Annotated in this window: 58 protein-coding genes, 1 tRNA gene and 3 pseudogenes (1 of these 62 cut by a window edge); 35 read left to right on the plus strand and 27 right to left on the minus strand. The window is 64.6% G+C overall.

Annotated elements, in window-relative coordinates:
* Position 1: 1 nt before the first annotated feature.
* From P8014_RS05535 to P8014_RS05545, 3 genes are read right to left on the minus strand one after another with little or no spacing between them, the layout of a single operon-like run.
* On the minus strand, positions 2-1513 hold the full coding sequence (locus P8014_RS05535; RefSeq protein WP_337816308.1) for a DHA2 family efflux MFS transporter permease subunit: 1512 nt from the start codon (positions 1511-1513) through the stop codon (positions 2-4).
* Positions 1510-2532 carry an HlyD family secretion protein gene (locus P8014_RS05540; RefSeq protein ID WP_337816309.1) on the minus strand — a complete coding sequence of 341 codons (1023 nt, stop codon included), beginning with the start codon at positions 2530-2532 and terminating at the stop codon, positions 1510-1512. The genes P8014_RS05535 and P8014_RS05540 overlap by 4 nt, the downstream gene beginning before the upstream one ends.
* Positions 2533-2580: 48 nt before the next feature.
* The gene (locus P8014_RS05545) at positions 2581-3015 is read right to left on the minus strand and encodes a MarR family transcriptional regulator (protein WP_337816310.1); all 435 of its coding nucleotides are present in this window, start codon (positions 3013-3015) and stop codon (positions 2581-2583) included.
* A 137-nt stretch (positions 3016-3152) separates the two neighbouring features.
* Between P8014_RS05545 and P8014_RS05550 the strand changes: the two genes are divergently transcribed.
* A complete protein-coding gene (locus P8014_RS05550; protein WP_337816311.1) occupies positions 3153-3368 on the plus strand; it encodes a hypothetical protein in 216 nt (71 codons plus the stop codon).
* A 15-nt stretch (positions 3369-3383) separates the two neighbouring features.
* Here the strand turns inward: P8014_RS05550 and P8014_RS05555 are convergent, their stop codons facing one another.
* Positions 3384-4565 carry a hypothetical protein gene (locus P8014_RS05555; protein WP_337816312.1) on the minus strand — a complete coding sequence of 394 codons (1182 nt, stop codon included), beginning with the start codon at positions 4563-4565 and terminating at the stop codon, positions 3384-3386.
* Between the two features lie 42 nt (positions 4566-4607).
* Complete coding sequence (gene nadA / locus P8014_RS05560; protein WP_337816313.1) at positions 4608-5690, minus strand: quinolinate synthase NadA; 1083 nt, start codon at positions 5688-5690, stop codon at positions 4608-4610.
* Positions 5691-5864: 174 nt separating this feature from the next.
* Here nadA and P8014_RS05565 point away from each other — a divergent pair, with 174 nt between their 5' ends.
* Together P8014_RS05565 and P8014_RS05570 are read left to right on the plus strand one after the other, a co-directional pair.
* Positions 5865-6293, plus strand: coding sequence for a hypothetical protein (locus P8014_RS05565; protein WP_337816314.1), 429 nt, complete (start codon positions 5865-5867; stop codon positions 6291-6293).
* The gene (locus P8014_RS05570) at positions 6293-6808 is read left to right on the plus strand and encodes a protein disulfide oxidoreductase (RefSeq protein WP_337816315.1); all 516 of its coding nucleotides are present in this window, start codon (positions 6293-6295) and stop codon (positions 6806-6808) included. The genes P8014_RS05565 and P8014_RS05570 overlap by 1 nt, the downstream gene beginning before the upstream one ends.
* A gap of 30 nt (positions 6809-6838) precedes the next feature.
* On the opposite strand, the gene P8014_RS05575 is transcribed toward P8014_RS05570, so the two are convergent.
* Complete coding sequence (locus P8014_RS05575; RefSeq protein ID WP_337816372.1) at positions 6839-7210, minus strand: c-type cytochrome; 372 nt, start codon at positions 7208-7210, stop codon at positions 6839-6841.
* Between the two features lie 248 nt (positions 7211-7458).
* Here P8014_RS05575 and P8014_RS05580 point away from each other — a divergent pair.
* A tRNA-Arg gene (locus P8014_RS05580) sits at positions 7459-7535 on the plus strand.
* Positions 7536-7628: 93 nt separating this feature from the next.
* Here P8014_RS05580 and P8014_RS05585 read toward each other — a convergent pair.
* Positions 7629-10340, minus strand: a complete 2712-nt coding sequence (locus P8014_RS05585) for an EAL domain-containing protein (RefSeq protein ID WP_337816316.1) — start codon at positions 10338-10340, stop codon at positions 7629-7631.
* A gap of 45 nt (positions 10341-10385) precedes the next feature.
* Complete coding sequence (gene nhaD, locus P8014_RS05590; protein ID WP_337816317.1) at positions 10386-11813, minus strand: sodium:proton antiporter NhaD; 1428 nt, start codon at positions 11811-11813, stop codon at positions 10386-10388.
* A 201-nt stretch (positions 11814-12014) separates the two neighbouring features.
* On the opposite strand from nhaD, the gene P8014_RS05595 reads away from it, so the two are divergent.
* Positions 12015-13844 carry an SLC13 family permease gene (locus P8014_RS05595; RefSeq protein WP_337816318.1) on the plus strand — a complete coding sequence of 610 codons (1830 nt, stop codon included), beginning with the start codon at positions 12015-12017 and terminating at the stop codon, positions 13842-13844.
* Here the strand turns inward: P8014_RS05595 and P8014_RS05600 are convergent.
* Entirely contained in the window at positions 13825-14199 is a 375-nt protein-coding gene (locus tag P8014_RS05600; RefSeq protein WP_337816319.1) for a hypothetical protein, read from the minus strand. The genes P8014_RS05595 and P8014_RS05600 overlap by 20 nt on opposite strands.
* Between P8014_RS05600 and P8014_RS05605 the strand changes: the two genes are divergently transcribed.
* The 5 genes and pseudogenes from P8014_RS05605 to P8014_RS05625 all read left to right on the plus strand — a co-directional run bounded on the left by P8014_RS05605 (position 14185) and on the right by P8014_RS05625 (position 19615).
* Positions 14185-15075, plus strand: coding sequence for a phosphoribulokinase (locus P8014_RS05605; RefSeq protein WP_337816320.1), 891 nt, complete (start codon positions 14185-14187; stop codon positions 15073-15075). The two genes, P8014_RS05600 and P8014_RS05605, sit on opposite strands and share 15 nt — an antisense overlap.
* 98 nt (positions 15076-15173) lie before the next feature.
* A pseudogene (locus P8014_RS05610) lies at positions 15174-15624 on the plus strand (hypothetical protein).
* Positions 15625-16005: 381 nt separating this feature from the next.
* Positions 16006-17127 (plus strand): FIST N-terminal domain-containing protein, encoded by a 1122-nt coding sequence (locus P8014_RS05615; RefSeq protein WP_337816321.1) that lies wholly within the window; start codon positions 16006-16008, stop codon positions 17125-17127.
* 89 nt (positions 17128-17216) lie between these two features.
* Positions 17217-18254 carry an NADP(H)-dependent aldo-keto reductase gene (locus P8014_RS05620; protein ID WP_337816322.1) on the plus strand — a complete coding sequence of 346 codons (1038 nt, stop codon included), beginning with the start codon at positions 17217-17219 and terminating at the stop codon, positions 18252-18254.
* Between the two features lie 77 nt (positions 18255-18331).
* A complete protein-coding gene (locus P8014_RS05625; protein ID WP_337816323.1) occupies positions 18332-19615 on the plus strand; it encodes a sodium:proton antiporter in 1284 nt (427 codons plus the stop codon).
* 14 nt (positions 19616-19629) lie between these two features.
* Here P8014_RS05625 and P8014_RS05630 read toward each other — a convergent pair whose 3' ends face one another.
* Positions 19630-20367, minus strand: coding sequence for a methyl-accepting chemotaxis protein (locus P8014_RS05630; protein ID WP_337816324.1), 738 nt, complete (start codon positions 20365-20367; stop codon positions 19630-19632).
* A 342-nt stretch (positions 20368-20709) separates the two neighbouring features.
* Here P8014_RS05630 and P8014_RS05635 point away from each other — a divergent pair, with 342 nt between their 5' ends.
* From P8014_RS05635 to P8014_RS05655, 5 genes are all read left to right on the plus strand, one after another.
* Positions 20710-21486, plus strand: coding sequence for a TatD family hydrolase (locus P8014_RS05635; RefSeq protein WP_337816325.1), 777 nt, complete (start codon positions 20710-20712; stop codon positions 21484-21486).
* Between the two features lie 23 nt (positions 21487-21509).
* Entirely contained in the window at positions 21510-22268 is a 759-nt protein-coding gene (locus P8014_RS05640; RefSeq protein ID WP_337816326.1) for a tRNA threonylcarbamoyladenosine dehydratase, read from the plus strand.
* A 102-nt stretch (positions 22269-22370) separates the two neighbouring features.
* On the plus strand, positions 22371-22871 hold the full coding sequence (locus P8014_RS05645) for a universal stress protein (RefSeq protein ID WP_337816327.1): 501 nt from the start codon (positions 22371-22373) through the stop codon (positions 22869-22871).
* Between the two features lie 22 nt (positions 22872-22893).
* Complete coding sequence (locus tag P8014_RS05650) at positions 22894-23808, plus strand: sulfite exporter TauE/SafE family protein (RefSeq protein WP_337816328.1); 915 nt, start codon at positions 22894-22896, stop codon at positions 23806-23808.
* Positions 23805-24557 carry a TIGR02186 family protein gene (locus P8014_RS05655; RefSeq protein ID WP_337816329.1) on the plus strand — a complete coding sequence of 251 codons (753 nt, stop codon included), beginning with the start codon at positions 23805-23807 and terminating at the stop codon, positions 24555-24557. Before P8014_RS05650 ends, P8014_RS05655 begins: the two co-directional genes overlap by 4 nt.
* A 70-nt stretch (positions 24558-24627) precedes the next feature.
* Here the strand turns inward: P8014_RS05655 and P8014_RS05660 are convergent, their stop codons facing one another.
* From P8014_RS05660 to glyQ, 7 genes and pseudogenes are all read right to left on the minus strand, one after another.
* Positions 24628-25869: a DEAD/DEAH box helicase gene (locus P8014_RS05660; protein ID WP_337816330.1), complete on the minus strand. Its 1242-nt coding sequence runs from the start codon at positions 25867-25869 to the stop codon at positions 24628-24630.
* Between the two features lie 279 nt (positions 25870-26148).
* A pseudogene (locus P8014_RS05665) lies at positions 26149-26388 on the minus strand (methyl-accepting chemotaxis protein); the annotation flags it as partial.
* 278 nt (positions 26389-26666) lie between these two features.
* Positions 26667-27290: a hypothetical protein gene (locus tag P8014_RS05670; protein ID WP_337816331.1), complete on the minus strand. Its 624-nt coding sequence runs from the start codon at positions 27288-27290 to the stop codon at positions 26667-26669.
* Positions 27290-28018: a lysophospholipid acyltransferase family protein gene (locus P8014_RS05675; protein ID WP_337816332.1), complete on the minus strand. Its 729-nt coding sequence runs from the start codon at positions 28016-28018 to the stop codon at positions 27290-27292. The genes P8014_RS05670 and P8014_RS05675 overlap by 1 nt, the downstream gene beginning before the upstream one ends.
* The gene (gene gmhB, locus P8014_RS05680) at positions 28015-28560 is read right to left on the minus strand and encodes a D-glycero-beta-D-manno-heptose 1,7-bisphosphate 7-phosphatase (protein WP_337816333.1); all 546 of its coding nucleotides are present in this window, start codon (positions 28558-28560) and stop codon (positions 28015-28017) included. The genes P8014_RS05675 and gmhB overlap by 4 nt, the downstream gene beginning before the upstream one ends.
* Positions 28557-30638 carry a glycine--tRNA ligase subunit beta gene (glyS, locus tag P8014_RS05685; RefSeq protein WP_337816334.1) on the minus strand — a complete coding sequence of 694 codons (2082 nt, stop codon included), beginning with the start codon at positions 30636-30638 and terminating at the stop codon, positions 28557-28559. Before glyS ends, gmhB begins: the two co-directional genes overlap by 4 nt.
* Positions 30631-31551, minus strand: a complete 921-nt coding sequence (gene glyQ / locus P8014_RS05690; RefSeq protein WP_337816335.1) for a glycine--tRNA ligase subunit alpha — start codon at positions 31549-31551, stop codon at positions 30631-30633. Before glyQ ends, glyS begins: the two co-directional genes overlap by 8 nt.
* 142 nt (positions 31552-31693) lie before the next feature.
* Here glyQ and P8014_RS05695 point away from each other — a divergent pair, with 142 nt between their 5' ends.
* On the plus strand, positions 31694-32263 hold the full coding sequence (locus P8014_RS05695; RefSeq protein ID WP_337816336.1) for a hypothetical protein: 570 nt from the start codon (positions 31694-31696) through the stop codon (positions 32261-32263).
* A gap of 22 nt (positions 32264-32285) precedes the next feature.
* Here the strand turns inward: P8014_RS05695 and P8014_RS05700 are convergent, their stop codons facing one another.
* Positions 32286-33806, minus strand: a complete 1521-nt coding sequence (locus tag P8014_RS05700; RefSeq protein WP_337816337.1) for a YifB family Mg chelatase-like AAA ATPase — start codon at positions 33804-33806, stop codon at positions 32286-32288.
* Positions 33807-33815: 9 nt separating this feature from the next.
* Positions 33816-34112: an accessory factor UbiK family protein gene (locus tag P8014_RS05705; RefSeq protein WP_337816338.1), complete on the minus strand. Its 297-nt coding sequence runs from the start codon at positions 34110-34112 to the stop codon at positions 33816-33818.
* A gap of 310 nt (positions 34113-34422) precedes the next feature.
* On the opposite strand from P8014_RS05705, the gene P8014_RS05710 reads away from it, so the two are divergent.
* The 4 genes from P8014_RS05710 to fetB all read left to right on the plus strand — a co-directional run bounded on the left by P8014_RS05710 (position 34423) and on the right by fetB (position 37656).
* Positions 34423-34761: a P-II family nitrogen regulator gene (locus P8014_RS05710; protein WP_337816339.1), complete on the plus strand. Its 339-nt coding sequence runs from the start codon at positions 34423-34425 to the stop codon at positions 34759-34761.
* A 37-nt stretch (positions 34762-34798) separates the two neighbouring features.
* Positions 34799-36106 (plus strand): ammonium transporter, encoded by a 1308-nt coding sequence (locus P8014_RS05715; protein WP_337816340.1) that lies wholly within the window; start codon positions 34799-34801, stop codon positions 36104-36106.
* Between the two features lie 108 nt (positions 36107-36214).
* Positions 36215-36859, plus strand: a complete 645-nt coding sequence (locus P8014_RS05720; protein ID WP_337816341.1) for an ATP-binding cassette domain-containing protein — start codon at positions 36215-36217, stop codon at positions 36857-36859.
* Positions 36850-37656 carry an iron export ABC transporter permease subunit FetB gene (gene fetB / locus P8014_RS05725; RefSeq protein ID WP_337816342.1) on the plus strand — a complete coding sequence of 269 codons (807 nt, stop codon included), beginning with the start codon at positions 36850-36852 and terminating at the stop codon, positions 37654-37656. Before P8014_RS05720 ends, fetB begins: the two co-directional genes overlap by 10 nt.
* A 33-nt stretch (positions 37657-37689) precedes the next feature.
* On the opposite strand, the gene P8014_RS05730 is transcribed toward fetB, so the two are convergent.
* The 3 genes from P8014_RS05730 to P8014_RS05740 all read right to left on the minus strand — a co-directional run bounded on the left by P8014_RS05730 (position 37690) and on the right by P8014_RS05740 (position 40935).
* A complete protein-coding gene (locus P8014_RS05730) occupies positions 37690-38739 on the minus strand; it encodes an SGNH/GDSL hydrolase family protein (RefSeq protein ID WP_337816343.1) in 1050 nt (349 codons plus the stop codon).
* 414 nt (positions 38740-39153) lie between these two features.
* Positions 39154-39600: an arsenate reductase (thioredoxin) gene (gene arsC, locus P8014_RS05735; protein WP_337816344.1), complete on the minus strand. Its 447-nt coding sequence runs from the start codon at positions 39598-39600 to the stop codon at positions 39154-39156.
* 24 nt (positions 39601-39624) lie between these two features.
* A complete protein-coding gene (locus P8014_RS05740; protein WP_337816345.1) occupies positions 39625-40935 on the minus strand; it encodes an arsenic transporter in 1311 nt (436 codons plus the stop codon).
* Between the two features lie 83 nt (positions 40936-41018).
* Between P8014_RS05740 and P8014_RS05745 the strand changes: the two genes are divergently transcribed.
* Entirely contained in the window at positions 41019-41366 is a 348-nt protein-coding gene (locus P8014_RS05745) for a metalloregulator ArsR/SmtB family transcription factor (protein ID WP_337816346.1), read from the plus strand.
* 669 nt (positions 41367-42035) lie between these two features.
* Positions 42036-42266 (plus strand): hypothetical protein, encoded by a 231-nt coding sequence (locus tag P8014_RS05750; protein ID WP_337816374.1) that lies wholly within the window; start codon positions 42036-42038, stop codon positions 42264-42266.
* Here P8014_RS05750 and P8014_RS05755 read toward each other — a convergent pair.
* From P8014_RS05755 to P8014_RS05770, 4 genes are all read right to left on the minus strand, one after another.
* Positions 42194-42394 carry a DUF2905 domain-containing protein gene (locus P8014_RS05755; protein ID WP_337816347.1) on the minus strand — a complete coding sequence of 67 codons (201 nt, stop codon included), beginning with the start codon at positions 42392-42394 and terminating at the stop codon, positions 42194-42196. The two genes, P8014_RS05750 and P8014_RS05755, sit on opposite strands and share 73 nt — an antisense overlap.
* Positions 42391-42753 carry a hypothetical protein gene (locus tag P8014_RS05760; RefSeq protein WP_337816348.1) on the minus strand — a complete coding sequence of 121 codons (363 nt, stop codon included), beginning with the start codon at positions 42751-42753 and terminating at the stop codon, positions 42391-42393. The genes P8014_RS05755 and P8014_RS05760 overlap by 4 nt, the downstream gene beginning before the upstream one ends.
* Before the next feature lie 63 nt (positions 42754-42816).
* On the minus strand, positions 42817-43467 hold the full coding sequence (locus P8014_RS05765; protein ID WP_337816349.1) for a carboxylesterase: 651 nt from the start codon (positions 43465-43467) through the stop codon (positions 42817-42819).
* 24 nt (positions 43468-43491) lie between these two features.
* Positions 43492-44268 carry an alpha/beta fold hydrolase gene (locus tag P8014_RS05770; RefSeq protein WP_337816350.1) on the minus strand — a complete coding sequence of 259 codons (777 nt, stop codon included), beginning with the start codon at positions 44266-44268 and terminating at the stop codon, positions 43492-43494.
* A 116-nt stretch (positions 44269-44384) separates the two neighbouring features.
* Between P8014_RS05770 and P8014_RS05775 the strand changes: the two genes are divergently transcribed.
* Both P8014_RS05775 and lysA read left to right on the plus strand, forming a co-directional pair.
* The gene (locus P8014_RS05775) at positions 44385-44522 is read left to right on the plus strand and encodes a lipoprotein (RefSeq protein ID WP_337816351.1); all 138 of its coding nucleotides are present in this window, start codon (positions 44385-44387) and stop codon (positions 44520-44522) included.
* A 2-nt stretch (positions 44523-44524) separates the two neighbouring features.
* Positions 44525-45772, plus strand: a complete 1248-nt coding sequence (gene lysA, locus P8014_RS05780; RefSeq protein WP_337816352.1) for a diaminopimelate decarboxylase — start codon at positions 44525-44527, stop codon at positions 45770-45772.
* Between the two features lie 86 nt (positions 45773-45858).
* On the opposite strand, the gene P8014_RS05785 is transcribed toward lysA, so the two are convergent.
* The gene (locus P8014_RS05785; protein ID WP_337816353.1) at positions 45859-46089 is read right to left on the minus strand and encodes a sulfurtransferase TusA family protein; all 231 of its coding nucleotides are present in this window, start codon (positions 46087-46089) and stop codon (positions 45859-45861) included.
* Positions 46090-46337: 248 nt separating this feature from the next.
* Here P8014_RS05785 and dapF point away from each other — a divergent pair, with 248 nt between their 5' ends.
* From dapF to ubiB, 11 genes and pseudogenes are all read left to right on the plus strand, one after another.
* Complete coding sequence (dapF, locus tag P8014_RS05790; protein WP_337816354.1) at positions 46338-47174, plus strand: diaminopimelate epimerase; 837 nt, start codon at positions 46338-46340, stop codon at positions 47172-47174.
* Position 47175: 1 nt separating this feature from the next.
* Positions 47176-47741, plus strand: a pseudogene (locus P8014_RS05795) (DUF484 family protein).
* Positions 47738-48667, plus strand: a complete 930-nt coding sequence (gene xerC / locus P8014_RS05800; RefSeq protein ID WP_337816355.1) for a tyrosine recombinase XerC — start codon at positions 47738-47740, stop codon at positions 48665-48667. Before P8014_RS05795 ends, xerC begins: the two are co-directional and overlap by 4 nt.
* 100 nt (positions 48668-48767) lie before the next feature.
* A complete protein-coding gene (hslV, locus tag P8014_RS05805) occupies positions 48768-49307 on the plus strand; it encodes an ATP-dependent protease subunit HslV (protein ID WP_337816356.1) in 540 nt (179 codons plus the stop codon).
* 67 nt (positions 49308-49374) lie between these two features.
* Entirely contained in the window at positions 49375-50715 is a 1341-nt protein-coding gene (gene hslU, locus P8014_RS05810; protein ID WP_337816357.1) for an ATP-dependent protease ATPase subunit HslU, read from the plus strand.
* A gap of 3 nt (positions 50716-50718) precedes the next feature.
* Positions 50719-51345 (plus strand): class I SAM-dependent methyltransferase, encoded by a 627-nt coding sequence (locus P8014_RS05815; protein ID WP_337816358.1) that lies wholly within the window; start codon positions 50719-50721, stop codon positions 51343-51345.
* Positions 51346-51350: 5 nt separating this feature from the next.
* A complete protein-coding gene (locus P8014_RS05820) occupies positions 51351-51716 on the plus strand; it encodes a DUF971 domain-containing protein (RefSeq protein WP_337816359.1) in 366 nt (121 codons plus the stop codon).
* 115 nt (positions 51717-51831) lie between these two features.
* Positions 51832-52581 (plus strand): bifunctional demethylmenaquinone methyltransferase/2-methoxy-6-polyprenyl-1,4-benzoquinol methylase UbiE, encoded by a 750-nt coding sequence (ubiE, locus tag P8014_RS05825; protein WP_337816360.1) that lies wholly within the window; start codon positions 51832-51834, stop codon positions 52579-52581.
* Entirely contained in the window at positions 52578-53066 is a 489-nt protein-coding gene (locus P8014_RS05830; RefSeq protein ID WP_337816361.1) for an RDD family protein, read from the plus strand. Before ubiE ends, P8014_RS05830 begins: the two co-directional genes overlap by 4 nt.
* Positions 53063-53692, plus strand: a complete 630-nt coding sequence (locus P8014_RS05835; protein ID WP_337816362.1) for an SCP2 sterol-binding domain-containing protein — start codon at positions 53063-53065, stop codon at positions 53690-53692. The genes P8014_RS05830 and P8014_RS05835 overlap by 4 nt, the downstream gene beginning before the upstream one ends.
* Positions 53689-54603, plus strand: partial view of a ubiquinone biosynthesis regulatory protein kinase UbiB gene (ubiB, locus tag P8014_RS05840; RefSeq protein ID WP_337816363.1) — the 5' portion only. The gene runs 774 nt beyond the window's last position; the window shows 915 of its 1689 coding nt (coding positions 1-915); it begins with the start codon at positions 53689-53691; its stop codon lies beyond the right edge, outside the window. The genes P8014_RS05835 and ubiB overlap by 4 nt, the downstream gene beginning before the upstream one ends.

Below are 54603 nucleotides of genomic sequence, written 5' to 3' on the forward strand. Positions count from 1 at the left end.
ATCATTTCTTGGTTTTTAGGCCGCCACCACGGAGTATGAGTAGCAGCGGAAACATGACGATGAAGCTCCAGGTGATGAACATGAAGCTGTCGTTGAAGGCGACCATGTTGGCTTGCTGCGCGAGTATTTGGCCCAGCACCTGTGGGGTGACTGCATTATGCAGGTGAAGGCCGAGTTGCTGAAGGTAATGATGCAACGCGGAGTTGGTCGCGCTGATGTGGCCACCGAGTTGGTTCCAGGCCATCTGCGTGTGCTGGGTGAGCACCGTGGTGACGATGGAGATGCCGATCGACGAGCCGATGGTACGCATGAGGCTGAACATGCCGGCGGCTTCGGCCGAGTCCCGCGGAGGCAGCGTGGAGAAGGCGATGGTGGACATGGGCACGAAGATCAGGCCGAGGCCGAAGCCCTGCAACAGGATCGGCGCGACGACCCAGAACAGGTCGATCTGCAGGTTGTACCACGTCATCAACCATGAACCGGTGACGGACAGAACGATGCCGGTGCCCATCAGAAGCCTGGCATCGACTTTCCCGATCAGGCGCCCTACCACTATCATGCTGAGCATGCTGGCCAAGCCGCGGGGAGCCATTGCTAGGCCGGCTGTGAGAGCGGGGTAGTTGAGCAGGTCTTCGAGCATCTCGGGCTGCAGCAGTGCGGCGCCGAACAGACCAACGCCCATGACGGCGATCATCAGCGAAGCAGTGGCGAAGTTGCGGTCGCGGAACAGGCCGATTCTGAACAGTGCGGCGTCGCCTTTGCGCACGGCATGATCGAGAAAGGCGAGGAACGAGAGCGCCGACACCACGGTGAGCGCAACGATGGAGTTGGAACTGAACCAACCGACTTCGTTGCCGCGGTCGAGGATGTATTGCAGCGTGCCGATGGCCAACGCGATCAGGGCGAAGCCGGTCCAGTCGAGCTTGCGTTCGCGGCGCTCGGTGTCGGGCACCACGCGCATCGCCAGCGCCATGGCGAGAATGCCGACGGGCACGTTGATGAAGAAGGTCCAGCGCCAGCTGAGCACCTCGGTTAGATAACCGCCCAGGGTCGGGCCGAGGATCGGTCCTACCATGACGCCCATGCCCCAGATCGCCATTGCCCTGCCGCGCTCTTCCAGAGGGTAGGTATTGACCATGATGGATTGCGACAGGGGCACCAGTGCTGCGCCGAATACGCCCTGGGCGAGGCGAAACAGTACGATTTCGGCGATATTGGTGGACAGGCCGCACAGTGCGGAGGCGAGGACGAAGCCGCCGATGCTCAGCATGAGATAGCGGCGCTGGCCCAGCTTGTCGGTGAAGAAACCCGTCAGTGGCATGAAGATGCCCGAGGAGACCAGATAGCTGGTCAGTACCCACGAGATCTGGTCGCGGGTCGCACCGAGTTGGCCCTGCATATGCGGCAGGGCGACGTTGACGATGGTGGTGTCGAGCACCTGCATCACCGTCGCGGACATCACCGCGATGGTGATCAGCAGCCGTTGCCGGGGGGAAAATCCGGTTTCGCTCATGGCGTGCTCTGGTGCGCCTCAACCGCGGCCGGTGCCTTGAGCGTGTCGATGCTCACTTCGGCCGATGTGCCGACGCGCAGAGGGTATTTCGGCGACGGATTCAGAATCTCGACGCGTACCGGCACACGCTGGGTGACCTTGACCCAGTTACCGGTGGCGTTCTCCGGCGGCAGCAGGGAGAAGGCCGTGCCGCTGGCGGGGTTGATGCTGATCACGCGGCCGCGGAAGGCGTGACTGCCGTAGGTGTCGACCGTGACCGAAGCCGTTTCGCCGGGTTTGATGCGTGCCAGATCGGTTTCCTTGAAGTTGGCGTCGACCCACCAGTGCGTGTCGCAGACCAGCACGAAGTTGGGCTGGCCCTGGTCGACGTAGTCGCCTGGACGCAGCTTGAATCCGGATAGCCGGCCGTCGCAGGAGGCGGATACCTGGGCGTGGTTGAGGTCAGTGTCCGCCATGCCCAGTGCGGCCTTGGCCAACTGCACCTGATGATTGGAATCTCCGGTCTGACCGAGCTGCGCGCGGGCTTCGGCAAGACGCGCCTCGCTCACGCCCAGGGCTGCGCGTGCTGCGGCTTCGGCGGCTTGTGCGTCCTGCGCGGTCTGCGCGTCGGTGTAGCCGCGCGAAACCAGCCGCTGCTGGCGTTTGGCCTTGCTGGCGGCATTAGCCAGCTGAACCCGGGCCTGTTCGACCTGAGCCTTGGCCGCAGTGACGGAGGCCTGTAACTGGGCGACCTGTTGCTTCGCCAGGGAGAGCTGGGCCTTGGCTTGGTCGACCTTGAGCCGGTAGGTGGTGGGATCGATCCGATACAGCAGCTGTCCCTTGTTGACATGCTGGTGATCGTGCACTGCCACGTCGACCACGCGGCCCGAGATCTGCGGGGCGATGCGGACGGTGTGGGCGCCGACATAGGCGTCGGAAGTCGAGGGGTAGTACTTCGAGTCGTACCAGTACCACGCGCCGCCGACGACCAGCACGATGGCGATGGCGGCAATGACGGCGTAGCGAATGATGCGTTTCATGCGGTGTCCTTGTTGAACGCGGTGCGGGAGATGCGCCGGGTATCGCGATTACAGTGACTGCGCGCGCAGCAGAATGTGCGTGAGGACGCGCTCGCAGTGGTGAATGTCCTCGTCGCTCAAGCCTTCCAGCAGTTCGCTGCGCAGCTTGGCCGCCGTCTGCTTGATTTCGCGCGAAAGCGTTTTGGCCTGCTCGGTCATATGAATCGTCTTGCAGCGGCGATCGTTTTCACGGCCGCGCCGCTCGACCCAGCCGTCCTCGACCAGGCGGTCGATCTGCGGGCTGAGACTGGCGTGGCTGATGCTCATGCGCGTGGCCAGCTCGGTTTGCGGCAGTCCGTCCGGACTTTTGGACAGATGCAGAATTGCCATCCAGCGGGTTTGGCTGAGGCCGAGCGGACGCAGACGTTCGTCCAGACGAATGCGCCATATACGGGCTATTTCGCCAATTTTGGCGCCGAATTGTTCTTCAGATCTTGATTTCATTGATAAAAAATACTTAGGTTCCTAATTGTTAGGTTCCTAATAGTTAGGAACCTAAGCATATAGGCGCAAAAAAATTTTGCAATGCATCATGTGCTCGCTACTCTGCGTGTTCGCCGCCACGGAAGTCGAGAAGAGTCATGAAGCTGACGGAACGCTACGCGTTGGACGAACTCAAGCAGGTATATCGCGTATTGCACGCGGCACTGCCCGAAAACCTCGAACTGATGGATTCCGCACTGCTGGAAGAACTGCAGCGCGAGCTTCAGGAGCGGGCGGCAGACGAGGGAGTGGACGTATCGTTGCACGCCCAGTGGGTGGCCTGGCTGGGTGGTCCGCTGCTGCGCGGATTGTAAAGCGGTGGCACAGGACTACAGGCGCGAGCTTCGCCGTAGTTCCTGAATGAGATCGCGTTCCAGGGAGTCCAGATCCTCCATGCGAATCTGTGCTGCACTGCTCAGCCAGGCGCTGGCCTGTTCGCGCTTGCGTGCGAAGTACTTGAGGATGAATTCCTCGGATTTGAGCATGTAACGGATCGCGTTCTGCGGATCGACCTGTAGAAAGGGATTGGTGGCGATCTGGCGCGCGCCGTCTTCCTGCGACACGCAGTAGTGGTTCAGTAGCGAATAGAGCAGCGTGCGTGACTTGGTGAGCAGGTCGCGCACGTATTCGCGCGCCTGGCGGTGCAGACTGGCGTCTACCACGGCGTCCAACCAGCGGGTGAGGTCGGTTTCGGAAATGGCGACCTCGGTGGTCTTCATGTCGGTGATCAGACGGGAAATATGGGCCTGCGTGTTTTCCTTCTGCTCCAGGTGCTGGCGGCGGCGCAGAGTGCGGGAAAAAAGCCCCGCGTTGTTTTGCATCTCGCGGTTGAGTTCCTGCAGCTGAAGACGGATGGTTTCGCGTTTCTGGTGCATGGCCTCGACCTGGGTGCGCTTGCGCGACATCTCCTGGCGCACGAGCTGCAGCCGCACCGTGAAGAACTGTCCCAGCAACTGGTCGACTTCGTTGATTGCGCGTCCCAGCTGTGCCTGCGCACGCTCCACGGCGAGTCGCAGATCCGGATCGTTGGGCACTGCGCCGTCCAGGGTGTGCAGCATGCGCAGCGTTCCGGCCTGTTCGGTACGTACGTCGATGAGCAGGTCGTTGAGACGTTTGACGTGTGCACCGTACTGCGTCAGATCGGTGGTGCCCTCGCCGCGTGCAGCGTTCTGGCGCTGCGCAATCAATTCGAGCAGCTTGGTGCGAAAGACGCGCACATTGGCGGTGGCGCCGGCATGATGGGCATGATCGATGGCGGCGATGACCTCGTCCCCGACCGTCCGCTGCAGGCGCATGCGCAGGGAGAGATGGTAGGCGTTGGCCTCCATGATGAGACTTTCGACCGCACCCCTCGAGTAGAACGGCGCTCCGTCGACGATGTCCTCGGGAATGCCCTCGGGGAGCTTGTCCACCGGCAGTTTGCCGAGGTCTTCCGGGGGGAGTTCGCGAATCAGCTTGCGTAGCGCGGCGAGGCTGATGTGCGGCAAATCCTCGATCTTGGGTCCGCTCACGGACGGTCCCCTGGCAATGGCCGCGGTATTTCGCGATGCGGCTCAGGCATTGCCTTCGCCGAGCACGTTGCGCTTGAGTGTGGCGGCGAAATCGAGCATGCGCTGGGTGGAACGCAACGCCTTGACGCGCACGGCTTCGTCGACCTGGATTTCGTTCTCGCCGGTCTCCAGTACCCGTAGTAGATTGTGCAGCCCGTTCATGGCCATCCAGGGGCAGTGCGCGCAGCTGCGGCAGGTCGCCCCGCGGCCGCCGGTGGGTGCCTCGATCAGCGTTTTGCCGGTGGCGGCCTCGTGCATCTTGTGGAAGATGCCGTTGTCGGTCGCGACGATGAAAGCCGGGTTCGGCAGTTCGCGAACCGCATCGACCAGCTGCGTCGTCGAACCCACGCGGTCGGCCAGGGCGATGACGTCGGCCGGAGACTCCGGGTGAACCAGAACGGCGGCTTCGGGATGCGCGGTCTTGAGTTCGGTCAGGGCTCGTGCCTTGAATTCATCGTGCACCACGCAGGAGGCGTTCCACAGCAGCATGTCGGCGCCGGTCTGGCGCTGGATGTAGTCGCCCAGGTGGCGGTCGGGCGCCCACAGAATCTTGTGTCCCTCACGCTGCAGGTATTCGACCAGGCGCACGGCGATGCTGGAGGTGACGACGTAGTCGGCGCGCGCTTTCACCTCGGCGCTGGTGTTGGAGTACACCACCACCGTGCGGTCCGGATGCGCGTCGCAGAACGGAATGAACTCCGCGGGAGGGCACTCGAGGTCGAGCGAGCACTCTGCCTCCAGGGTGGGCATCAGCACGCGTTTCTCGGGGTTGAGGATCTTGGCGGTTTCCCCCATGAAGCGCACGCCGGCCACCACCAGCGTCTGCGCCGGATGTTCGTTGCCGAAACGCGCCATGTCCAGCGAGTCCGAGACGTAGCCGCCGGTTTCCTCGGCGAGGCTCTGCAGGTCTTCGTCGACGTAGTAATGCGCGACCAGCACGGCATCGCGGGCCTTGAGCAGGGCCTTGATGCGGTCCATCGCCTCGTCACGCTCCCGTGGCGTGTAGTGTGGACGGGTGGCATCGATGCTGCGCGTGGACGGGACATCAATGAGTGGGATCGGCGGTGCAGTGTCTGTGGAACTCATTGCGGGGCTTGTCTCTGCGGGAGATCGTACGTCTATACGGTGTTTATATCACAGGGCTTGAAGGCGCGCCGATTAATGGGTGGGAACCGTGGTTTGCGATCGGCGGCGGCAGCCGTGAATAATGCGCATCCGGCGAGTGTACCGCCGCCGGCCGGAAGCACCGATGGGAGTCGTATGGATTATCAGACCGCGTACAAGGCACTGAGCACGGAAGAGCGCAAGAGTCTGGCATTGGAGGAAGACCTCGATCCGGGCTTTCGCTCGCTGCTGGTGCGGGATCAGTGGAGTCTGGTGAAGATCTACTTCGGCCGCCGGGTGGACCTGCGCGCGGAGGAGATTGCCGTGCTCATCGATGATCCGGATCAGACAGTGCGCATTACCTGCGCGCGGCGTGAGGATCTGACCCCCGAACAGGTCGAGCGCTGCGTCAACGACCGCGATCCGAATCTGCGCTATTTCATCGCGCGCAGCGTATTGCTGGACGAGGCGCAGCGCGCGAGGCTGCTGGACGATATCGATCCGCTGGTACGCAAGGCTGCGGCCAAGGGGCCGAAACGGCGCGAACGCAGACGTCGCCCGGGCCAGGCCGAACTGATCCGCTGATGAAGTGGCTGCGCTGGCGCCCGACACGGCGCGGACTGCTGCGTTTCGGGCGCGACGCCTTGATCGTGGGGCTGGTGTATGCGGCGGTGTTCGCCTGGAAGGGGCGCGACATGGCGCACGGGCCGGCGCCGGCGCTGCGGGCGAGCGATCTCGCCGGGCAGACCGTGGATCTGGCCGCCTTGCGCGGGCGGCCGGTGCTGGTGCAGTTCTGGGGCACGTGGTGCCCGATCTGCCGCATGGAACTCGGCAGTCTGCAGGCCTTGTCGCGGAACTGGCAGGTGGTGACCGTGGCGATGCAATCGGGCAAGGAAGGTGAAATCCGTGCCTTTATGCGCAAACACGATCTGAGCTACACGGTCATATCGGATCCGGACGGCGTCATCGCGCGGCGCTGGGGCGTGAGCGCGGTGCCGGCGGGTTTTGTCGTCGGTCCTGCCGGCAATATTCGTTTCCGTGTCGTCGGGCTGAGCTCGCTGTGGGGCTTGCGCGCGAGGCTGTGGTGGGCCGGCCTCTAGCGGGGCGATCAAACGACTGCGGGCGTCGGCCTATTCACAGTCCTTGGGCGCCTCGATGCCGGCTTGATCGAGCATGTAGGCGACGGCGCGTTTGAGTTCGGCATCGCTGAGCGACGGGTTGCCGCCGCGCGGCGGCATGCTCTTGAAGCCTTCCACGGTGTGGTGCAGCAGGACGTCGAAGCCCTGGTCCACACGCGGCTGCCATTGCGCGCGGCTGTCGATTCTCGGGGCACCCAGCACCCCCGAGCCGTGGCAGCTGATGCACACGGTATCGACGATCTGTTTGCCGCTGTGGCTTGCGGTGGCGACGACGGTTTCCCCTCTGCCCCTGCGTGGGGGTGGCCTTGGCGCTTGAAGCAGTGGTGACGGATGGCGGGGGCGCGCCTTGCGAAGCGATGAAATTGACGAGGCGGCTGATCAGAAATACCGGCACGAGCAACAGCAGCAGGCTGCTGACCACCATCAGCACGATGGCAGCCGGATCCCGGCCGGGAACGTGGTTCGACATGTTACCCCCAATTTTGTGAACCCTATCCGAACATACCCCGCGAGCCGCGTTGCTGTCTGCTTGGGGCCCACCGTAGGTGTGGGTGCAGTCCCGCCAACGGCATGGACGCGCAGGCCCTGAAGCGTTATGCTTCGCGACCTGCGCGCCCGTAGCTCAGCTGGATAGAGCGCTGCCCTCCGGAGGCAGAGGTCAGGGGTTCGAATCCCTTCGGGCGCGCCACTTCTCCGGCCGGCCCTTCGTTCTCCACACGGTTTCTTCCGACCCCTATGCATATGTAGGCCGCGGCACGCTGCCCGCCTGCCGGCGCAACGCTCAAATTACCGTTCTGTTGTGATCTTCCTGCAGCCCGATCTGGCGGGCGAGTTCCAATATCCAGCGATCCATGTCGGAGGCGGCCAGTTGCAGCTGCTTGGTTTCACGCGTCAGGGCGGTGGCGTCTGCACTCTGCCAGGCAAGAGTCGCTTCGATCGCCTGGGTATGCGTCTTGGAGTGCGTGGCGGCCAGTGGTTTGAAGGCGGGCAGGGAGCGGTAGCGTTGTCCGGCGCCGCGCAGCCAGCGGCCGAGGGCGCAAAGGCTTTCGTCCACGCATTCCGCAACCTGCATGAAAGGATGTTCGGGCGTAGGCGGTGTCGCCAGGGCGTCGAGCATGCTGCACAGGCTGTGGCGGTGGGCCGTGCGGGCCATGAGAAACGGCAGGTCCTGCTGGGTGAACAGGTTGTTGTGCCACTGCGCCCAGTCCGCGGGTGGCCGCCACTGCGTCATCCACGTTCCCAGCTCGTCGGCGGGCATGGGGCGGGCGATGGCGAATCCCTGTGCGTACCGGCAGCCAAGCTGCAGCAGCAGTTCGCCCTGTTCCAGCGTTTCGACGCCTTCGGCGATGACTTCGAGGTCGAGCAGGCTGGCCGCGGTCAGATTGCCGGCAATGATGGCCAACGCGCGGGGCTCGTGGAGCAGTTTCTGCACGAAACGCTTGTCGAGCTTGATCTGATTGGCGGGCAGTTCCTGCAGGTAGGTGAGCGAGGCGTGGCCGGTGCCGTAGTCGTCCAGGGCTATGGACAGGCCGCGCTCGCCGCAGGCTGAAAGCGCGGTGCGGGTCTGGGCCAGGTCCCGCAGTGCGGCGTGTTCGGTGACCTCCAGCTCGAGTCGGCCGGCGGTGCCGGGATACAGGGACAGCACCTCGTCTACGTCATCGATGAAGTAGGGACTGAGCAGATGTTCGGCGCCGATGTTGACGGCGATGCACAGATCCCTGCCTTCGGCTCTCCAGCGGTTGCTCTGCGCCGCGGCAGCGAGCAGAGCGTGTCGGCCGAGGCGGCGGATAAGATGCGGCGAGGCTTCGATCGCGCCGATGAACTCTTCCGGCGGTATCAGAACGCCGCCTCTTTTCCAGCGCACCAACGCCTCGACGCCAATGACGTTGCCGAGCGCGATATCCACCTTCGGTTGGTAGTGGAACACGAGCTGGTTCGAGTTGAGGGCCTGTTCGAAGCGGCGCTGCAGACTGCCGATCTGCAGCTGCAGCTGCTCGCTGGCATGTTCGAAGATACGGTAGGTGTGCCGGCCCTCGTCCTTGGCTTGGTAGAGTGCGACGTCGGCATGGCGCAGCAGATCCTGGCTGTCGGCGTCGTCCAGCGGGTGAAGGGTGAGTCCGATGCTGGCGTTGATGCGTATGGATTCGCCGTTGAGCCGGAACGGGGCATCGAGCGAACCAAGCAGCCTCAGGATGATGCGTTCGGCTTCGGTTACGTCGCGCAGGTTCGCCAGCACCAGCCCGAATTCATCGCCGCCCAGCCGCGCGATGGTATCGCCCTGGCGCATGCTGCCGGCCAAGCGCGCTGCGACTTCGCGTAGCAGTTCGTCGCCGCTGATGTGCCCGAGACGGTCGTTGACGCTCTTGAAGCCGTCCAGATCGATCATGCCGATGCCGAGCAGTTTCTGCTGCCGCTGAGCCTGCAGCAGCCCCTGTTGCAGGCGATCCATGAACAAGGAACGGTTGGGCAACTCGGTGAGCGGGTCGCGCAGCTGGTTTTCCTTGATGCTGAGCAGGACCTGGCCGAGACGGGCGAAGGCCCCGAAGGGGGACAGGTCGACGTGGTCGAAGTACCAGGCGTGGTCGGCGAAAACCACCCCCAGGCCGCGAATGCCGTCGGGGCGGCCGAAGGGGAATATGGCGGCCGCTTCGATGTTCCTGGCCTTTGGCCACCAGCCCGGCAGCGCCTCGAGTTCCCCCGCCTTGAGCACGAAGCTGCGGTTCTTTTCGAGCGCCTGCCACAACGGATCGCCGGCATCGTACGCGGCTTCCACGTTTTTCCACAGCGAAGGTGCGCCGGCCCCCGAAAACGGCCGCAGCACGTCGTGGCGGTCGTCCTGCAGCGTGAACCACACGGCCGGCAAGTGCCGGGAATGGGTGACGAGGTCCGTACAGATGCTGGAGAACACGTCTTCCGGAGTGGGCAGATCGGCCAGCTTGAGGGTGGTCTCGAGCAGTGTCTGGGTGATGACGTTGCGTTCGGCGAGGGCTTCGGAATGGACGTTGTCCAGGGCCGCCAACTGCAGCATCAGGTCACATGTCAGCAGCTTGTAGACGGCCTGGCGCAGCGCTTCGCGTACGGTGGAGGAAGCCGCTTCGAGGCGGATTTCCAGGTGCTCGCGGTAGAGGTTGTAGGCGCCGGCGATCCAGGTGGGTGAAACGTTGTGGCTGTAGTGGATGTGGGCAACCTTGGCTGCGTCGCGCTCGGCGCAAAGCGGCCAGTCGGCTAGCAACTTGCGGAAGTGTTCGGCCTGCCGTTCGACCAGAACCTGCAGGCGTTGCGGCTCAAGCGAATCGAAAACGCGGGCCGTTTCGGTGTGCGATAGCAGGTAGTCGTAGAAATGTGCGGCGAGACTTTCGGCCTGCGCACTCAGCACTTCGGCATGCTGGCGGATAAGGGCGAGTGCTTCGTCGTCGAGCGTCACGAAGCGACGCAACTGCGTCGCCAGGTTGCCCGGCTGGCTCCACAGCGAGTTGTGTGTGAAGCGGCTCATCGATGATCTGTGCTCCGGTTTATGGAGGCTTGCGCAGTGCCGCGGCTATAGAGGTCCGGCCGGCAGGTGCATCTGGGCGGCATTCAGCCATAGATGCACCCAGATGCTCGCGGCGTACCCCAATGCGATTGCCCACGTCCAGCGCAGGTGGGCGAAGAAGGTGTAGATGCCCCGCGCCTGACCCATCAGGCCGACGCCGGCCGCTGAACCGATTGAGAGCAGCGACCCCCCGACCCCTGCAGTAAGTGTTACCAGCAGCCATTGGCCTAGCGACATGTCGGGCTGCATGGTGAGTACAGCGTACATGACCGGGATGTTGTCGACTACTGAAGACAGCAGGCCCACCAGGATATTGGCCCAGGTAGCGCCGAGGCCGGTGTAGATGGTCTGCGAGACGACGATGAGATAGCCCAGTGTGGCGAGGCCGCCGACGCACAGGATGACGCCGTAGAAGAACATCAGCGTATCCCATTCGGCGCGCTGCAATTGAGCGAAGACGTCGAATACCTGATGTTCCTCAACCTGGCCGTCGGCGGCCAGCAGTTCGCGGCGTTCGGCCATCTTGATGTAGTAGCCGTAGAACTTGAGCAGGCCGAGGCCCGCCATCATGCCTACCATGGGCGGCAGGTGCAGGAAATGATGAAAGCTGACGGCGGAGGCGATGGTGATCAGGAACAGGCCGATGATGGTTATCCCGCCTCGTTTGATGTGCACGGCCTCGCCGAGTGGTTCCGGGCGTCCGCGGGGGACGGCAAACGACATGATCGCCGCGGGGATCAGCCAGTTCACGAGCGACGGCAGGAACAGGGAGAAGAACTGGGAGAAGGTGACGATGTGCTTCTGCCAGACCATCAGCGTGGTGATGTCGCCGAACGGACTGAAGGCGCCGCCGGCATTGGCGGCTACCACGATGTTGACGCAGGCTACTGCCACGAAGCGCGGCCGTTCGCGAGCGACGGCGAGGACGACTGCTGCCATGATCAGCGCGGTAGTGAGGTTGTCGGCCACCGGCGAGAGCAGAAAGCTCAGCAGGCCCGTGATCCAGAAGATGCTCCGCAAGCTGAAGTTGCGTGAAACCAGCCAGGCACGCAGGGCATCGAACACGCGTCGTTCCTGCAGGGTGTTGATATAGGTCATCGCCGCCAGCAGGAACAGCAGCAGTTCGGCGAATTCGAGGATGTTTTCGCGGATAGCGGTGGCCGGCAGGCTGACGTTGCCGTGCGCCTCGTAGGCCAGCGGCACCAGAACCCAGATAAGAGCGGCGCCGACCATCACCGGCTTGGATTTGCGCAGGTGTAGAGCCTCTTCGGCCATGACCAGGATGTAGGCGAACGTGAACACGATCACTGCTGCGATGCCGTACCAACTGGCCGTGAGGTTCAGCGGGGTAGGCATTTCCGCAGCGCTGGCGAGTTCGGGGAAGAGGCTGAGGATGAGAGCGGCCAGGGCGGCCAACGCGGAAGTCGATTTCATGGTTGCGGTTGGGCTGACGGAAGCGAATCGAAACTGAATCGGTCGGGTGAGCGTATCACTAAGATGCCACCTCAAAATACCACGTGGTGGGGGCTCTCGCGCCGCACCGTGTCGGTCACCCGTAGTTGTCGCACATGGGAGTGTCGTCCTGCGGTATGCTCGTTCGGGGTCTGACTACGGAACCGTATTCGGAGATTGCGGATGCAGGAAGCGTTGACTTTGACGCCCCAGATGATGGTCGTGCTCAGCCTGCTGGCGTTCACCGTGTTTCTGTTCGTTTCGGAGATTGTGCGGGTCGACGTTGCCGCAGTGCTGGTGATGGTGATCCTGGGCCTGTTGTCCCTGGTGCCTGGCCTTGGGCAACTCACCGACGCCAAGCGCTTGTTCGAGGGGTTTTCCAGCAACGCGGTGATCTCGATCATCGCGGTGATGATCATCGGCGCCGGTCTGGACAAGACCGGCATGATGGGCCGGCTTGCGGCGTGGATACTGCGCGTTGGCGGCGCCACCGAAGCGCGGCTGATTCCGTTGATAGCGGGTGCCGTAGGCTTTATTTCGAGTTTCATGCAGAACGTCGGTGCCGCAGCGCTGTTCCTGCCGGTGGTCTCGCGCGTGTCGGCGCGCTCCGGTGTACCGATGTCGCGGCTGCTGATGCCGATGGGATACTGCGCGATTCTCGGCGGCACGCTTACGCTGGTCGGCTCCAGCCCCCTGATTCTGCTAAACGATCTGCTGCCGTCCGGCGTGGAGCGCTTCAAGCTGTTCGAGGTCACGCCCATCGGTCTGGCTCTGATCGTCGCCGGCATCGTCTATTTCGTGCTGGCGGGGCGTTTCGTATTGCCCTTCAACACCAGTGAGGGTATGTCCGGCGAGGACGTGCGCGCGTATCTGCGTCGCCTGTATGGGTTGGATCTGGCTCTGCGCGAGGCGCGTGTCGGCGCGAACAGCGATCTCATCGACTGCAGCGTCGACGAGATCGAGGAGCGCGATGGAGTCGTCATCGTCGGTGCGATGGTCGATGGCGTGGCTGCGGTAGCGCCTGCACGAAATGTAGTCCTCGAAGCGGGGGAGCGGTTCGTGGTGGCCGCCGAAAAGCCGCAGTTGGAGGCTTGGCTGGAGCAGCATGGCGCCGACGGCGAGGCCGAGTTGGATGTGTTCGATGAGTTGCTGGCGCCCACCCGGGCGGGTGTCGGCGAGGTGGTCATCCCGGCGCGCTCCAATCTGATTGGGCACAACATCCGCGAGCTGTGGGTGCGCAAGACCTATGGTCTCGCCGTGCTCGCCATCCACCGTGGCGGCAAGACGCTGCGCAAGGGTTTGCGCGACCTGCCCCTGGCCGCCGGCGACACGCTGGTGTGCCACAACACCTGGGAGTCGTTGGCGCGCGTCGATCGCGACCGTGATTTCGTGGTGGTCACCACGGAATATCCGCATGAGGAAGAGCGCCCGCACAAGATCGGATTCGCATTGTTCTTCTTCGTTCTCGCCATCGGCCTGGTGCTGTTTTCGCCGTTGCGCCTGTCGGTCTCGCTGATGGTCGGCGCCGTGGGCATGGTGATTTCCGGCGTGCTGCACATGGACGAGGCCTACAAGGCGGTCGATTGGAAGACGGTGTTCCTGCTCGCCGCGTTGATTCCGCTCGGCATGGCCATGGAGCGGACTGGCACCGCGGCGTGGGTGGCTGCGCAGACCCTCGACCTGTTGCATGGTGTGCCGCTATGGGGCATCGAGGCGGTGGTGGCCATATTGGCAACGGCGTTCAGCCTGGTGATGTCCAATGTCGGCGCCACCGTGCTGCTGGTGCCGCTGGCCGTGAGCATGGCAGTCGAGGCCGGCGGTGATCCCCGTTTATTCGCGCTGATCGTGGGTTTGGCGACCTCGAACTCTTTCATTATTCCCACGCATCAGGTCAATGCCTTGATCATGGGGCCGGGAGGCTACCGGGTGAAGGACTATCTCAAGGCCGGCGGTGTGATGACCGTGCTGTTTCTGGTCGTCATGCTGGTCATGCTCAATCTGTTCTACTCTTGATCCGGGAGTTAAATAGTTGCTCCTTCAGCCGTCCTGCGCCGGTTTCTTGGAAATCACCAGTGCGGAGCTTGGACAATGACCCGGTGCCCCTTGCCAAGGGAATGCCCTTGCCTGCGCAGCGCGCCTTGATTCGCAGCATTGTCGAAGCCCTGAAGGGGCGCCTATTTAATTGCCGGGCCAATGAGGTATACGCATAGCGCCGCTGCGTGATCGGCGAAAATACCGTTAGAATGCGCTGATATTCGCGAAGGACGATGACGCGACCACGAATTTCGCGGCCCGCGCGCGCAGGATGCGCTGCGCCGGCCGCCACGGTTTCACAACCTGAGGAGTAGTCGACATGTCCAAGCAACATCCTGTCGTTGCGGTTACCGGTTCCTCCGGAGCCGGCACGTCCACGGTGAAACGGGCCTTCGAGCACATTTTCCTGCGCGAAGAGATCAACCCGGTCGTGATCGAGGGCGATAGCTACCATCGCTACAACCGCGCCGAGATGAAAACTGCGATGCAGCATGCCGCCGATGCCGGCAACAACCATTTCAGCCATTTCGGCCCGGAGGCCAATCTGTTCGACAAGCTGGAGGAGACCTTCCGGGTCTACGGCGAGACGGGCACCGGCAAGAAACGTTACTACCTACACAGCGCCGAAGAGGCAGCCGAACACAACGCGCGGCTTGGAACGACCCTCAAGGCGGGTGAATTCACGCCCTGGGAAGACATCGCCGAGGGTACCGACCTGCTGTTCTACGAAGGTCTGCACGGCGGCGTGGCCACCGACGAGGCCGACGTGGCCAGTCAGACCGACCTGCTGATCGGCGTGGTGCCCATCGTCAACCTGGAGTGGATCCAGAAGATCCATCGCGACAAGGCCGAGCGCGGCTATGCGCCGGAAGCCACGGTGGAAACCATGCTGCGTCGCATGCCCGACTACGTGCGCTATATCACGCCGCAGTTCTCGCGCTCGGACATCAACTTCCAGCGCGTTCCTCTGGTGGACACCTCCAATCCGTTCATCGCGCGCGATATCCCGACCGCCGACGAAAGTCTGGTCATCATCCGGTTCAGCGATCCGAACAAGTTCAAAGTCGACTTCCCCTATCTGCTGTCGATGCTGCATGGCTCCTTCATGTCGCGGCGCAACGATCTGGTGGTGCCCGGCGGCAAGATGGGTTTCGCCATGGAACTCATTCTCACGCCGATCATCCGCTGCATGCTCGAACAGCGCTGCTGATCGCTCAGTGGCCGCGGGGTCGGTAGATCCCGCGGTCTTTCTCCGGCCTGCCTGGGCGCGGTCCCGCAGGTCCGTCGTTTCACGCCTGAGAGGCCGCCATGCCGACAACCGCTCGCGGATCCCAGCTCAGCCGTTTTCTCGCCCGCTATGTCGGGCGCACCCATGATCGTTCATGCGGTTTTTCCGTCCGACTGGCTGGAGGCATTGCTCAAACGGCCGGGTGGTGGCGGGCATTTCCGCATCGACAGCCGCCAGGCGGGGAGTTCCGACCCGACACCCGTCGAATGGCTGGTGCGGCGGCATCTGCTGCCGCTTGAGCTGCCTCTGCCGCTGATCGTCAAGGTCACTCCCGAAGTGCTGCACGTGCGCCATCTGACCCGGGGCGGGGAGGTCGTGCACCCGGGTGAGATCTACTGGCTGCTCGACGAGATCGAGGAGCGTTATCACGCGCGTCTGGTGGTCGAAGGAGGGAGCCTGCGGACGGACTTTGGTATTGATCCGGCCGATAACGAGGCGAAGTCTTTTTTGGATTCGCTTGGGGGGATGTGAGGGGGCTTCCGTTTGGTTTGATCGTGGGGGCCGGTTTCCTGCGCGATTCGGAGTATGTGGTTTCCATTGGTTATGCGGTGGGAGCTTTTCCTGTTTTTGGCCCTGAGGCTTGTTTCGGGCGCGAATCAACGACAGGTGATTTTGATCTGAATCGGTGACGCGCCCGAAATCAGCTGAAAAAGCCAGCAAGTGCGTCGCCTTCAACCACGTAAGATCAAAATTCCTGCCACCGAGTCGAGCTGGAAACCGGCCACGATGGCCAGCGGATACTGGCCACCTCACCCTAAAATTCGCTAGCCCTCAAATTCCAAAGCTTGCCCCAGCCAACACCACTCGCGTTAGACTGGCGCGCCAGTTCGAACGACCAGACCCATCCTGCCAATGCAACACTTCGCTCTCGCCCATACCACCGGCACTCACGCCGAGGAGCTGGTCGCCGAACTGCTGCGCCAGCTCGGCGACCAGCCCGATGCCACGCTGGGTTTCATCTACGCGAGCGACGCGCTGGCGCCGCAGCTCGACCGAATCCTGCAAGGTTTGCGTACCGGTACCGGCATCGAGCATTGGGTCGGCAGTGTTGGTATAGCCCTCAACGTGACCGGCCACGAGTATTACGATTCTCCCGCGCTGGCGGTCATGCTCGGCGACTTTCCGCCCGAAGCACTCTGCGAGGTACCGCTATTGCGCGACGGCGTGGAAACGTTTCTGGGCAGCAACCATGAATGGCTGGCCCGGCACCCTGGTGCGCTGCTCGGTCTGCTGCATGGCGATCCCGGCAATCCGGCCACGCCGCTGCTGTTCGACCATCTTGCCAAGCGTCTGCCCAATCTGTTCGCCGTCGGCGGCATCACCTCGAGTCAGAGCGAAAATCTGCAGGTGACGGGGAACCGGGTGGTGCAGGGCGGCGTGTCCGGCATGCTGTTCGCTTCCGATATCGCGGTGGCGGTCGGGCATACGCAGGGCTGCACGCCGATCGGCCCGCGCCGGCAGATCACCAGCAGTCGCCGCAACGTGCTGGTCGAGCTGGACGGGCAGCCGGCGCTGGATGCGTTCAAGCAGGACATCGGCGAGGTGCTCGCTCGGGATCTCAACCGCGCCGCCGGCTATATCTTTGCCGGTCTGCCGGTGTCCGGCAGCGACGAAGGCGACTATCTGGTGCGCAATCTCGTCGGCATCGATACCGCCCAAGGGTTGGTCGCCATCGGCGATTATGCCGAGGAGGGCGCCGAGGTGATGTTCTGTCGCCGTGACGGCAACACCGCCCGGGTGGATCTCATGCGGATGCTGGGCGACCTGCAGGAGCGCATCGCCACGCCGCCGCGCGGAGCGGTCTACGTTTCCTGTCTGGGTCGCGGGAGGCAGCAGTTCGGCGACGAGTCGCAGGAGTTGTGTCTGATCCGGGAGGAACTCGGAGACGTTCCGTTGCTGGGCTTCTTCGCCAACGGGGAAATTTTCGCCAACCGTCTCTACGGGTACACTGGCGTGCTGACCCTGTTTCTCTAACGGACGCCCGGCCGGGGGATCGCGGAGCGACCATAATTCACGTTTTCGCGCGCGCTTTGTGCGCCGATCCACACCACAGGAGAGTTTCCATGGAACACCGCCCCCTCGGCGACAGCGGCCTTTCGGTCAGTCTGATCTGCCTCGGCACCATGACCTTCGGGGAACAGAACACGGAAGCCGATGCCCATGCGCAGCTCGATCGTGCACTGGACGCCGGCATCAATTTCGTCGATACCGCGGAGATGTATCCAGTGCCGCCGCGGGAGAAGACCCAGGGCCGTACGGAGTCGTATATCGGCAGTTGGTTGAAGAAGACCGGTCGGCGCGACGAGATCGTGCTGGCTAGCAAAGCGGCTGGGCCCGGCAACAACCTGGACTATCTGCGCGATGGCCCACGGCTGACGGCCGTGCACATCGAGCAGGCCGTCAACGACAGCCTCAAGCGCCTGCAGACCGATGTCATCGACCTCTACCAGTTGCACTGGCCGGACCGCAACACCAATTTCTTCGGCAAACTGGGATACGAACATGACGCCGGCGAGGACGCCACCTCCATCGAGGAGACGCTGATCGCGCTGGCGCGCCTGCAGGAGCAGGGCAAGATTCGCCATATCGGCGTGTCGAACGAAACGCCATGGGGCGTGATGACCTACCTGCGTCTAGCCGAGACGCAGGGCCTGCCGCGCATCGTCAGCATCCAGAATCCCTACAGTCTGCTCAATCGCAGCTTCGAGGTCGGCCTGGCCGAAGTGGCACATCGCGAGGGCGTCGGCCTTCTGGCCTATTCACCGCTGGCGTTCGGCGTGCTCAGCGGCAAGTATCTCGGCGGCAAGAAACCGGCCGGGGCGCGCGTGACGCTGTTCGAGCGCTTCCGCCGCTACTCCGCACCGTACGTCGACGGCATCGTCGCGCAGTATGCTGAACTCGCTGCGGCGCACGATATGAGCCTGACGCAACTGGCCTTGGCATACGTCAACTCGCGGCCGTTCCTGACCAGCAACATTATCGGCGCGACCACGCTGGAGCAGCTCGAAGAGGACATCGCCAGCGCCGACGTGCAGCTGAGCGACGAGGTGCTGGAAGCCATTGAGGGCCTCCACGAGCAGCATCCCTATCCCTGCCCGTAAACGGGCGCGCGCGGGGCCCGCCGGGTGGCGGGCCCCGCTTTTTGCGCTCGAAGAAACTGAGTTGAGGAGAACTCGCAGTGTCCACCGTCGACCTAGCCGTACTGACCCTGGCCATCGTCATGGCGCTCGGCGTCATCACCTTTCTGTTCAGCGAAAAGACCGGCATTTCCTATGTACCGATCCTGATCCTGCTGGGCATCGCCGTGGGGCCGGTGCTGAACCTGGTCGACCGCACCGAGGCGCACCAGTTGTTCGACTATGCGCGCGTGTTCGGGCTGGTGATCATCCTGTTCGCCGAGGGACACAACCTGAAGTGGACGCTGCTGAAGAAACACTTCGCCACCATCGGCGTGCTGGATACGGTCGGTCTGCTGGCCACGGTGCTGGTCGCGGCGCTGGCCTTTTCCTATTTCCTGCACGTGCCGCTGGCGGTCGGTTTCCTGTTCGGCGCCATCATCGGCGCCACTGATCCGGCCACGCTGATTCCGCTGTTCAAGCAGCACACCGTGCCCGAGGACATGCGATCGGTGATCGTCAGTGAATCGATTTTCAACGACCCCCTCGGCATCGTCCTGACCATGCTCGCCATCGCGTTGCTGGTGCCGCAGGCGGACAACGCCAAGCTGATCGAGTGGGTGGCCCAGTTCACGACCCTGGTGCCGGCGGCGATCCTGTATTTCCTCTATGAAGTGCTCGCCTCGGTGGTGATCGGAGTGGTCATGGGGCTGATCGGCTACCGCCTCATCCATGTGTTCCATCTGGAGACGTTTCCGGAGGTCTACTCCTTTGCCCTGGCCTTCGGCGGTTTCGCCATCGGCGAGTGGGCGCAGGCTTCGGGCTATCTCGTCGCCACGGTGATCGCGCTCGTGCTCGGCAACCACGAGCTGTTCTTCCCGCGCGAGGACCGGGTGGAGAGGGCCTCGCGCGTGATCACGCACGAACACCACTTCAATGAGACGCTGGCCACGTTGGCCACCGTGGTCATCTTCATTCTGCTCGGTGCCGGTATCGACCTGCAGAACCTCTGGTCCTCGCTGTGGGTGGGCATCGCGGTGGCGCTGGTCGTGGTGTTCGTTGCGCGCCCGATCGCCACGCTGAGCATCCTGCCGCTGCGCCGCTGGTCCCTGCGCCAGTACGGTTTCATGGCGCTGGAAGGCCCGCGCGGCGTGGTGGCCTCGGCGCTGGCCGGCTTGCCGCTGGCGCTGGGTTTGACCTATCACGACCAGCAGATGATAGGCTGGGGCGAATCCATTCTCGCGGTGACGGTGATCACCATCCTGGTCTCGGTGATTCTGGAAACCCTGTGGATCGGCGTACTGAACCGGCGCTGGCTCGGCGGGGAGCTGGACAAGCAGGGTTGAGCGCTGGTCGCTGCTCACGCGATCCGGAAATGTCCAATCAGTTCGCGTAGCCGTGCGGCCAACTCATCCAGTTGGCGGCTCGCGGATTCGAGTTGCTGCGTGCCGGCGGCAGTCTTGTCGGCTACCTGGTTAATGGCGGCGATGTTGCGATTGATCTCCTCGGCTACACTGCTCTGTTCGGTGGCGGCGGTGGCGGTGGCGGTGGCGGTGGCGATCTGATTGTTCATGTCGCTGATGGTGGCGACCGCTGCGGTGATGCGGCCCAGCGAGCTGCGCGCCTGGCCCGCTTGTTCGACCACGTCTTGCGCTTCCCGGGCACTCTTGCCGATGGCTTCGGTCACCTCCCGCGCGCCGTTCTGCAGGTTCTCGATCATGCCGTGGATCTGGCCCGTCGCCTCCTGTGTGCGGGCTGACAGACCGCGTACCTCGTCTGCGACTACGGCAAAGCCGCGACCCTGTTCGCCTGCCCGCGCCGCTTCGATCGCTGCATTCAAGGCGAGCAGATTGGTCTGTTCGGCGATACTCCGGATGACGTCGAGTATCTTGCCTATTCGCTCACTGTCCTGACCCAGGCGATCCATCATCTCGCTCGCGGCGCTGACCTCGCCGGCCAGGCGTTCGACGGTTTCGGTAGTCTGGCCAACCAGTTGCCGGCCGCTGTCGGAGGCCTCGTCGGCATTGCCTGCCGCGGCGGCCGCTTCCGCGGCATGGCGTGCGACTTCGTCGGCGGCAGGACGGTGAAGCCGCCCCATATCCGGTGTTTTATCTTTACATCGAACAGCCGTTTGAACATCGGTTCCTCGTGGCGCGCGGCCTGTTATTCGAGCTTCGTTTTAGCGATTCACGTATATGTAACTATCGGCCGCGCCCGGTGCGGCTTTAGACTCCGTCATGGACGCGACAGGATTATGGGCTCCCGGAGGTAGACGCTTAAACGGCCGATATATGCCCTGGCAACGGGACCGGACGTTCGGTATCGTGGATTTGCGATGCGCTGCATGCACATGCGGGTGTGTTGCGATGTATCCCTCGACTCAGGGGCGGCGCTCCGCATGGAGCGGGCTCCGTGACATGGCGCAGGCCGGTTCTCGAAAGTGCAAATTCCACTCATCGACTCGCACTGTCACCTGGACGACGCGGCCTTCGCGGTGGACCGGCCGGCAGTGCTCGAGCGTGCCGCCGCCGCCGGCGTGCGCGCGGTCGTGCTGCCGGCGGTCAGTGCGCGCTATTGGCCGCGTTTGCGCGAGGTCGCGGCCGGTTGCGACGGCCTGCATGCCGCGTATGGTCTGCATCCGATGCTGCTGCCGGAGCATCTTCCGGAGCATCTGGCCGAACTCGAGCAATGGCTGGAGCGGGAGCGGCCGGCGGCGGTCGGCGAATGCGGCCTGGATTTCTACGTCGAGGACCTGGATCGGCAAGCGCAGCTCGAATACTTCGTCGCCCAACTGCGATTGGCGCGCGATTTCGACCTGCCGGTCATCCTGCACGCCCGGCGTGCCGTCGACGAGGTGCTCAAGTACATACGGCGTTATCCGGGGCTGCGCGGGGTGGTGCACAGTTTCTCCGGCAGCCTGCAGCAGGCCCAGCGCCTGTTCCAGCTTGGTTTCAGGGTCGGGCTGGGCGGTCCGCTGACCTATCCGCGGGCGCAGCGCCTGCGCAGCGTTGCCGCACGGTTGCCGATCGAGGCGATCGTGCTGGAGACCGATGCGCCCGACCAGCCGGGGCTGGCGCAGCGCGGCCGGCGCAACGAACCGGCTTTCATCGTCGAGGTGCTGGAGACGCTGGCGGATTTGCGCGGCGAGATGCCCGAGGCGGTAGGCCGCGCCACAACGCAGAATGCACGCGCGCTGTTCGGCCTGCCGCCGGTGTGAAAATACCCTATACTCGCGCGCCCATGGACAAGGAACCGAATAGCGTCGATCCGGCGCAGGAACGCACCGCCATTCTCGTCGGCACGGCCGGGCTCGAACGCCTGCGCGCCGCGCGAGTGCTGGTGGCCGGCCTCGGCGGCGTCGGCGGTGCCGCGGCCGAGGCGCTGGCGCGGGCCGGAGTTGGGCACATGACCCTGCTCGACCACGACGTCGTCGCGCCATCCAATCTCAACCGCCAGATCGTCGCCCTGCACTCGAGCGTCGGACGCGGCAAGACGCAGGTCATGGCCGAGCGCGTGCGCGACATCAATCCGGCGGCGGAACTCGATCTGCGCAGCCGCTTCCTGCGCCCGGAGGATGCGCCGGAGCTGATGGCCGAGCAGCCTTACGACTACGTGCTCGACTGCATCGATTCGATCGCCTGCAAGGCGGCGCTGGTGCTGGCGGCGCAGCAGGCGGGCCGGCCGGTCATCTCCAGCATGGGGGCGGGCGGGCGCCTGGATCCGACCCGTATCCACGTGGCCAAGCTCAATCAGACCTCCCGCTGCGGTCTGGCGCGCGAGATGCGCAAGACGCTCAAGCGGCTCGGCGGCCAGTTGAATTATCCGGTCGTCTATTCGGACGAGGAGGCGGTCAAGGGGCTGCCGCATCAGCCGGTCGGCGGAGACGTTCCGGGCCGTCCGCGGGCGGTAAACGGCACCATCAGCTATCTCCCCGCGCTGTTCGGCTTCACCCTGGCCGGCTATGTGGTCAAGTCTCTATTACAAGACCTTATGCCATGATTAGCTTGGAAATTTTGCTGCCGAGCGCAATTTCCACTAAGCTAGCCGCGCTCTCTGGGTCGCAACAGTCGACCCGCATCTATAACTACTCAGTCGACCGCAATGGAAAATGGCCTGATTCTCGCGGGCGTGGACGGTTCCCAGAATTCCCTGCTGGCCGTCGGCGTCGCCGCGCGCATGGCTTCGTTGATCGGCGCCCGCTTGGGCCTGGTCCATGTTCTCGACGAGCCTGTCCTGGGGTACTGGGGCGGATTGCACAATCGCATGGCCGAGGACGTGCGCGAAGAAGCCGAAAAAACGCTGGCGGACGTCGCACAACGTGTGCAGCTCGTCTGCGGCATGACCCCGGAAATCTTCATTGAGTCCGGCCTGCCGGATGACGTCATACCGCAGGTCGCGGCACGCGAGCCGGGCGTCATGATGGTGATCGTCGGTCGCCATGGTCTCGACGGCGAGCATCACGCCCGCCTGCTCAATCCGCGTACCGGACATATCGCCGCACATCTGGCGGGCCATCTGTCGGTACCGGTGATGTGCGTGCCGCCGGACGTGGCCTCCTCGCAGATCTGCGAGGCCATCGACCAACTCCGCTCCGCCACCTGATCGCGAGAGGCCAATCAGCGTCATGGATATCTTTCTGCCCATTGCCCACATGGATATCAACCTGCTGCTGATCATTGTGTTCGGCGGCGTGGTCGGTTTCCTCTCCGGGTTGGTCGGGGTCGGCGGCGGCTTTCTCATCACTCCGCTGCTGATTTTCGTTGGCGTGCCGCCGCTGGTCGCCGTGGCCACCGGCGCGGCCCAGATCGTCGGCACCTCCGCCAGCGGCAGCTATGCGCACTGGCGTCTCGGCAACGTCGATATCCGCATGGCTTTCGTGCTGCTGATCGGCAGCTGGAGTGGCGGCGCGGTCGGCGTACACATCGCCAAGGTGCTGGAGGCCGGTGGGCATTTCGGCACCATCGTCACCTTCCTCTACGTCGGCCTGCTCGGCTTTGTCGGCATCAGCATGTTGATCGAGTCGCTCAACGCGCTGCGCGGCGCCGGCAAGAAACAGAAAAAGGACGTCAAGGGCGAAGGCGGAGGGTGGGTGGCGCGCCTGCCGCTGCAGATGGAATTTCCGGTCTCCGGGTTGCGTCTGTCGCTCATCGTGCCGGTGGTGATCGGCTTCGGCGTGGGCATTCTCACCTCGCTGATGGGTGTCGGCGGCGGTTTCATCATGGTGCCGGTGATGATCTATCTGCTGCGCATGCCGACCAAGGTGGTGGTCGGAACCTCGCTGTTCCAGCTGCTGTTCACCACGGCGGAGGTGAGCATTCTGCAGGCCGGCGTGAACCACGCGGTCGATCCTTTCCTGGCGCTGGTGCTGGTGCTGGGCTCGGCGCTGGGCACGCAGTGGGGCACCAAGCTCGGTGCGCGCCTGCCCGGCGAGCAGCTACGCCTGATTCTGGCCCTGGTGGTGGTGGCGGTGGCGGTGAAGATGCTGTTCGGCATTCTGATCAAGCCCGAAGACCTGTACAGCCTGGTGCCCGCACGATGAAAAGACTGCTGCTCTCGCTAGTGTTTCTCATGCCGGTTCTCGCCTGGGCGCAGAGCGGGGATCTGGTCACCGAACTGACTCGCGATCATGTCGACATTTCCGCACGCTATACGGGCGATCAGATCACGCTTTTCGGTGCGATGTCCGTGCCCGGACAGATCGTCGTCAAGGTTCGTTCGCCCGACCAGTCCGTCGCGCTGGAGAAGAAGGGGCGGGCGGGGCCGTTCTGGCTGAGCCAGGGCAAGCACGAGATCAAGCAGGTTCCCGGACTCTACTACCTGCTGTCATCGGCGCCGATCGACGGCATGTTGCCGGTCTCTGTGCGTGCCGCTCATGGCCTCGATCTGACCGATGCCCTGAAGAAAATGCAGACGACGCCTGCGGCCGGAAACGCCGCTGCAGGACAGACGTTGAAGGACGCGGTACTGCGGCTCAAACAGGCGCGCGGCTACTACGTGGCAGATCCAAAAGCGGTCGAGATTCTCGGTGGACGTCTGTATTCGACCGCCATTAAACTGCCGGCGCAGTTGCCGCTAGGCGAATACGACGTCGACATCTATCTGGTGCGCAACGGCCAGGTGGTCGCCACCCAGCATCGCAAGATCAGCGTCGACGAGGTGCAGATGGAGCATTGGATATCCGGTGTCGCCAGCCAGCACTCCTGGACCTTCGGCGTGGTTTTTACCCTGAGCATGCTGCTGCTGGGACTGTTCCTCGGTGTGGTGCTGGGGCGCAGCAAGAAGAACTGAGATTCTGCGCTGACAACCGATGGTCGTAACGAAAACGGGCCGCGATGCGGCCCGTTTTCGTTGTGGCGTACTATGCGCGCCGGTTGCGTGCGCCGGAGCGCCTGCCCGGGGCACCGCCGAGGCCCCGCGAACGACGCGAGGATGGCTTCTGGCGCTGGGGCGGCGGTGCCGTCGCCGCCGTCTCGCTGGGCTCGAAACCGGGCAGTGTTTCGCGCGGCAGTTCGCGCTTAAGCAAGCGCTGGATGCCAGTGAGCAGGCTGTGTTCCTCCGCGCAGACCAGCGAAACCGCCGCGCCTTGTGCGCCGGCGCGGCCGGTGCGTCCGATGCGGTGCACGTAATCCTCGGCCACGTTGGGCAGCTCGTAGTTTACTACGTGCGGCAGGCGGTCGATGTCGATGCCGCGGGCCGCGATGTCGGTCGCTACCAGTACGCGTACGTTTCCGTTCTTGAAGCCTTCCAGCGCGCGGGTCCGCGCACCCTGGCTCTTGTTGCCGTGAATCGCCGCTGCGGTCAGGCCGTCGCGGTCGAGCTGCTCGGCCAAGCGATTGGCGCCGTGCTTGGTGCGGGTGAAGACCAGCACCTGTTCCCAACCGCCGTTGTGGATGAGGTGGGAGAGCAGTTCACGCTTGCGCGGTTTGTCCACCGGGTAGATGCGCTGCTCCACGGTTTCCGCGGCGGTGTTGCGCCGCGCAACCTCGACCTGCACCGGATCGCGCAGCAGGCCGTCGGCAAGGCGTCGGATGTCATCCGAGTAAGTGGCCGAGAAAAGCAAGTTCTGGCGCTGCTTCGGCAGCAAGGCGAGCACACGCTTGATGTCGTGGATGAAACCCATGTCGAGCATGCGGTCGGCCTCGTCGAGCACGAGCACCTCGACCTGCGACAGGTCGACGGTCTTCTGGCCAGCATGGTCGAGTAGGCGGCCTGGGGTGGCGACGAGGAGGTCGATACCGCGGCGCAGGCGGTCGATTTGCGGATTGATGCCGACGCCTCCGAAAATCACCGTGTGCTTGAGCGGCAGATGACGACCGAGGTTCTGCACGTCCTCGCCGATCTGCGCGGCGAGTTCGCGGGTCGGGGTGAGCACCAGTGCGCGCGGGGCGCGTTTCCCGGTGGGGTTCTGATTGAGGCGCTGCAGGGTGGGCAGCACGAAAGCCGCGGTTTTGCCGGTGCCGGTCTGGGCGCCGGCCAGCACGTCGTGTCCGGCGAGCACGGCTGGAATGGCCTGCTGCTGAATGGGCGTGGGCTGGGTATAGCCGAGCGCTTCGACAGCACGCAGCAGTTCGGCACTCAGGCCGAGTTCATGAAATGACATTGAAACTCCTGGGGTCGGCCTCACCCGTTGCTGGGGCCGGTCAGGCGCATGACGGTAAATGGTATGGAACGACCTGTGCGGTATGGAACAACCGCGAGGTGGGAGGCATCGACCGGATGATGCCGCAAGGCGCGCAGCATAGCTTAAGCGGTCGCTAATGAACAGTCCGGGTTTCCCTGATCCGGTCACTGAAGGTGTAAAAAACGGTTGCCGGCTTAGGAAAATCCGGACTGTTCATGCGTTCTCGTGGGTGTTTCTCATCAGGCCGGAGACCCGGGAGATCTGTTGCCGGCCTTGTTCGGGACTATCGCTGGCCGATGCCATGCTGTCGTTCGCCGTGGACGTTAGTTGTTGATGGTTCTCGCGGACTACGCTGTTTATCTCCGCAGCGGATTGACTGGTGCGTGCAGCGAGCTGTCGCACTTCGTCGGCGACGACGGCGAAGCGGCGGCCCTGCTCGCCGGCCCGCGCGGCCTCGACTGCCGCGTTGAGTGCCAGAAGATTGGTCTACCCTGCTATGGCGCCTATTGTCGCAACGATATTTTCGATGCTCTTCGAATGTTCATTCAGTTGACCGAACAGTTCGGCGGTGCGGGACACACGTTCGATGATGTTGTCCGACGTCGTGCTTGAGGATTTCAACGGACAAGTTGTCGATGGTGCCGGACACGCTTTGCGTGTGCTGGCGAATGCCGTCCATGCCGGTTGTGATTCGGATGATTTGCAGCTTGCCGTGCCCGGGGCTGTTGGCGGCAGTGAACCCCCTGTTCCCGGTTCGGTGTTGTGCCGGTCAGAAACTATTCGTCCAGCGCACGCTCCAGCGCTTGTTTTACCGCTACGCCGGCGCCGGGGCCGAAGCGCGTCTGTCCGGGAACGAATATGTCCGTAAAGGCGTAGTCGAAGATCAGGTCTTGCACGCCGAGCGAGCCGAACAGTCGGTTTTCCGCGGAATAGTCGCCGGTGTGTGGAACCAGTGTGGGCCAGCCGTCGGCGCCGGGTTCCAGCGCCGGACCGAAGAACAGCGCACCCGGCTTGTTCTTCAGACGCATCGCGCAGGTGCCTTCGGTGACCCCGGACATGGGCAGGAAGTCGATGGTGCGGGTGAGGCGGTTACGCTTACTGTCCAGCGTCAGGTCGATCGTGCCGTCGATGGACGGCGCCTCGGGTTCGCTGGCCAGGCTTTCGGCACCGCTGGCTTCGCGCCAGCGGTCCAGTTCGCGCGCACCATGCCGGCTGGGCAGGAAGATGTAGCGTAGTGGCGCAATGGCCTGCAACTCCTGCAGCAGCGCATCGTCGAACGGCGGTGTGTTGATCAGCACACCTTCGGCCTTGTGGTCAGCGATGTAGTAGACCGCGGGGGGCAGGATATCCGCAATGCGGTAAATGCTGCGATCGCGTAGAACGGCGAGTTCGTCCAGCATCAGTTCCTCGCTCCGCTTGCCATGGCCTCCAGTTCGCGGGTACGCGCTTTGATCCAGGTCTCGGCTTCGGCATTGATGTCTTCGGCTTTGCGTCCACGGCTGTCGATGACCGGACCGATGGAGACCGTCACTACGCCGGGTCGTGTTGGCAGGCCGCGCCGCGGCCATACCAGGCCGGCGTTGTGCGCCACCGGCACCACCGGTGCGCCGGTGTGCGCGGCGAGGCGTGCGCCGCCGGCCTTGAAGCGCTTGTGTTCGCCGATGGCCGTGCGCGTACCCTCGGGGAAGATAACCACCCAGATGCCGCGGGTCAGCCGGTCGGAACCCTGCTCCAGCAGCTGCGTGCCGGCCTGGAGGTTCTTGGAGCGGTCGATGGCGACCGGCTCGAGCGCTTTCAGGCCCCAGCCGAACAATGGCAGACGCAGCAGTTCTCGCTTGAGCACCCAAACCTGCGGCGGGAAGATCGCCTGGAAGGCGAAGGTTTCCCAGGCGGATTGGTGTTTGGAGAGCACTACCGCGGCCTGCTGCGGAATGTTCTCGGCGCCTTCGATCTCCATGCGCACGCCGCAGATCAGGCGCAGCGTCCAGAGCACGAATTTCGTCCAGCTCGAAATGATGAAGTAGCGCTGGGAATAAGGCAGTGGGCCGATCACCAGCGAGAGCAGGGCGAAGGGGACCATCGTGATGGTGGCTATCGCGACCCACAGGTAGGCACGCAGGCGGTTCATGCGAACTCCTCTGAAACGAGCGTGGCGGCGACTTGGGCCAGATCCTCGAACACCGGTACGTCTTCGGGCAGCTTGCCGGAGGCAAGGGTGCGTTCGCCCTTGCCGGTACGTACCAGCATGGGCTGGGCGTCGACCATCAGCGCGGCCTCGATGTCGCGCAGACTGTCGCCCACGGCGGGCACGCCGGTCAGATCGGCGTCGTAGCGGCGGGCGATCTCGATGAACAGTCCGGCGCTGGGCTTACGGCAGTCGCAGGCGTCGTCCGGGCCGTGCGGGCAGAAGAACACGGCATCGATGTGCCCGCCGTGGCTGGCCAGCAGGCGGTTCATCTTCTCGTGCATGGCGGCTAGGGCTTCCACGTCGAACAAGCCGCGCGCGATACCGGACTGATTGGTGGCGACCACCACGCAGTAGCCGGCCTCGTTCAGCCGCGCGATGGCTTCCAGGCTGCCGGGAATCGGCAGCCATTCCTCCGGCGATTTCACGTAGGCGTCGGAGTCCTCGTTGATGACGCCGTCGCGGTCGAGAATGATGAGTTTCATGGCTGCAGGCGCGACAGATCGGCCGTGCGCAGGAACAGCGCCGAAAGCCTAGCCAGCAGGGCCAGCCGGTTGCGCCTCAGGTTTTCGTCCTCGGCCATGACAAGCGTGGTGTCGAAGAACGCGTCGACCGGCCCGCGCAGCGCGGCGAGCCGCATCAGCGCTGGGGTGTAGCGGCCGTCCTCGAACAGCGGTTCGACCTCGCCTTCGGCCTCGGCCAATGCGGCAAGCAGCTCGCGTTCGTTGTCCTCCTGCAGTTCGTCGGCGCGTACTTGTGTGCCGACCTCGTCGCCGGCCTGGCGCAGGATGTTGCGGATGCGCTTGTTGGCCGCCGCCAGGCTTTGGGCTTCGGCGAGGGCACGGAAGCGTTGTACGGCCTGTACGCGGCGGTCGAGATCGGTTAGCCGGGTCGGCCGGCAGGCCAGTACCGCGTCGATCACGTCGGCCGGAATGCCCTTTTCGGCATAATAGGCGGTCAGGCGTTCCATGACGTAGTCGAACACTTCGTCGACGGCGCTGGCGGCCGCTTCCACGCGCTCGCTCAGCCCGGCCGCGGCGAGGCGCAGCAACTCGTGCAGATCCAGTTCCAGGCCGCGTTCGATAAGGATGCGTACCACGCCGAGCGCGGCGCGGCGCAGCGCGAAGGGATCCTTGGTGCCGCTGGGGCGCTGACCGATGGCAAAGATGCCGACCAGGGTGTCGAGTTTGTCCGCCAGCGCAAGGGCTTGGCCGATGATGCCCTCGGGCAGTTTGTCGCCGGCGTGTGCAGGGCGGTACTGGTCCTCGATGGCCTGTGCTACCGCCTGCGGTTCGCCGTCGTGGCGGGCGTAGTGGCGGCCCATCGTACCCTGTAGTTCGGTGAACTCGAACACCATGGTGGTGACCAGGTCGCACTTGGCCAGTTCGCCGGCGCGCCGGCCATGGTCCGGATCGGCGCCTAGGCGTTCGGCGATGGCGGCGGCCAGGTTTGCGAGCCGTTCGCTCTTGTCGAACAGCGTGCCGAGCTGCTTCTGGAACACCATGCCGCGCAGTGCGTCGCGGCGGTTGGCCAGCGGCTGTCGACGGTCCTGCTGCCAGAAGAATTCGGCGTCGTGCAGGCGCGGGCGGATGACGCGCTCGTTGCCTTCGCGTACCTGGGCCGGGTCGCGGCTTTCGAGGTTGGCGATGGTGATGAAGTGCGCCATCAGGCGGCCGCCGGCATCCAGCACCGGGAAGTAGCGCTGGTTGTCCATCATGGTGGTAATCAGCGCCTCGTGCGGTACGTCGAGGAAGCGTTCCTCGAAGCCGCCGGCGATGGCGACCGGCCATTCGACCAGGGCGGCGACCTCATCGAGCAGGTGCTCGTCGAGCATAGCGCGGCCGCCGAGTTCGGAGGCCAGCGCCTCGACCTGCGCCTTGATTGCCGCGCGGCGCTCACCGAAGTCGGGCAGCACGTGGCCCTCAGTCTCCAGCAGCGGGGCATAGGCGGCTGGATCCGCGACGTGCAGCGGTGCCGGATGATGCGCGCGGTGGCCGCGCGTCTCGCGGCCGCTCTTCACGCCAAGGATCTCGGCTTCGATGAGCGTCTCGCCGAGCAATAGCACGATCCAGTGCACCGGGCGCACGAATTCGGCGTCGCCAGCGCCCCAGCGCATGCGCTTGGCGATGGGCAGCTTGCCCAGTGCGGCCTCGAGAATTTCCGGGACTAGTTCGGCAGTGCTACGGCCGGGCTCGTGGATATAGGCACACAGCCAGGCGCCCTTGTCGGTTTCCAGGCGCTCCAGGGCGTCCACCTCGAGTCCGACCGAACGCGCGAAGCCTTGCGCGGCCTTGGTCGGCTGGCCCTCGGCATCGAAGGCGGCGGTCAGCGCTGGACCGCGTCGCTCGATGCTGCGGTCCGGTTGAGTGAGGGGCACGTCCTTGATGTGTACGGCGAGGCGTCGCGGCGTCGCGAAGACGCGGCGGGTGCTGCCGCCCACACCGGCGGTATCCAGGCGGTTGGCGATCTCCTCGGCCAGGGTGTCGGCCAGGGTGCTCAGCGAACCGGGTGGCAGTTCTTCGGTACCGAGTTCAATCAGCAGGTCAGCGCGTGGCTCAGCCATGGGCTACCTCCGGGGAATTTTCGAGCATCGGGAATCCAAGGCGCTCTCGTGAAGCGTAGTAGCCCTCGGCGATGGCGCGCGCCAGAGTGCGCACACGCAGAATGTAGCGCTGGCGCTCGGTCACGGAGATCGCTTGGCGTGCGTCGAGCAGGTTGAAGGTGTGAGACGCCTTGAGCATCTGTTCGTAGGCTGGCAGCGGCAGGTCGGCCTCGATCAGGCGCAGGCTCTCCGCCTCGCAGGTGTCGAACCAGCCGAACAGTTTTTCGATGTTGGCGTGCTCGAAGTTGTAGCGCGACTGTTCGACTTCGTTCTGGTGGAACACGTCGCCATAGGTCACGGTGCCCTGCGGGCCGCGCGCCCAGACCAGATCGTAGATGCTCTCCACGCCCTGCAGATACATGGCGATGCGTTCCAGGCCGTAGGCGATCTCGCCGGTCACCGGACGGCAGTCGAGGCCGCCGACCTGCTGGAAATAGGTGAACTGGGTGACTTCCATGCCGTTGAGCCAGACTTCCCAGCCCAGCCCCCAGGCGCCCAGCGTGGGCGACTCCCAGTTGTCCTCGACGAAGCGGATGTCGTGCACCAGCGGGTCGAGTCCCATGGCGCGCAGCGAGCCGAGGTAGAGGTCCTGGATGTCGTCCGGCGACGGCTTGAGCGCCACCTGGAACTGGTAGTAGTGCTGCAGGCGGTTGGGGTTCTCGCCGTAGCGCCCGTCGGTGGGGCGGCGCGAGGGTTGCACGTAGGCTGCGCGCCAGGGCTCCGGGCCGATGGAGCGCAGGAAAGTGGCCGCATGGAAGGTGCCGGCACCCATTTCCATGTCGTAGGGCTGCAGGAGCACGCAGCCCTGTTCGCTCCAGTAGTCCTGCAGCGTGCGGATGAGGTTCTGGAAGGTGGAGACGTCGTATTGGGTCATTAGCCTTGGCTGGCGAAGATGTGCGAAATCGTAAGCGCGGCAGTATAACCCGCAGCGCCGCCCGGTCTCTACGCGCGCGGCGGATGGGCACGGGTCGTGCTATGAGTTTCGGGAGAGTCCCCGTACATAGGAGAACTCCGCGATGAGCAAGCTGATTCTGGAACCCACCGCGCAGGCGCTTTGGCACCGTGCGTTGCGCGAAGCCTCCGGTGCCGCCGGACGGCCGCTGGACGATGTGTTGGAGGCCTATCTGCTTATGGTGCTGATGCGTTTCACGCACCGGCCGGAGATTCTGCGCACCATCATGGCGCGTGAATATCTCGAGGGCATGCAGCTGACAGGTCGCGTCCGCGAGGAGCGCCTGCGCGACGTGGGCGATCAGTGTCTGATCCTGGCGGGATTGTTCCCCGGGCTGGCGCGCCGGCGGCGCGTGTCGACGGCGTACTTTGTCGATCTCGGGCGTGGGGCCTACGGCGAGCTGGCCGCTCGTCTGGCGCAGTCCGCAGGGGAACTCTACCGGCAGCTGACCGCGGCGTTCGTGATGTTGATGGACGTGCTGCATGCCTTGCGCGGCAGCCACGCACTTGAGGCGTTGACGCCGCTGGAGCATTGGGAGTTGTGGGAGAGTGTCGGGAGCCGAACGGCGCGCACCGCCCTGGCCGGGTCAGGCGAGGCGCTGCCGGTTGCGGCTGGAGCGCCGGGGGTGCACTGAGCCGGCTGCGGAGCAGCTCGGCTCAGCCCTGTTGCGCGCCGTTCCAGCGATCCATCGCGCGGTAGCCCAGCGCTTCGGCGAGATGCGGTCCCTCGATGTGCGGGCTGTCCTGCAGGTCTGCGATGCTGCGCGAGACTTTCAGGATGCGGTGATAGGCGCGCGCGGACAAGTGAAAGCGCTGCATGGCCTGCTCTAGCAGTGAACGTTCGGCGTCGGCTAAGGAACAATGGCGGTCGACCTCGCGAGCGCTGAGCTGAGCGTTGGTTCGATCCTGGCGAGCGAGTTGGCGCTCGCGTGCGACGACGACACGAGCTCGCACCTCGGCGCTCGTTTCCCCGCGTGGTGCGTCGCTGCGGAGGACGTCATGGGGCAGCTGCGGCACTTCGATCTGCAGGTCGATGCGATCGAGCAGGGGAGCGGAGATGCGGCTGCGATGGCGGTTTCGCTGTTCCGGCGTGCAGATACAGTTGGCGCCGAGATCGCAGGCGTAGCCTTGCGGGCAGGGATTCATCGCTGCGACCAGCTGAAAGCGGGCCGGAAAGTCGGCCTGGCGCGCGGCTCGGGAGATGGTGATGTGCCCGGTTTCCATGGGCTCGCGCAGCACCTCGAGCACATGGCGGTCGAACTCCGTCAACTCGTCGAGAAACAGCACGCCGTTATGCGCCAGCGATATCTCCCCCGGCTTCGGTTGGGAGCCTCCTCCGACGAGCGCCACGCCCGAGGCCGTATGGTGAGGCGCACGAAACGGACGGCGACTCCAATCGTCGAGGCGCAGTCCCTGCTCGCTGATGGAGGCGACGACGGCGGTTTCCAGCGCTTCGGCCTCGCTCATGGGGGGCAGGATGGTCGCCAAGCGGTTGGCAAGCATGGTTTTCCCGGTGCCCGGTGGCCCGATCATCAGGATGTTGTGCCCCCCTGCGGCGGCGATTTCGAGCGCGCGGCGGGCTTGATGTTGACCGCGCACATCGCTCAGGTCGACGTCGAGGGATTTTTCACTGCTGACGGGTTTGTCCGTATAGATGGGAAGCGGGTCTTGTCCGGCCAAGTGGCGACAGACCGCCAGCAGATGATCGGCGGGTCGGGTGGTGAGGTCGTTGAGCAGCGCGGCTTCACCGGCATTGGCCGTGGGTATGACGAATTCCCGCCCGCGTGCGCGGGTGGCGATGGCTGCGGGCAGGACGCCGCGTACGCCTCGTAGCTCTCCACTCAGCGCGAGTTCACCGAGAAATTCGGCGTCTTCCAGGCCATCGGCGGGAAGTTGTCCCGAGGCGGCGAGGATGCCCAAGGCAATAGGCAAGTCGTAGCGGCCGCCTTCCTTGGGCAGATCTGCGGGGGCCAGGTTGACGGTGATGCGTCGTGCCGGGAATTCGTAGTGGCTGTTGACCAAGGCGGCTCGCACGCGATCCTTGCTTTCGCGCACGGCGGCCTCCGGGAGGCCGACGATGGCTAGGCTCGGTAGTCCGTTGCCCAGATGGACTTCGACGCAGACTTCGGGTGCGTCTATGCCGAGTTGTGCGCGGGTGTAGACCCGGGCGAGTGACATCCCGGCGCGTCAGTCTTCTGCGTGCACGTCGTCGGGCACTTCCGTTTCGTTCGTGCCGCCGATGCCCAGCTGTGCCTCCAGGGCACGCACGCGCTCCTCCATGGCGTCGAGTTTCTCCCGCGTGCGGGCCAGCAGCATGCTCTGCACCTCGAACTCGTCGCGGCTGACGATGTCGAGGCGCTGCATCGCGCCCTGCAGGCCGGCGCGCACGGTTTTTTCAAGATCGTGTTGGGCCGTGCGCAGCGATTCGGGAACCGCGTCGTTCAGCTTGGCGGCCAGGTCGTCGAGGGTTTTGGGTTCCAGCATTGGGTGTCCTCCTGATATTCGGGTGATTTGAGCCTATCGGGCTTCCCGGATCAAGCGCTTATGTCGCAACGATTGAGCCGCGTCAAAGCGTCCGCCGGCGGTGCGCCTATTTCGTGCGATTTGCACCATTTTTGTGCATATACCTGCTGGTGGGGGCGATGGAAACCAAGGATGTTGCTGTTATTGCATTGATATAAAAGAAAAATATTTGAATGGCATGGGTTCTGCTACGGGGTGCCATACGCCACGCAGGGTGCGCGGATACCTTGAACCATAGGGGAACGGTCATGAAAACAGGAGGCACGCAGGCATGAAGTTGCTTATCGCCATCATCAAGCCCTTCAAGCTCGACGAGGTCCGCGAGGGTCTTTCGGAAATCGGAGTGCAGGGCATCACGGTGACCGAGGTCAAGGGCTTCGGTCGGCAGAAAGGCCATACGGAACTCTACAGGGGGGCGGAGTACGTCGTCGACTTCCTGCCCAAGGTGAAGATCGAGGTCGCGCTGGACGATGCGCTAATCGACCAGGCCATCGATGCGATCAGCAAGGCCGCCAGCACCGGTAAGATCGGCGACGGCAAGATCTTTGTGATGCCCTTGGAGCAGGCGATCCGCATCCGCACCGGCGAATCCGGCGTCGATGCTCTTTGATCCGTACTTCGATAATTCAAACCCGAGGAAACATGCGATGAATTTCAAACGTACGATTGCCTCGGCCGGCGGGGCGCTATCCCTGCTCGGTCTGTGGCTCCTTCCCTCGATTGCGATGGCGGATACGCCCAAGCTTGATTCCGGCAATACCGCGTGGATGCTGACTTCCACCGCGCTGGTCCTGCTCATGACCATCCCCGGTGTGGCGCTGTTCTACGGTGGCATGGTTCGCCGCAAGAACCTGCTGTCGGTGGCCGCGGCCACCTTCGCCGTGACCTGCCTGATTACCGCAATCTGGACGATCGCGGGCTATTCGCTGGCCTTCAAGGGCGACGGCAAGTTCGTGGGCGACCTCAGCGCCGTGTTCCTCAAGGGCATGGGCTACGATTCGATGAGCGGCTCGATTCCGGAAACGGTCTTCATGACCTTCCAGATGACCTTTGCCATCATCACGCCGGCGCTGATCATCGGCTCCATCGTCGAGCGCATGAAGTTCTCCGCGCTGCTGTGGTTCCTGGGCCTGTGGTCGCTGCTGGTCTACTCCCCGATCGCGCACATGGTCTGGGGCGGCGGCTGGCTGGGCAGCGACGGTGTGCAGGACTTCGCGGGCGGTACCGTGGTGCACATCAACGCCGGTGTGGCCGGTCTGGTCGCGGCGCTGGTGCTCGGCAAGCGCAAGGGCTACGGTACGCAGCCCATGCCGCCGGTGAATCTGGTCTACACCATGACCGGTGCCGCCCTGCTGTGGGTGGGTTGGTTCGGCTTCAACGCCGGTTCCGAGCTGGCTGCCGACGGTACCGCGGGCATGGCCATGGCCGTGACCCAGATCGCCACCGGCATCGCCGCGCTGGCGTGGATGTTCGCCGAGTGGGCCGCGCGTGGTAAGCCGACCCTGCTGGGCATGAGTTCGGGCGCGGTCGCCGGTCTGGTCGCAATCACCCCGGCTTCCGGTTTCGTCGGCCCGATGGGCGCGATCGTGATCGGCATCGCTGCCGGCGTGATCTGCTTCTGGACCTCGGTCTACATGAAGAAAATGCTCGGCTACGACGACTCGCTGGACGCCTTCGGCGTGCACGCCATCGGCGGTATCGTCGGCGCGCTGCTCACCGGCATCTTCTCAGCCGCCATGTTCGGCGGCGCAGGCCTGAGCGATATGGCGCACGGCAGCATCGGCGCGCAGTTCTTCATTCAGCTCAAGGGCGTGCTCTTCACCATCGTCTACGATGCGGTGGTCACCTTCATCATCCTGAAGGTGCTGGACGTCATCATGGGTCTGCGCGCGTCGGAGGAAGACGAGTCGCAGGGGCTGGACATCACCCAGCACGGCGAGCAGCTCTACGAATAAGCACTACGCTAGACTGCAAGCCGACGACGGGGGCGCCTTCGGGCGTCCCCGTCTTTCGTTCGGCGGGAGAAATACGCAAAACGCCCGGTTTGCTGGATAATGAGTGCTATGGATTCCCCTATCGAGAAGTCTTCATCGCGCCTCGAGGTGCGGGGGCTGAGCGGCAGCGTGTTTCGCGACGTAAGCCTGAGCCTTGCCGCCGGCGAGTGCGTCGCGTTGACCGGCCCTTCCGGCAGCGGCAAGAGCGTTCTGCTGCGCGCCATCGTGGATCTCGACCCGAATGCCGGAGAGGTGCTGCTCGACGGTGAATCGCGCGCAGGCTTCACGCCCTCCGCCTGGCGCAGGGCGCTGGCTCTGGTGCCCGCGGAGCCGGCCTGGTGGGCGGAGCGGGTTGTCGAGCACTTTTCGCATGGCGCCGAGCCCGATCTGCCCGAGCTGGGGCTGCCTGCGGAGGCTTTGGACTGGGAAGTGGCGCGTTGCTCGAGCGGCGAGCGCCAGCGCCTGGCGTTGCTGCGCTCGCTCGCGCTCGCTCCGCGGGTGCTGTTGCTGGACGAGCCCACGGCCAACCTGGATGCCGACAGCCGCGGGCGGGTCGAAACACTGGTGGATAAGTTTCGTGGTGAGGGCGGTGCTGTGCTGTGGGTCACGCATGATCCCGAACAGGCCTTGCGGGTAGCCGGGCGACGTCTGGAGCTGGCAAAGGGCGGGTTGAGTCCCGCGGACGTGGAGACGGAGGGGCAGGCATGGGCCTGATCAGTCTGACGCCGTTCGATCTGGGGCTGGCCGCCGTGCTGATACTCGCATTGGCCGGCCTGAGCCTGTGGCTGAGCCTGGGTCTGGAGCGTACCTTGCTGATCGCCGCGCTGCGTACCACCCTGCAGCTATGGCTGGTCGGGCTGGTGCTGAAGGTGTTGTTCGACAACGCCAACCTCGGTTGGATCGCTCTGGGGGCGGGGTTCATGATCCTGGTTGCCGGGCGCGAGGTCATGGCGCGTCAGCAGCGTCGTTTCCGCGGTGGCTGGGGCTACGGCATCGGCACACTGGCGTTGGCCGTGCCCAGTCTGGCGATCATTCTGCTGGCGTTGCTGGTGCTGGTCAGGCCGGAACCCTGGTACCAGCCGCAGTACGCCATTCCCCTGTTCGGCATGCTGGCGGGCAATTCGATGACCGGCGCTGCCGTCGGACTGGACCGCCTGACCCAGAACGCCTGGCAGCAGCGCAGCGCCATCGAGGCGCGCCTGCTGCTCGGACAGCGCTGGGACGAGGCGATATCGGACCTGCGCCGCGAGAGCGCCCGGGCCGGCATGATTCCCATCATCAATTCCATGGCCGCGGCCGGCGTGGTGAGCCTGCCGGGCATGATGACCGGCCAGATTCTCGCGGGGAGCCCGCCGACCGAGGCGGTGAAATACCAGATCCTGGTCATGTTCCTGATCGCGGCGAACACCGGGTTTGCCGCGCTGGGCGGCGTCTGGCTGGGCTCGCGGCGCCTGTTCGACGAACGCGAGCGTCTGCGTCTGGACCGTCTGCGTTCCGCCGAACGGTCCTGACCCCGAGTATCTACGCCACCATCGGAGCGTCCATCAGACCTTCGGCTTCTGCTGCCTGCGGGCGCTTCGCGCCAGCAGCATCAGCATGAGCAGCCCGGTCATGAGCATGGCGATGCTGCCCGGCTCCGGCACCATCGCGGAGCGGACATGGTTGGCAAGTATCTGGTGTCCCGCGGCTGTGGGATGCTCTCCGTCCCAGAACAGATACTGATCCGGCTGGGCGCAGACCGTGCCCGAAGTCGGATCGGTCAGGTTGCCGGTCCAGCAGGGATCGGTCACGTTGGTCAGGTGGTATTTGGCTGGGTCCTGGCCAACCTGGTCGAGAAGCTGAAAGGTGTCGACCTGGGTCAGAGCGAAACCGTCGGTCGAGGACAGGCTGGCCAGCGTGGCGGCCAGGGCTGCATCGTATTGCTGGGTGACCTGCTGGATCGTGGCCAGCGTGGCGGCGGGGTTCGCCGTGCTGTTGGCGAGCGCCTGCGCATCCGGCGTCTTGCTCAGGTCGGGTACGTTGAGCACGAGCAGGTTCTGCATGCCCGCGTTCGCCAGGCCGCTGACGAAGCTGCCAACGTTACCGATCGCCTGCGCCAGGTCCGTGCCGATGCTGGTGGGCGCGATGGCGCCGGTGGCGAGTCCACCGAACAGGGCATTCAGGTCGTTGGCGCCGATCCAGAGCGTGTACAGCGCATCAGGCTGGGGGGAGTGAACCGTTGCCGTGAAGGCGGTGAGCTGGCTGAGTAGATCGGTCGAGTTCTGCGTGTGCGCCAGGGTCGTGCCGGTTTGTGCACCGCCGAAAGCGTAGTCGTTGCCGCCCGCCAGACTTGGCGTCACTGCACCCAGGCCCAGCGACGCGGACAAGTCCTGCACCCAGACGTTGCCGTTCGTGAACCGGCCATTCGAGTACGGGGGCGAGACGGGCGTGGTGCCGCCGCTCGCAAGATAAATATTGCCGGTATCCGACAGGCTGTCGCCGAAGGCGTAGATTCCGGAAAACGCAGTGGCGGAAGCCGGAATGCTGCTTACGAGATACAGCAGGCCAGCTATCGCGACGGACGCGAGGTGTCGGTAAACGCGCATTCCCTTCATGATCGCTGATTCCTTCTTATTCTATAGGTCGACGTGACTCTGCCTCGGCCGGGGGGAGGTTCTCCCGCAAAGCCGCGACTGCTCGCTTATCGTCCGCGCTGGATTTGCCCGGACTGTTCTTGTGGGACTTCAGGGCGAAACACAATATCCGCGCCAACTCGATATAAAGCTATTTAGCTCAAACGCTTAGCTGTTTTGTTTCGGAAGAGGGGTGGCGGATGCGTAAAAAAATCCGACGCCTCTGTCCGGTCCGGAAAGCGGCGTCGGTCGATGCGGGAACAGGATGGAATTGGGCCGCGCGCAAGGACAGTGCGCGGCGGAAAGAGTGACTTCAGGGTGTCCGCGAAGGGATCGCAGCACCCCGTTTCCGCGCGGGATGCACCCGCGGGAAGTGTAAAGTCGAACGCATCGGTTTCAGTCGTTCGGCGTACGGTCTGCCGCCAACTCCGTCTCCAGCAGGGCGTGAACCCGCTGATTCACTTCGTCGCGTACCCGGCGGAATTCGGCCATGATTTCCTCTTCCGTGCCGGTGGCCTTGGCGGGATCCGTCAGAGGCCAGTGCAGTTTGCGTACGCCGGCCGGCAGCACCGGGCAGTGCTCGTCGGCGTGGCCGCAGACCGTCACCACCAGATCGGCGCGGGCGAGCATGTCGTCGCTCAATCGAGTCGACTCCTGCGCGGAGATGTCCACGCCGGCTTCGGCCATGACGGCGATGGCGCGTGGATTCTTGCCGTGAGCCTCGATGCCGGCGGATTCGGCGATCACGCGGTCGCCGCCGAGCGTGCGGGCCCAGCCTTCGGCCATCTGGCTGCGGCAGGAATTACCGGTGCAGACGAAGAGCAGGTGCAGAGGCGCAGTCATGTTTCAGTTCCTTGGTTGGAGCGCTCAATAGCCGACGACCGGCAGCCATGCCGCCAGTGCCAGCAGGGTGAGAAGCAGCACCGGCGGCGTGAGGATGAGGCCGACCTTCATATACTGCCCCCAGGTGATGGTCTCTCCCTTGCGTGCGAGCACGTGCAGCCAGAGCAGCGTGGCCAGGCTGCCGATGGGGGTGAATTTAGGGCCCAGATCGCAGCCGATGACATTGGCGTAGATCATGGCCTCGCGGCTGACGGCGGACAGCCCGTGCGCCTGGTCGATGGCCAGCGCCCCGACCAGCACGCTGGGCATGTTGTTCATGACCGAGGACAGTCCGGCGCTGAGAAAACCGGTGCCGACCGCGGCGGTCACCGGTCCGTGGGCGCCGAGCCATTCCAGCGCGCGGGCGACGTAGTCGGTCAGTCCGGCGTTGCGCAGGCCGTAGACCACCAGATACATGCCGAGGCTGAAGATCACGATCTGCCACGGCGCTTCCTTGAGCACCTTGCGCACGGCGATGCGCGCGCCGCGCCCGCCGGCATGCCAGCGGGCGGCCAGTGCAAGCAGAACGAGCGCGCCGGCGCCGGTGACCACCGATACGGGAACGCCGAAGGGCGCGGTGACGAAGTAGGCGATGAGCAGCAGGCCGAGCAGGGGGAAGGCAGCGCGAAAGACCAGTGGGTCGCGCAGCGCAGACGCGGGCGACTCCAGATCGTGGGTGTCGTAGCGCGCCGGCAAGTGACGGCGGAAATAGAGCCACAGGACGCCCAGCGTGGCAGCCAGCGTAACCAGGTTCACCGGCACCATGACCGCGGCGTAGCGGTCGAAGGGAATGCCGAAGTAGTTGGCGCTGACGATGTTGACCAGATTCGAGATCACCAGCGGCAGGCTGGTGGTGTCGGCAACGAAGCCGGTGGCGATCACGAAGGCCAGCGCCGTGGCGGGGCTGAAGCCGAGGCGCAGCAAGATGGCCAGAACGATTGGCGTGAGCAGCAGCGCCGCGCCGTCGTTGGCGAAGAAGGCGGCGATCACGGCGCCGAGCAGGATGATCAGTGGGAACAGGCGATGGGCGTCGCCGCGGCCCCAGCGGGCGACATGCAGCGCTGCCCAGTGGAAGAAGCCGGCTTCGTCGAGCACCAGCGAGATGACGATCAGCGCCACGAAGGTAAAGGTCGCGTCCCAGACGATGTGCCATACGATCGGGATGTCGCCGAGGCTGATGACGCCGGTGGCGAGCGCGACGAGCGCACCGGCGAGCGCGCTCCAGCCGATGCCCAGGCCGCGCGGCTGCCAGATGACGAAGACCAGGGTGACGACGAAGATCAGCAGCGCTAGCATGAGCGGTTGTCTGGGTCTCTGAAGTGGATTTGGACTATAATTGGCAAGGCATATATATGCAAGCAGCCATATATAAAGGTTTCATGACACCTGATACTTTCTTTCGTGCGCTCTCCGACGCCACCCGTCTGCGCAGCCTGATGCTGATGCAGCGCCAGGGCGAGTTGTGCGTGTGCGAACTGACGCACGCGCTGGAACTCTCGCAACCCAAGATCTCGCGCCATCTGGCAGCCCTGCGCGAGGCGGGGGTGGTCAGCGACCGGCGAGACGGTCTATGGGTGTTCTACCGGGTGCATCCGGATCTGCCACGCTGGGCGCAACGCGTGCTGGCGGAAACGCTCGCAGGCGTTGGAGCGCAGGAGCCTTATGCGCAGGATCTGCAGCGTTTGACCGAGATGAGTGATCGGCCGCGGCAGTCTTGTGCGGTTTAGGGTGTTGGGGGGCGTTGCCGCCTTCTTTGAATATGCAGACGCGGATCAGCGGTTGTGGTTTCTGTTGACCATGCGGTGGGAGCTTTTCCTGTTTTTGGCGCTGAGGCACGTTTCGGGCGCGAATCAGCGTTTCCAGTATTGATCCTGCTTGGGTGACGCGCCCGAGCCTCTTTCTTTGCACGCCCAAAGAAAGAGGCGAAAGAAAGGCGCCCGAAAGGCCTTGTCCCTGACGGGCAGACCTCGAGCGCACACCCCGGCCCGGGGCACCGCAGGCACTTGCCCTCCTGGCAAAGCCTGCTCGGGCGGCGTCCATGCCGCCCGACCCCGCGCCGGGGCGCACGCTCGAGGCAAGGCCTAACGGGAACCTAGACGTCAAAACAAAACGCACGCCAAACGCTTGGGCTACGTATTCGGCGATCGAAGCGTAGGTTGGGGTAAGCGAAGCGCACCCCAACGCGGGCGGTGCAAATCATGTGCACTCACCCCAACCTACCGAAGCCGTGTTTTGACGTTAGCCCCCCCTGATTGCTTGCCTCGCGAACGTGCGCCTGGGCGGGGATGGCCGGCAGGGAAGCCGGCCAAGCAGCCCTTCGCAGGACGCGAATGGCTGCGGGCTCCGTTCAGGGGTACGTTCGCGAGGTTGCCCGATAGGGACAAGCGATCCTGGGGGTGCGTTTCTTTCGCCTGTTTCTTTGCGCATTCAAAGAAATCGGCTCGGGCGCGTCGCCGCGATTGAGCGAAGCCCCACACCTTGAATCGCGCACGAAATTAACCCGGGCGGCACAAAGAATGTGCGGTTTAAATGCGCCATTCGTCAAAACCGTCGTCTATTTCCTGAACAACCAAATCAACAACGAAACCACCAGACTGACGATGACCGACGTGGTCAACGGAAAGTAGAACGTGAACCCTTCCCGACGGATAACGATATCCCCCGGCAGACGCCCCAGGCCTAGCTTCGAGATCCAGGGCCAAGTGACACCGACTGCGATCAGAACGAGGCCGAGAATGACCAGCGTGCGGGTCATAGATGCTTGGGATGAGGCTTGCTGATCAGCAGAGCTTCGGGCACGCGCACCTTGACCGCCGCGGCCAGCTCCAGCGTGATGCCGGGTACCGGCCGCACGCTGACCCACAGGACGTTGAGCTTGAGATTCATATCCGCAAATAGCACGGCGTTGCCGTAGCGCGAAAGCACCGCATGGATGTCGTCCAGCACTCGCTGGAGCTGGTCCTGCGGCCGGCGGCGCAGACCGGGAATGAGCATCATGAAGTCGCTGGCCAGGTGGCCTTCCGGCGTGCGGGTGGGAACGCGCTGCCACAGTGGGGCGGCGGGTTCCAGGCCCGGGTCGATACGCAGCTGGGCGCGACGGGCATCGATGTCCATGAATCCGATCATAGACCCTGCCCGGCGCCATCACCACTTGAGGCGCTACGCAAGAACGTCCGGCTAGGCGTTCAGCGCCTGCAGCAGCCAGCGCGTGAGATCGACGATTTCCTCAGGGCAGACGGCGTGCGCCATTGGATAGGTCCGCCACTGGGTATCGATGCCGGCTTCCACCAGCTGGCGATGGGCAGCGGCGCCGGCCGCGAGGGGAATGACGGGGTCCTGTTCGCCGTGGGCCTGGAACACGGGTGGCGCGCGTTCGGGGTCCGGCGGACCGTTCCACAGGTAGGCGGAGAGCACGACGAGCGCGTCCGGGCGCGGTTCGGCGCGCAGGCCGGCGGCGAGCGTCATCACCCCGCCCTGCGAGAAGCCACCCAGCAGCAGCTTGCCGCCGGCAGGCAGTGCGGCGCGTTCGGCGGCGAGCAGTTCGTGGATCAGGCCGATCGAGTCCTCGATATCCTCGGTGGCTTCGCCGCGGCCGAACTCGAGGCTGCGGAAGTCGTACCAGGCACGCATGCTTGCGCCGCCGTTGATGGTCACCGGGCGGAACGGCGCGTGCGGCAGGACCACGCGCAGGCCGAGATCGGGTGGCAGTTCGAGCGCGTCGACCAGCGGCGCGAAGTCGTAGCCGTCGGCGGCCAGGCCGTGCAGCCAGATCAACGTGTGCTGTGGCACGGGGCCGCGTTCGCGCAGGACGAAGTCGAGTGTGGTCATCGCTTGTTTCGGTATCCGTACGGTTCAGGCCGGGGCCGGCCCGAGGAAGCCGGCGATCGCTTCCCCCAGCTCGGGTTTGGTGACCGCGCTCATGTGGTTGCCGGGCACCGCGGCGTGCCGCCCATTCGGCAGGGATTCGGCCAACGCCTCGGGCGAGCCGTTGTCGTGGTCTTCTTCGCCCGCCAGCACCAGGGTCGGCACGTCGATGTCGGCCAGTGCTTCGCGCGGGGTGTCGACGAAGGTGTCGAGGATATGCAGCAGCGCCACCGGGTCGCCGCCGACGGTGTTGAGAAAGGCTTCGGTCATCCACTCCACGCTGCCGCGCTCGAAGCTGCCCAGGTTGGTGAGTACCCGGCGGAAATACTCGCCGCGGCCGCCGGTGTGCAGGATGCCCTCGAGTCCCATGCCGGCCAGGACCGCGCGCGCCGGCCGCGCGCCGCGTGCCAGCATGCGCAGCGTGGTGCGTGCGCCCAGTGAATAGCCGCCGAGGTCGTAGTCGTCCAGACCGAGATGCTCGATCAGCGCGAGGCCGTCGTCGGCCAGCACGTCGGGCGAATAGGCCGAGGCGTCGTGCGGTCTGGCGCTGGCGCCGTGGGCGCGCAGGTCGGGCATGATCACGCGATAGCCCTGCGCGGCGATCCGTTCGGCGTGGCCGTAGCGCAGCCAGTTGACCTGGGCGGTGGAAAAATAGCCGTGGATCAGGACCAGCGGCCGGCCGTGGCCGAGTTCGCGGTAGGCTAGCTGCAGGCCGTCGCGGCTCTCGAAGTGCTGGACGGGAAGTTCGGTGGGAGTGCTGCTCATGGGGTCTGCTGAAGTCTTGGAATGGGAGTGTCGCGGTGCTTATTGTCGCACGCTCTCGCGTGTTTCGGTGCCATCAGGTAAGTTAACCGCTTCGACCGTTCGCTGACTCTTCAACTATGAACCTGACCACTATCGGCCGGCGCGTGGCTGCGCTGCTACTGATCGCCCTGCTCGCCTCGGTGCTCGGCGGCTGTGGAAAGAAAGGCCCGTTGTACCTGCCCGGCAACGGCAGTTCCGCGCAGCAGGGAGGCTGAGCATGGATTACTTCAACTACCGCGACGGCGAGCTGTATGCCGAGGACGTGCCGGCCTCGGAGCTGGCCGAGCGTTTCGGCACGCCCTGCTACGTGTACTCGCGCGCCACGCTGGAGCGCCACTGGCGCGCTTTCGATGCCGCGCTGGGCGATCATCCACACCTGATCTGCTACTCGGTCAAGGCCAACTCCAATCTCGCGGTGCTGAATCTGTTCGCCCGCCTCGGTTCGGGTTTCGACGTGGTCTCCGGCGGCGAGCTGGAGCGCGTGCTGCGCGCCGGCGGCGAGGCGGCCAAGATTGTGTTCTCGGGCGTCGGCAAACAGGCTTGGGAAATGCGCCGCGCGCTGGAAGTGGGTATCCGCTGCTTCAATGTCGAGTCCGGTGCCGAACTCGAGCGACTCAACGAGGTGGCGGGCGAATGCGGGCGGCGCGCGCCGGTGTCGCTGCGCGTCAATCCGGACGTCGATGCCGATACCCATCCCTATATCTCCACCGGCCTGCGCGAGAACAAGTTCGGCGTCGACGTGGACACCGCGACGGCACTGTACCGCCGCGCGGCGGAGCTGCCGAACATCGAGGTGTCGGGCATCGACTGCCACATCGGTTCCCAGCTCACCCGCCTGGCGCCCATGCGCGACGCGCTGGACCGGTTGCTCGGCATGATCGACCGGCTGGCCGCGGAAGGCATTGTCATCCGCCATCTGGACGTCGGCGGCGGGCTCGGTATCCGCTACCGCGACGAGACGCCGCCCGAGCCGGCCGAGTACGCCACGGCGCTGCGCGAGGGAATCGGCGGGCGCGAGCTGGAGATCATGCTCGAGCCGGGGCGGGCCATCGCCGGCAACGCGGGCATCCTGCTGACCCGGGTGGAATACCTCAAGCACACCCATGACCGGCATTTCGCGCTGGTCGACGCGGCCATGAACGATCTCATTCGTCCGGCTCTGTACGAGGGCTGGCACGAGATCATCCCGGCTCGGCAGGGTTCGGATGCCGAAGCGCTGGACTACGACGTGGTGGGGCCGGTGTGCGAGTCGGCGGACTTTCTCGGCAAGCAGCGCCGGCTGGCCTTGTCGCCGGGCGAGCTGCTGGCGGTGCGCTCGGCGGGAGCCTACGGTTTCGTGATGAGTTCCAACTACAACTCGAGGCCGCGAGCGCCGGAGCTGATGGTGGACGGCGCCGAGGTCCACGAGGTGCGGGCGCGCGAGAGCTTCGAGCAGATGGTGGCCGGTGAGACCTTGCTTCCGTAGCGGATTGTGGAAAAGCGGGCCGTCGGACGACGGCTACGGGCGGGACGGGAAGGCGGCTTGACCGCCTTCCCGCAGAGAAAGGCTGTTCAGCCCTTCTTCATGAAGAAGGTGAACTCGCCACCTGCTTCGCTGTGCTCGAGCAGCTCGTTGCCGGTCTGCTTGGCGAAGGCTTCGAAGTCCTTCACGGCGCCCGGATCGGTGGCGACGATCTTCAGCACTTCGCCGCTGTTCAGCTCGGCGATGGCCTTCTTCGTGCGCAGGATCGGCAGGGGGCAGTTCAGGCCGCGGGCATCCAGTTCTTTGGTGAAATCAGTCATTGTCGTATTTCTCCTACGTCGACTTCTACGGGTTGCGATTATTGGAACCTTCGTCGGCCGCCGAGCCGGCTTGACATGAAGGTCTTCCCGGCATCGCCAAGGGTGATAGGATGTTCACCGCAGGCTGGCCGAATGTGCCTCTGGGCCGAACTCAACGCCCATAACGAGGCGCTAATAAACTAAAGCAGTATTACCCAGCGGCGGGCCGGATTCAAGAATGCACCGTGCCTGGATCGAGAGGGCCGTTAATGAAGCTCAGCGGATTACGCTTTACCAAAATGCACGGCCTGGGCAACGACTTCGTGATGATCGACGCCGTCAGCCAGTCCGTTAGCCTGGATGCGGATGCCGTGCGCGCGCTGGCCGACCGTCATCGCGGCATCGGCTGCGACCAGTTGTTGATCGTCGAGCCCGCCACGGGCGGCGAGGCGGACTTTCGTTACCGGATCTTCAACGCCGACGGCGGCGAGGTCGAGCAATGCGGCAACGGCGCCCGCTGTTTCGCCCGCTTCGTGGTCGACCAGGGCTTGGCCGCCGGTCCCGAGATCAAGGTGGAAACGCTGGGCGGGCTGCTGACGCTGCGGCTGGAGGACGACGGCCAGGTGACGGTGAACATGGGCGTGCCGAGGCTGGAGCCTGCTGCCATTCCCTTCGTGGCGGATGCGCAGTCGCCGGCGTATGCCCTGGCGGTCGACGGCAGGGATCACGAAATCGGCGCCGTGTCGATGGGCAACCCGCATGCCGTGCTGCGCGTCGAAGACGTCGACCGCGCGCCGGTCAACGAACTCGGCCCGATGGTCGAGGCGCATCCGCGCTTCCCGCGCAAGGTCAACGTCGGCTTCATGCAGGTCGTTTCGGCGGAGCACATCCGGCTGCGCGTGTTCGAGCGCGGCGTGGGCGAGACGGAGGCCTGTGGCAGCGGGGCCTGCGCGGCCGTCGTCAGCGGGCGGCTGCGTGGCTGGCTGGCGCCGCGCGTGGCGGTTGACGTACTGGGCGGCCGCCTTATGATTGAATGGCAAGGGGCGGATGCACCAGTGATGATGACCGGACCGACGGCCACAGTGTTTGAGGGGCGGATACCTTAAAATGAACGCACAAACCACGGCTAAGGAATCGGACATCCTGAGCGAGGATGCCGTTGCCGGATTCCTGCGCACGCATCCCGATTTCTTTGTCCGCCATCTCGAGCTGCTCGACGTGCTGCGCCTGCCGCATCCCACGCGCTCGCGCTGGGCCTCATGCGGGCCGACAGCATGGACAGCGTGCTGGCGACCGCGCGAGAACTGCTTTGCGGCGAATTCCATGCCGATCATGTCGTGGTACGGATGATCGATCGCGATGGTTCCTTGCAGGCGCCCTACAGCGTTGCGAAGAACGATCCCGGCCTGAAGGAATTCGCCTCCATTTTCGAACGCCGCCGCCCGCTGTGCGGCCGCCTGCGGCGCGAACAGCTCGACTGGCTGTTCGGCGAAGACGCCGCGGAGGTGGAATCTGCGGTGGTGATTCCTCTGCACGATACCGAGCCACTGGGCGTGCTGGCGCTGGGCAGCCACGATGCGGACCGCTTCCATCCAAGCATGGGCACCCTGTTCCTCGGTTATCTGGGCGATCTCCTGGCCGGCGCGGTAGGCGGCAAGCTCGGGCGTGTGTGAGCGCAGTTCCCGCCTCCGGTGCGGCATCCGACTGGATCGCCCTCTATCTTGAGCGCCTTGCCGCCCAGCGCGGCTACTCGGCGCATACCGTGTCTGCCTACCGCCGCGATCTGCATGCCTTTGCCGGCTTTCTCGAGCAGCTCGGGCGCCCCTTGACCGAAGCCGCCGCCGACGATGTGCGCGCCTTCGTCGCCGCACAGCACCGTAGCGGACTGTCCGCCGCCACGCTCAAGCGGCGTCTTGCGGCGGTGCGTGGCCTGTATCGCTTCCTGCAGGACGAGGCGGCGGTGGAAATTCATCCCGCGCAGGATCTTCGCGCACCCAAAGGCTCCAGGCGGCTGCCGGAGACGCTGGATCCCGAGCAGATGACCGCGCTGCTGGAACACGGAGACGACGATATTCTCGACTTGCGCGATCGTGCCTTGTTCGAGCTGATCTACTCCTCCGGACTGCGTCTGGCGGAAGCCGTTTCGTTGGATCTTGTCGGTCTGGATCTGGCCTCGGCGCGGGTGCGTGTGACGGGCAAGGGCGGCAAGACCCGCGACCTGCCCGTCGGGCGCAAGGCCTGCGAGGCGCTGTCGGCGTGGCTGCAGGTGCGTGGACAGCTCGCCGCGACCGGGGAAGAGGCGGTATTCGTGGGGCGACACGGTGCGCGTCTGGGCGCGCGGGCGGTACAGGCGCGCCTGCGTCGGCGCGCACTGCTGGCGGGCCTCGATACGCCGGTGCATCCGCATATGCTGCGCCACGCCTTCGCCAGTCACCTGCTGGAATCCTCCGGCGATCTGCGTGCCGTGCAGGAACTGCTCGGCCACGCCAATATCAGCACCACGCAGATCTATACGCACCTCGACTTCCAGCATCTGGCGCAGGTCTACGATCGGGCCCATCCCCGCGCCCGCAGGCGCAAGGACGAAGACGACTATTGATCCGGTAACCATTTAGCTGCTCATCTGGCTTGCGGGTCGAGTCGAAGTGTTAGAATCCGTCCCTTCGCTTGGGTCCGTTCACCCAACTGGAGTTCGAGGTATGGAACAGTTCAGAGGCACCACCATTCTTTCGGTGCGGCGCGACGGTCAGGTGACCATGGGCGGCGACGGCCAGGTCACGCTGGGCAATACGGTCATGAAGGGCAATGCGCGCAAGGTGCGTCGGCTTTACCAGGACCGCATCATCGCCGGTTTCGCGGGCGGCACCGCCGACGCGTTCACTCTGTTCGAGCGTTTCGAGGGGCAGCTGGAGAAGCACAGCGGCAACCTCACGCGGGCCGCGGTGGAGCTGGCCAAGGAATGGCGCACCGACCGCGCCCTGCGCCGGCTCGAAGCGCTGCTGGCGGTTGCCAACAGCGAGGCCTCGCTGGTCATTTCCGGCAACGGCGACGTGATCGAGCCCGAAGGCGGCCTGATCGCGATCGGTTCCGGCGGCCCCTTCGCCCAGTCGGCGGCTCGCGCGCTGATCGAGGGCACGGATTTCGGCGCCCGGGAAATCACCGAGCGAGCCTTGAATATTGCTGCCGACATCTGCATTTATACCAATCGAAACCTAACCATCGAGACGCTGGGCGAGTGAGCCGCGGCGCCGGCGGAACGCCGGCCGCACACCGTCCCGCACAGCGTCCGCCAAGCGTGCAATCATCATGACCCCTATGACTCCCCGCGAGATCGTCCAGGAACTCGACAAGCACATCGTCGGCCAGGCGCAGGCCAAGCGCGCCGTAGCCATTGCGCTGCGCAACCGCTGGCGTCGCCAGCAGCTGCCCGAGGCGCTGCGCCAGGAAGTGACGCCGAAGAACATCCTCATGATCGGGCCGACCGGTGTCGGCAAGACCGAAATCGCGCGCCGGTTGGCGCGGCTGGCCAATGCGCCGTTCATCAAGATCGAAGCGACCAAGTTCACCGAAGTCGGGTATGTCGGGCGCGATGTGGAATCCATCGTCCGGGATCTTGCCGACATCGCCGTGAAACAGGCCCGCGAGGCCGAGGTCGAGAAGGTGCGCTACCGAGCCTCCGAGGCAGCCGAGGAACGCATCCTCGACGTGCTGCTGCCGGGTGCGAGCCCGCGCAACGAATTCCTGCACGAACCCGACGAGAGCCCGAGCGAAAGCGTGGCGCGACAGAAGCTGCGCCAGCGCCTGCGCGACGGCGAACTGGACGAGCGCGAGGTCGAGCTGGAGTTGAGTGCGGCGCCGGCCGGGGTGGAGATCATGACGCCGCCCGGCATGGAGGAGATGGCCAGTCAGCTGCAGGGTATGTTCCAGAATCTGGCCGGCAACAAGACCAAGCGCCGCAAGCTCAAAATCGCCGATGCGCGCAAGTTGCTCGCCGAGGAGGAGGCGCTGCGCCTGGTCAACGAGGACGAACTCAAGCTTGCTGCGGTGCGCGAGGTCGAGCAGAACGGTATCGTATTCCTCGACGAACTCGACAAGGTCGCCAAGCGTGGTGAGCATGGCGGCACCGACGTTTCGCGCGAGGGCGTGCAGCGCGACCTGCTGCCGCTGATCGAAGGCAGCACGGTGACCACCAAGTACGGCTCGGTGCGCACCGACCACATTCTGTTCATCGCCTCCGGCGCCTTCCATCTGTCCAAGCCCTCGGACCTGATCCCCGAGCTGCAGGGCCGGCTGCCGATCCGCGTCGAGCTCGATGCGCTGAGCGCCGAGGATTTCGTGCGCATCCTCACCGAGCCCGACGCGTCGCTGGTCGAGCAGTACACCGCCTTGCTGGCGACCGAGGGGTTGGAGGTGGAATTCACCGAGGATGCGGTGCGGCGCATCGGCGCGATCGCCTTCGAGGTCAATGCGCGCACCGAGAACATCGGCGCCCGCCGCTTGCACACGGTGCTGGAGCACCTGCTCGAAGAGGTTTCGTTCAATGCGCCCGATCGCTCCGGCGAGAAGCTGGTGCTCGACGCGGCTGCCGTCGATACCTCGCTCGGCGAACTGGCGCAGGATGAAGACCTGAGCCGCTACATCCTCTGAGCCATGTCCGGCGCGGCGCACTGGGAGGCGGTGTACGGCGGCAAGGCGGCCGAGGAGGTCAGTTGGTTCCAGCCCTCTCCAAACCTGTCGCTGGCACTGATCGAAGCGGCGGGAATGTCCGGGCAGGCGCCGCTCATCGATATCGGCGGCGGCGCATCGCGCTTGGTTGATCGGCTGTTGGAAGCCGGCTACGGCGACGTCAGCGTGCTGGACATTTCGGCGGCGGCATTGGAACAAAGCCGTGCCAGATTGGGTGCGGCCGCGACGGCGGTGCAATGGCTGCAGGCGGATATTACCAGCGCCGGACTGCCCGGAAACTACCGGCTTTGGCACGATCGCGCGGTATTCCATTTCCTGGTCGACCCGCAGGCGCGTGCCGCTTACCTGGAGCGGCTCGAACGCCACCTCGAGCCGGGTGGTCAGGCGATCATCGCAACATTCGCGCTGGACGGTCCCGAACGCTGCAGCGGCTTGCCGGTGCAGCGCTACAGCGCGCAAACCCTGGCGCAGACCTTGGGCGAACGGTTCCGTTTGCTGGAGTCCGCAACGGAACTGCATGCGACTCCGGCCGGCGTCGAGCAGGCCTTCGTATACTGCCGTTTCGCACACGCCACGAACATCAACGAGTAATGTCCATGTCCATACCCCGTCCCACCGATATCCGCCTGCACCAGCAGTCGCGCATTCTCGAACTGGCCTACGAAAACGGCCGACATTTCCACCTGCCGTGCGAATACCTGCGCGTGTACTCGCCCTCGGCCGAGGTGCGCGGCCATGGCCCGGGCCAGGAAGTGCTGCAGACCGGCAAGGAGTCGGTCAACATCACCGCCATCGAGCCGGTCGGCAACTACGCGGTCAAGCTGGTGTTCAGCGATGGCCACGATACCGGCATCTACGACTGGAATTACCTCTACGAGCTGGGGGAAAATCAGACCGAGAACTGGCAGGCCTATCTCGACCGGCTCGCGGAAACCGGCTACCAGCGGCAGGAGCCGAACTGAGGCACGCCACACTCGAATACCGCCAGGAGTCGAACCGGCCGCCGGCAGGCCCGTTTCCTCCGACCCTCGGGCAAGCTCGGAGCTTGCCGACAACACGCCCCGGCGCGGAGCAGACATGGACAAGCAAGACACCACTCACTTCGGCTATCAGCAGGTCAGGACGGAGGACAAGGCCCGCAAGGTGGCGGAGGTCTTCCACTCCGTGGCCGACCGCTACGACGTCATGAACGATCTGATGTCCTTCGGCATCCATCGCCTGTGGAAGCGCTACGCGATCGAGCTTGCCGGTGTGTGCAAGGGGCAGTGCGTGCTCGACCTGGCTGGCGGCACCGGCGATCTGGCTGGGCGTTTCGCGCGCATGGTCGGGCCGGGCGGCGAGGTGGTGCTGGCGGATATCAACGCCTCCATGCTGCGCCGCGGTCGCGAGCGTATGCTCGACCAGGGGCTGGCCGGAAATCTGCGTTTCGCGCAGGTGAACGCCGAGTGTCTGCCCTTCCCCGACAACCATTTCGATCTGATCACCATCGCCTTCGGCCTGCGCAACGTGACCGACAAGGACGCCGCGCTGAGTTCGATGTACCGGGTGCTCAAGCCCGGTGGGCGGCTGCTGGTGCTGGAGTTCTCCAAGCCGGTGCTGCCCGGACTCAAGCCGGTCTACGATCTGTATTCCTTCAGCGCACTGCCGCTGATGGGCAAGTTGATCACGGGCGATGCCGGCAGCTATCGCTATCTGGCCGAGTCGATCCGTATGCATCCCGATCAGCCGACTCTGAAGGGCATGATGGAAACCGCCGGTTTCGAGCGCGCCGAGTACTACAATCTCAGCGGCGGTATCGTCGCCGTGCATCGGGGCCACAAATTTTGACCCAGCCCCGCTACGCCGGCTTCTGGCGACGACTGCTGGCGACCATCGTCGACAGCCTGTTGCTGCTGCCGGTGCTGGCGCTGCTGTTGCAACTGGCCTACGGCGCGGACTATTGGCGCTGGGCGGAATCGCACTCCGGCATGCTCGATCTGTACGGGCCGGCCGATCTGCTGATCAACTACCTGCTGCCGTTGGTGCTCACGGTGTTTTTCTGGGTGCGCTATCGCGGCTCGCCGGGCAAGCTACTGCTGGGTTGCCGTGTGGTCGACGCGCGTAGCGGCGGAACGCTGGGCGTGGGCCAGGCGGTATTGCGCTGGTTCGCCTATATCGTGTCCATGCTGCCTTTGTGCCTGGGATTTTTGTGGATTGTATGGGACGCCCGCAAGCAGGGTTTCCACGACAAGATCGCCGGCACCGTGGTAGTTCGCGTGTCTGCCAAAGAGCCCTTGCCCCCGACGCTTGACGAAGTGAGACGCAGCTTATGAATCTCCCGGTTGCGCTGTGTGCAGCCCTGGAAACGGCGCTCAACGCCTATCTCGCCCAGGATGTCGAGACGGCGGCCACACTCGAGCGCATCGACGGACGCCTGGTCGCGGTGCATCTGGAAGGTCTCGACCTCGCGTTCGTGCTGGTGCCCGAGACGTCCCGCATCCGCGTTCACGGCAGCCTCGGCGACGAGCCCGATGCGGTGATCCGCGCCACGCCGTTGGCGCTGCTGCGTGTGGCCTTGGCCGAACAGCCCGCCGCGGCCCTGGCGGGTGGTGACGTGCGCATCGAAGGCGACGTCGAGGTCGGCGAGCGTCTGTGGGGCGTGCTGCGCGCGGTCGAATTCGACTGGGAAGAACTGATGAGCCGCTATATCGGCGATCCGCTGGCGCATGCGCTGGGCGCCAACGTCCGCGACCTCGGCGCGCGGCTGCGGCGCAACTTCGCGCATACCGTCGACGATCTCGGCGAGTACGTGACGGAAGAGGCTCACCTGAGCCCGGTGCGGCCCGAGTTGAACGATTTCCTCGATGCCGTCGACCGCTTGCGCGAGGATCTCGATCGCCTCGAAGCGCGTCTGCTCCGCTTGGAGGCGGCGAGCAAGACAGGCGCAGACGAGGCATGAGCAGCACATCCCGCCGCTCGCCGCTGCGTCTGCTGCGCCAGGCCCTGCGCCTGGCGCACATCAATTTCGTGCTGGTGCGCCATGGCCTGGACGAAGTCGTCTTCGCCATCCATCTGCTGCGCCCGCTGCGTTTCCTGCTGCTGCTGACGCCGTGGCACTGGTTCCGCAGCCACGACATCAGCCGCGGCGAGCGGATCCGTCGTGCGCTGGAGGATTTGGGGCCAATTTTCATCAAGTTCGGCCAGATGCTGTCCACCCGGCGCGATCTGCTCCCGGACGACATCGCGGACGAGTTGACTCGGCTGCAGGACCGCGTGCCGCCTTTCGAGGGCGGACGTGCGGTCGTCGAACGTGCCTACGGCAAGCCAGTGTCGGAGCTGTTCCAGAGCTTTGACGACAAGCCGATCGCTTCGGCTTCGATCGCGCAGGTACACGGGGCGATGCTGCATGACGGGCGCCAGGTGGTGGTCAAGGTCGTGCGTCCGGAGATCGAACGCACCATTCGCAGAGATCTGGACCTGCTGCACGTGGTCGCGGACCTCGCCTACCGCTACTGGCCGGAGGGTCGGCGCCTACGGCCGCGCGAGGTCGTCGACGAATACGAAAAGACGATCCTCGACGAACTCGACCTGTATCGCGAGGCCGCCAACGGCAGTCAGCTGCGGCGCAACTTCGAGGGTTCGCATGAACTCTATATCCCCGAGATTCATTGGGACTACGTGCGCCGCAACGTATTCGTGATCGAACGTATCCACGGCATTCCGGTCGCGGATGTGTCGCGCCTGCGCGCCGCCGGCGTGAATCTGAAGGTGTTGGCCGAGCGGGGGGTGGAGATCTTCTTCACACAGGTGTTTAGCCATAACTTCTTTCACGCCGACATGCATCCGGGCAATATCTTCGTTGACGAGGAG

Origin of the sequence: Acidihalobacter sp. (assembly GCF_037381185.1) — a bacterium.
Classification (GTDB): domain Bacteria; phylum Pseudomonadota; class Gammaproteobacteria; order DSM-5130; family Acidihalobacteraceae; genus Acidihalobacter_A.

Excerpts from the sequence above, each read along its gene's own strand:
- P8014_RS05745 (WP_337816346.1), top strand. The coding sequence starts at position 41,019 with ATGACACCTGATACTTTCTTTCGTGCGCTCTCCGACGCCACCCGTCTG.
- P8014_RS05770 (WP_337816350.1), bottom strand. The coding sequence starts at position 44,268 with ATGAGCAGCACTCCCACCGAACTTCCCGTCCAGCACTTCGAGAGCCGC.
- P8014_RS05630 (WP_337816324.1), bottom strand. The coding sequence starts at position 20,367 with ATGGGGCGGCTTCACCGTCCTGCCGCCGACGAAGTCGCACGCCATGCC.
- P8014_RS05605 (WP_337816320.1), top strand. The coding sequence starts at position 14,185 with ATGTCCAAGCAACATCCTGTCGTTGCGGTTACCGGTTCCTCCGGAGCC.
- P8014_RS05650 (WP_337816328.1), top strand. The coding sequence starts at position 22,894 with ATGGATATCTTTCTGCCCATTGCCCACATGGATATCAACCTGCTGCTG.
- P8014_RS05700 (WP_337816337.1), bottom strand. The coding sequence starts at position 33,806 with ATGTCACTCGCCCGGGTCTACACCCGCGCACAACTCGGCATAGACGCA.
- P8014_RS05540 (WP_337816309.1), bottom strand. The coding sequence starts at position 2,532 with ATGAAACGCATCATTCGCTACGCCGTCATTGCCGCCATCGCCATCGTG.
- hslU (WP_337816357.1), top strand. The coding sequence starts at position 49,375 with ATGACCCCTATGACTCCCCGCGAGATCGTCCAGGAACTCGACAAGCAC.
- P8014_RS05715 (WP_337816340.1), top strand. The coding sequence starts at position 34,799 with ATGAATTTCAAACGTACGATTGCCTCGGCCGGCGGGGCGCTATCCCTG.
- arsC (WP_337816344.1), bottom strand. The coding sequence starts at position 39,600 with ATGACTGCGCCTCTGCACCTGCTCTTCGTCTGCACCGGTAATTCCTGC.
- lysA (WP_337816352.1), top strand. The coding sequence starts at position 44,525 with ATGGATTACTTCAACTACCGCGACGGCGAGCTGTATGCCGAGGACGTG.
- P8014_RS05705 (WP_337816338.1), bottom strand. The coding sequence starts at position 34,112 with ATGCTGGAACCCAAAACCCTCGACGACCTGGCCGCCAAGCTGAACGAC.
- hslV (WP_337816356.1), top strand. The coding sequence starts at position 48,768 with ATGGAACAGTTCAGAGGCACCACCATTCTTTCGGTGCGGCGCGACGGT.
- ubiE (WP_337816360.1), top strand. The coding sequence starts at position 51,832 with ATGGACAAGCAAGACACCACTCACTTCGGCTATCAGCAGGTCAGGACG.
- dapF (WP_337816354.1), top strand. The coding sequence starts at position 46,338 with ATGAAGCTCAGCGGATTACGCTTTACCAAAATGCACGGCCTGGGCAAC.
- P8014_RS05595 (WP_337816318.1), top strand. The coding sequence starts at position 12,015 with ATGCAGGAAGCGTTGACTTTGACGCCCCAGATGATGGTCGTGCTCAGC.
- P8014_RS05620 (WP_337816322.1), top strand. The coding sequence starts at position 17,217 with ATGGAACACCGCCCCCTCGGCGACAGCGGCCTTTCGGTCAGTCTGATC.
- P8014_RS05775 (WP_337816351.1), top strand. The coding sequence starts at position 44,385 with ATGAACCTGACCACTATCGGCCGGCGCGTGGCTGCGCTGCTACTGATC.
- P8014_RS05740 (WP_337816345.1), bottom strand. The coding sequence starts at position 40,935 with ATGCTAGCGCTGCTGATCTTCGTCGTCACCCTGGTCTTCGTCATCTGG.
- P8014_RS05670 (WP_337816331.1), bottom strand. The coding sequence starts at position 27,290 with ATGCTGGACGAACTCGCCGTTCTACGCGATCGCAGCATTTACCGCATT.
- glyQ (WP_337816335.1), bottom strand. The coding sequence starts at position 31,551 with ATGACCCAATACGACGTCTCCACCTTCCAGAACCTCATCCGCACGCTG.
- P8014_RS05645 (WP_337816327.1), top strand. The coding sequence starts at position 22,371 with ATGGAAAATGGCCTGATTCTCGCGGGCGTGGACGGTTCCCAGAATTCC.
- gmhB (WP_337816333.1), bottom strand. The coding sequence starts at position 28,560 with ATGAAACTCATCATTCTCGACCGCGACGGCGTCATCAACGAGGACTCC.
- P8014_RS05600 (WP_337816319.1), bottom strand. The coding sequence starts at position 14,199 with ATGTTGCTTGGACATGTCGACTACTCCTCAGGTTGTGAAACCGTGGCG.
- P8014_RS05585 (WP_337816316.1), bottom strand. The coding sequence starts at position 10,340 with ATGAGCCGCTTCACACACAACTCGCTGTGGAGCCAGCCGGGCAACCTG.
- P8014_RS05570 (WP_337816315.1), top strand. The coding sequence starts at position 6,293 with ATGAAGTGGCTGCGCTGGCGCCCGACACGGCGCGGACTGCTGCGTTTC.
- glyS (WP_337816334.1), bottom strand. The coding sequence starts at position 30,638 with ATGGCTGAGCCACGCGCTGACCTGCTGATTGAACTCGGTACCGAAGAA.
- P8014_RS05550 (WP_337816311.1), top strand. The coding sequence starts at position 3,153 with ATGAAGCTGACGGAACGCTACGCGTTGGACGAACTCAAGCAGGTATAT.
- P8014_RS05720 (WP_337816341.1), top strand. The coding sequence starts at position 36,215 with ATGGATTCCCCTATCGAGAAGTCTTCATCGCGCCTCGAGGTGCGGGGG.
- P8014_RS05765 (WP_337816349.1), bottom strand. The coding sequence starts at position 43,467 with ATGACCACACTCGACTTCGTCCTGCGCGAACGCGGCCCCGTGCCACAG.
- P8014_RS05755 (WP_337816347.1), bottom strand. The coding sequence starts at position 42,394 with ATGACCCGCACGCTGGTCATTCTCGGCCTCGTTCTGATCGCAGTCGGT.
- P8014_RS05675 (WP_337816332.1), bottom strand. The coding sequence starts at position 28,018 with ATGAACCGCCTGCGTGCCTACCTGTGGGTCGCGATAGCCACCATCACG.
- P8014_RS05655 (WP_337816329.1), top strand. The coding sequence starts at position 23,805 with ATGAAAAGACTGCTGCTCTCGCTAGTGTTTCTCATGCCGGTTCTCGCC.
- P8014_RS05815 (WP_337816358.1), top strand. The coding sequence starts at position 50,719 with ATGTCCGGCGCGGCGCACTGGGAGGCGGTGTACGGCGGCAAGGCGGCC.
- P8014_RS05545 (WP_337816310.1), bottom strand. The coding sequence starts at position 3,015 with ATGAAATCAAGATCTGAAGAACAATTCGGCGCCAAAATTGGCGAAATA.
- P8014_RS05785 (WP_337816353.1), bottom strand. The coding sequence starts at position 46,089 with ATGACTGATTTCACCAAAGAACTGGATGCCCGCGGCCTGAACTGCCCC.
- P8014_RS05660 (WP_337816330.1), bottom strand. The coding sequence starts at position 25,869 with ATGTCATTTCATGAACTCGGCCTGAGTGCCGAACTGCTGCGTGCTGTC.
- P8014_RS05760 (WP_337816348.1), bottom strand. The coding sequence starts at position 42,753 with ATGGACATCGATGCCCGTCGCGCCCAGCTGCGTATCGACCCGGGCCTG.
- fetB (WP_337816342.1), top strand. The coding sequence starts at position 36,850 with ATGGGCCTGATCAGTCTGACGCCGTTCGATCTGGGGCTGGCCGCCGTG.
- nadA (WP_337816313.1), bottom strand. The coding sequence starts at position 5,690 with ATGAGTTCCACAGACACTGCACCGCCGATCCCACTCATTGATGTCCCG.
- P8014_RS05695 (WP_337816336.1), top strand. The coding sequence starts at position 31,694 with ATGAGCAAGCTGATTCTGGAACCCACCGCGCAGGCGCTTTGGCACCGT.
- P8014_RS05640 (WP_337816326.1), top strand. The coding sequence starts at position 21,510 with ATGGACAAGGAACCGAATAGCGTCGATCCGGCGCAGGAACGCACCGCC.
- P8014_RS05710 (WP_337816339.1), top strand. The coding sequence starts at position 34,423 with ATGAAGTTGCTTATCGCCATCATCAAGCCCTTCAAGCTCGACGAGGTC.
- P8014_RS05535 (WP_337816308.1), bottom strand. The coding sequence starts at position 1,513 with ATGAGCGAAACCGGATTTTCCCCCCGGCAACGGCTGCTGATCACCATC.
- P8014_RS05820 (WP_337816359.1), top strand. The coding sequence starts at position 51,351 with ATGTCCATACCCCGTCCCACCGATATCCGCCTGCACCAGCAGTCGCGC.
- P8014_RS05730 (WP_337816343.1), bottom strand. The coding sequence starts at position 38,739 with ATGAAGGGAATGCGCGTTTACCGACACCTCGCGTCCGTCGCGATAGCT.
- nhaD (WP_337816317.1), bottom strand. The coding sequence starts at position 11,813 with ATGAAATCGACTTCCGCGTTGGCCGCCCTGGCCGCTCTCATCCTCAGC.
- P8014_RS05565 (WP_337816314.1), top strand. The coding sequence starts at position 5,865 with ATGGATTATCAGACCGCGTACAAGGCACTGAGCACGGAAGAGCGCAAG.
- P8014_RS05615 (WP_337816321.1), top strand. The coding sequence starts at position 16,006 with ATGCAACACTTCGCTCTCGCCCATACCACCGGCACTCACGCCGAGGAG.
- P8014_RS05835 (WP_337816362.1), top strand. The coding sequence starts at position 53,063 with ATGAATCTCCCGGTTGCGCTGTGTGCAGCCCTGGAAACGGCGCTCAAC.